Annotated in this window: 56 protein-coding genes and 1 pseudogene; 27 read left to right on the top strand and 30 right to left on the bottom strand. The window is 58.2% G+C overall.

Annotated features, from left to right (window positions below; genetic code table 11):
- The first annotated feature begins 216 nt into the window (after nt 1-216).
- Nucleotides 217-870, top strand: coding sequence for an HAD hydrolase-like protein (locus AC1DIH_RS21775; RefSeq protein ID WP_477773246.1), 654 nt, complete (start codon nt 217-219; stop codon nt 868-870).
- Here AC1DIH_RS21775 and AC1DIH_RS21770 read toward each other — a convergent pair.
- The 4 genes from AC1DIH_RS21770 to AC1DIH_RS21755 all read right to left on the bottom strand — a co-directional run bounded on the left by AC1DIH_RS21770 (nt 844) and on the right by AC1DIH_RS21755 (nt 3,462).
- Nucleotides 844-1,614 (bottom strand): tetratricopeptide repeat protein, encoded by a 771-nt coding sequence (locus AC1DIH_RS21770; RefSeq protein WP_477773245.1) that lies wholly within the window; start codon nt 1,612-1,614, stop codon nt 844-846. The genes AC1DIH_RS21775 and AC1DIH_RS21770 overlap by 27 nt on opposite strands.
- A 132-nt stretch (nt 1,615-1,746) precedes the next feature.
- Complete coding sequence (locus AC1DIH_RS21765) at nt 1,747-2,331, bottom strand: eCIS core domain-containing protein (RefSeq protein WP_477773244.1); 585 nt, start codon at nt 2,329-2,331, stop codon at nt 1,747-1,749.
- A 147-nt stretch (nt 2,332-2,478) separates the two neighbouring features.
- Entirely contained in the window at nt 2,479-3,057 is a 579-nt protein-coding gene (locus AC1DIH_RS21760) for a hypothetical protein (RefSeq protein WP_477773243.1), read from the bottom strand.
- A 6-nt stretch (nt 3,058-3,063) separates the two neighbouring features.
- A complete protein-coding gene (locus tag AC1DIH_RS21755) occupies nt 3,064-3,462 on the bottom strand; it encodes a DUF3224 domain-containing protein (protein WP_477773242.1) in 399 nt (132 codons plus the stop codon).
- Nucleotides 3,463-3,640: 178 nt separating this feature from the next.
- Here AC1DIH_RS21755 and AC1DIH_RS21750 point away from each other — a divergent pair, with 178 nt between their 5' ends.
- On the top strand, nt 3,641-4,489 hold the full coding sequence (locus tag AC1DIH_RS21750; RefSeq protein WP_477773241.1) for a DUF6597 domain-containing transcriptional factor: 849 nt from the start codon (nt 3,641-3,643) through the stop codon (nt 4,487-4,489).
- Between the two features lie 221 nt (nt 4,490-4,710).
- Here the strand turns inward: AC1DIH_RS21750 and AC1DIH_RS21745 are convergent, their stop codons facing one another.
- On the bottom strand, nt 4,711-5,298 hold the full coding sequence (locus AC1DIH_RS21745) for a TetR/AcrR family transcriptional regulator (RefSeq protein ID WP_477773240.1): 588 nt from the start codon (nt 5,296-5,298) through the stop codon (nt 4,711-4,713).
- A gap of 149 nt (nt 5,299-5,447) precedes the next feature.
- On the opposite strand from AC1DIH_RS21745, the gene AC1DIH_RS21740 reads away from it, so the two are divergent.
- The 4 genes from AC1DIH_RS21740 to AC1DIH_RS21725 all read left to right on the top strand — a co-directional run bounded on the left by AC1DIH_RS21740 (nt 5,448) and on the right by AC1DIH_RS21725 (nt 9,412).
- Nucleotides 5,448-6,548, top strand: coding sequence for an alkene reductase (locus AC1DIH_RS21740; RefSeq protein WP_477773239.1), 1,101 nt, complete (start codon nt 5,448-5,450; stop codon nt 6,546-6,548).
- Between the two features lie 54 nt (nt 6,549-6,602).
- Nucleotides 6,603-7,391, top strand: coding sequence for an SDR family NAD(P)-dependent oxidoreductase (locus AC1DIH_RS21735; protein ID WP_477773238.1), 789 nt, complete (start codon nt 6,603-6,605; stop codon nt 7,389-7,391).
- A gap of 84 nt (nt 7,392-7,475) precedes the next feature.
- Nucleotides 7,476-8,345, top strand: coding sequence for an alpha/beta fold hydrolase (locus AC1DIH_RS21730; protein WP_477773237.1), 870 nt, complete (start codon nt 7,476-7,478; stop codon nt 8,343-8,345).
- 68 nt (nt 8,346-8,413) lie between these two features.
- Nucleotides 8,414-9,412, top strand: a complete 999-nt coding sequence (locus AC1DIH_RS21725; RefSeq protein ID WP_477773236.1) for an NADP-dependent oxidoreductase — start codon at nt 8,414-8,416, stop codon at nt 9,410-9,412.
- A 42-nt stretch (nt 9,413-9,454) separates the two neighbouring features.
- On the opposite strand, the gene AC1DIH_RS21720 is transcribed toward AC1DIH_RS21725, so the two are convergent.
- Nucleotides 9,455-10,309 carry a LysR substrate-binding domain-containing protein gene (locus AC1DIH_RS21720; protein ID WP_477773235.1) on the bottom strand — a complete coding sequence of 285 codons (855 nt, stop codon included), beginning with the start codon at nt 10,307-10,309 and terminating at the stop codon, nt 9,455-9,457.
- 107 nt (nt 10,310-10,416) lie between these two features.
- On the opposite strand from AC1DIH_RS21720, the gene AC1DIH_RS21715 reads away from it, so the two are divergent.
- On the top strand, nt 10,417-11,058 hold the full coding sequence (locus tag AC1DIH_RS21715) for an FMN-dependent NADH-azoreductase (protein ID WP_477773234.1): 642 nt from the start codon (nt 10,417-10,419) through the stop codon (nt 11,056-11,058).
- 31 nt (nt 11,059-11,089) lie between these two features.
- Here the strand turns inward: AC1DIH_RS21715 and AC1DIH_RS21710 are convergent, their stop codons facing one another.
- From AC1DIH_RS21710 to AC1DIH_RS21695, 4 genes are all read right to left on the bottom strand, one after another.
- Nucleotides 11,090-12,676 carry a DHA2 family efflux MFS transporter permease subunit gene (locus tag AC1DIH_RS21710; RefSeq protein WP_477773233.1) on the bottom strand — a complete coding sequence of 529 codons (1,587 nt, stop codon included), beginning with the start codon at nt 12,674-12,676 and terminating at the stop codon, nt 11,090-11,092.
- Entirely contained in the window at nt 12,673-13,770 is a 1,098-nt protein-coding gene (locus AC1DIH_RS21705; protein ID WP_477773232.1) for an HlyD family secretion protein, read from the bottom strand. The genes AC1DIH_RS21710 and AC1DIH_RS21705 overlap by 4 nt, the downstream gene beginning before the upstream one ends.
- A gap of 96 nt (nt 13,771-13,866) precedes the next feature.
- Nucleotides 13,867-14,280 carry a cupin domain-containing protein gene (locus AC1DIH_RS21700; protein ID WP_477773231.1) on the bottom strand — a complete coding sequence of 138 codons (414 nt, stop codon included), beginning with the start codon at nt 14,278-14,280 and terminating at the stop codon, nt 13,867-13,869.
- Between the two features lie 82 nt (nt 14,281-14,362).
- Entirely contained in the window at nt 14,363-15,124 is a 762-nt protein-coding gene (locus AC1DIH_RS21695) for an SDR family oxidoreductase (protein ID WP_477773230.1), read from the bottom strand.
- 258 nt (nt 15,125-15,382) lie between these two features.
- On the opposite strand from AC1DIH_RS21695, the gene AC1DIH_RS21690 reads away from it, so the two are divergent.
- On the top strand, nt 15,383-16,981 hold the full coding sequence (locus AC1DIH_RS21690) for a winged helix-turn-helix domain-containing tetratricopeptide repeat protein (protein ID WP_477773229.1): 1,599 nt from the start codon (nt 15,383-15,385) through the stop codon (nt 16,979-16,981).
- A gap of 520 nt (nt 16,982-17,501) precedes the next feature.
- Here the strand turns inward: AC1DIH_RS21690 and AC1DIH_RS21685 are convergent.
- The gene (locus AC1DIH_RS21685) at nt 17,502-18,431 is read right to left on the bottom strand and encodes a LysR family transcriptional regulator (RefSeq protein ID WP_477773228.1); all 930 of its coding nucleotides are present in this window, start codon (nt 18,429-18,431) and stop codon (nt 17,502-17,504) included.
- A 141-nt stretch (nt 18,432-18,572) separates the two neighbouring features.
- Between AC1DIH_RS21685 and AC1DIH_RS21680 the strand changes: the two genes are divergently transcribed.
- The 3 genes from AC1DIH_RS21680 to AC1DIH_RS21670 all read left to right on the top strand — a co-directional run bounded on the left by AC1DIH_RS21680 (nt 18,573) and on the right by AC1DIH_RS21670 (nt 21,330).
- Nucleotides 18,573-20,030, top strand: a complete 1,458-nt coding sequence (locus AC1DIH_RS21680; RefSeq protein WP_477773288.1) for an MFS transporter — start codon at nt 18,573-18,575, stop codon at nt 20,028-20,030.
- Nucleotides 20,031-20,124: 94 nt separating this feature from the next.
- Nucleotides 20,125-20,976 carry a CAP domain-containing protein gene (locus tag AC1DIH_RS21675; RefSeq protein WP_477773227.1) on the top strand — a complete coding sequence of 284 codons (852 nt, stop codon included), beginning with the start codon at nt 20,125-20,127 and terminating at the stop codon, nt 20,974-20,976.
- Between the two features lie 144 nt (nt 20,977-21,120).
- Nucleotides 21,121-21,330, top strand: coding sequence for a DUF1059 domain-containing protein (locus AC1DIH_RS21670; protein ID WP_054598376.1), 210 nt, complete (start codon nt 21,121-21,123; stop codon nt 21,328-21,330).
- Between the two features lie 105 nt (nt 21,331-21,435).
- Here the strand turns inward: AC1DIH_RS21670 and AC1DIH_RS21665 are convergent, their stop codons facing one another.
- Nucleotides 21,436-22,536, bottom strand: coding sequence for a polyamine ABC transporter substrate-binding protein (locus AC1DIH_RS21665; RefSeq protein WP_477773226.1), 1,101 nt, complete (start codon nt 22,534-22,536; stop codon nt 21,436-21,438).
- Between the two features lie 111 nt (nt 22,537-22,647).
- A complete protein-coding gene (locus tag AC1DIH_RS21660; RefSeq protein WP_477773225.1) occupies nt 22,648-23,463 on the bottom strand; it encodes a carbon-nitrogen hydrolase family protein in 816 nt (271 codons plus the stop codon).
- A 229-nt stretch (nt 23,464-23,692) separates the two neighbouring features.
- Between AC1DIH_RS21660 and AC1DIH_RS21655 the strand changes: the two genes are divergently transcribed.
- The gene (locus tag AC1DIH_RS21655) at nt 23,693-24,373 is read left to right on the top strand and encodes a glutathione S-transferase family protein (protein ID WP_477773224.1); all 681 of its coding nucleotides are present in this window, start codon (nt 23,693-23,695) and stop codon (nt 24,371-24,373) included.
- A gap of 382 nt (nt 24,374-24,755) precedes the next feature.
- Here AC1DIH_RS21655 and AC1DIH_RS21650 read toward each other — a convergent pair whose 3' ends face one another.
- The 4 genes from AC1DIH_RS21650 to AC1DIH_RS21635 form a co-directional block, all read right to left on the bottom strand.
- On the bottom strand, nt 24,756-25,211 hold the full coding sequence (locus AC1DIH_RS21650; protein WP_427545011.1) for a type VI secretion system amidase immunity protein Tai4: 456 nt from the start codon (nt 25,209-25,211) through the stop codon (nt 24,756-24,758).
- Complete coding sequence (locus tag AC1DIH_RS21645) at nt 25,211-25,711, bottom strand: type VI secretion system amidase effector protein Tae4 (protein WP_427545010.1); 501 nt, start codon at nt 25,709-25,711, stop codon at nt 25,211-25,213. Before AC1DIH_RS21645 ends, AC1DIH_RS21650 begins: the two co-directional genes overlap by 1 nt.
- 326 nt (nt 25,712-26,037) lie before the next feature.
- Nucleotides 26,038-27,687, bottom strand: coding sequence for a malate dehydrogenase (quinone) (gene mqo / locus AC1DIH_RS21640; protein ID WP_477773223.1), 1,650 nt, complete (start codon nt 27,685-27,687; stop codon nt 26,038-26,040).
- Nucleotides 27,688-28,002: 315 nt separating this feature from the next.
- A complete protein-coding gene (locus AC1DIH_RS21635; protein ID WP_477773222.1) occupies nt 28,003-28,884 on the bottom strand; it encodes a LysR family transcriptional regulator in 882 nt (293 codons plus the stop codon).
- Nucleotides 28,885-28,996: 112 nt separating this feature from the next.
- Here AC1DIH_RS21635 and AC1DIH_RS21630 point away from each other — a divergent pair, with 112 nt between their 5' ends.
- On the top strand, nt 28,997-30,016 hold the full coding sequence (locus AC1DIH_RS21630) for an SDR family oxidoreductase (RefSeq protein WP_477773221.1): 1,020 nt from the start codon (nt 28,997-28,999) through the stop codon (nt 30,014-30,016).
- A gap of 23 nt (nt 30,017-30,039) precedes the next feature.
- Here the strand turns inward: AC1DIH_RS21630 and AC1DIH_RS21625 are convergent, their stop codons facing one another.
- Together AC1DIH_RS21625 and AC1DIH_RS21620 are read right to left on the bottom strand one after the other, a co-directional pair.
- Complete coding sequence (locus AC1DIH_RS21625; RefSeq protein ID WP_477773220.1) at nt 30,040-31,569, bottom strand: sensor domain-containing diguanylate cyclase; 1,530 nt, start codon at nt 31,567-31,569, stop codon at nt 30,040-30,042.
- A gap of 240 nt (nt 31,570-31,809) precedes the next feature.
- Nucleotides 31,810-32,679 carry an AraC family transcriptional regulator gene (locus tag AC1DIH_RS21620; protein ID WP_477773219.1) on the bottom strand — a complete coding sequence of 290 codons (870 nt, stop codon included), beginning with the start codon at nt 32,677-32,679 and terminating at the stop codon, nt 31,810-31,812.
- 170 nt (nt 32,680-32,849) lie between these two features.
- Between AC1DIH_RS21620 and AC1DIH_RS21615 the strand changes: the two genes are divergently transcribed.
- Nucleotides 32,850-33,350, top strand: a complete 501-nt coding sequence (locus AC1DIH_RS21615; RefSeq protein WP_477773218.1) for a GNAT family N-acetyltransferase — start codon at nt 32,850-32,852, stop codon at nt 33,348-33,350.
- 56 nt (nt 33,351-33,406) lie between these two features.
- Here AC1DIH_RS21615 and AC1DIH_RS21610 read toward each other — a convergent pair whose 3' ends face one another.
- Both AC1DIH_RS21610 and AC1DIH_RS21605 read right to left on the bottom strand, forming a co-directional pair.
- Entirely contained in the window at nt 33,407-33,664 is a 258-nt protein-coding gene (locus AC1DIH_RS21610) for a hypothetical protein (RefSeq protein WP_216741504.1), read from the bottom strand.
- Between the two features lie 158 nt (nt 33,665-33,822).
- On the bottom strand, nt 33,823-34,926 hold the full coding sequence (locus tag AC1DIH_RS21605; protein ID WP_477773217.1) for a polyamine ABC transporter substrate-binding protein: 1,104 nt from the start codon (nt 34,924-34,926) through the stop codon (nt 33,823-33,825).
- A gap of 139 nt (nt 34,927-35,065) precedes the next feature.
- On the opposite strand from AC1DIH_RS21605, the gene AC1DIH_RS21600 reads away from it, so the two are divergent.
- Together AC1DIH_RS21600 and AC1DIH_RS21595 are read left to right on the top strand one after the other, a co-directional pair.
- Nucleotides 35,066-35,857: a LuxR C-terminal-related transcriptional regulator gene (locus tag AC1DIH_RS21600; RefSeq protein ID WP_477773216.1), complete on the top strand. Its 792-nt coding sequence runs from the start codon at nt 35,066-35,068 to the stop codon at nt 35,855-35,857.
- 230 nt (nt 35,858-36,087) lie between these two features.
- Nucleotides 36,088-36,282: pseudogene (locus AC1DIH_RS21595) on the top strand (LysR family transcriptional regulator); the annotation flags it as partial.
- A 61-nt stretch (nt 36,283-36,343) separates the two neighbouring features.
- Here the strand turns inward: AC1DIH_RS21595 and AC1DIH_RS21590 are convergent.
- On the bottom strand, nt 36,344-36,658 hold the full coding sequence (locus AC1DIH_RS21590; RefSeq protein ID WP_054597995.1) for a DUF3303 domain-containing protein: 315 nt from the start codon (nt 36,656-36,658) through the stop codon (nt 36,344-36,346).
- A 184-nt stretch (nt 36,659-36,842) separates the two neighbouring features.
- Between AC1DIH_RS21590 and AC1DIH_RS21585 the strand changes: the two genes are divergently transcribed.
- From AC1DIH_RS21585 to AC1DIH_RS21570, 4 genes are all read left to right on the top strand, one after another.
- On the top strand, nt 36,843-37,097 hold the full coding sequence (locus AC1DIH_RS21585) for a DUF2790 domain-containing protein (protein WP_054597996.1): 255 nt from the start codon (nt 36,843-36,845) through the stop codon (nt 37,095-37,097).
- A gap of 143 nt (nt 37,098-37,240) precedes the next feature.
- On the top strand, nt 37,241-37,912 hold the full coding sequence (locus AC1DIH_RS21580; protein ID WP_477773215.1) for a heavy metal response regulator transcription factor: 672 nt from the start codon (nt 37,241-37,243) through the stop codon (nt 37,910-37,912).
- Entirely contained in the window at nt 37,909-39,297 is a 1,389-nt protein-coding gene (locus tag AC1DIH_RS21575) for a heavy metal sensor histidine kinase (protein WP_477773214.1), read from the top strand. The genes AC1DIH_RS21580 and AC1DIH_RS21575 overlap by 4 nt, the downstream gene beginning before the upstream one ends.
- A gap of 403 nt (nt 39,298-39,700) precedes the next feature.
- A complete protein-coding gene (locus AC1DIH_RS21570; RefSeq protein ID WP_477773213.1) occupies nt 39,701-40,933 on the top strand; it encodes an MFS transporter in 1,233 nt (410 codons plus the stop codon).
- Nucleotides 40,934-41,336: 403 nt separating this feature from the next.
- Here AC1DIH_RS21570 and AC1DIH_RS21565 read toward each other — a convergent pair whose 3' ends face one another.
- Complete coding sequence (locus AC1DIH_RS21565) at nt 41,337-41,606, bottom strand: hypothetical protein (protein WP_054597405.1); 270 nt, start codon at nt 41,604-41,606, stop codon at nt 41,337-41,339.
- A 438-nt stretch (nt 41,607-42,044) separates the two neighbouring features.
- Complete coding sequence (locus AC1DIH_RS21560; protein ID WP_477773212.1) at nt 42,045-42,980, bottom strand: Ppx/GppA phosphatase family protein; 936 nt, start codon at nt 42,978-42,980, stop codon at nt 42,045-42,047.
- Between the two features lie 255 nt (nt 42,981-43,235).
- Here AC1DIH_RS21560 and AC1DIH_RS21555 point away from each other — a divergent pair, with 255 nt between their 5' ends.
- Both AC1DIH_RS21555 and AC1DIH_RS21550 read left to right on the top strand, forming a co-directional pair.
- Nucleotides 43,236-43,856 carry a LysE family translocator gene (locus AC1DIH_RS21555; protein WP_477773211.1) on the top strand — a complete coding sequence of 207 codons (621 nt, stop codon included), beginning with the start codon at nt 43,236-43,238 and terminating at the stop codon, nt 43,854-43,856.
- Between the two features lie 134 nt (nt 43,857-43,990).
- Nucleotides 43,991-44,392, top strand: coding sequence for a GFA family protein (locus AC1DIH_RS21550; RefSeq protein WP_477773210.1), 402 nt, complete (start codon nt 43,991-43,993; stop codon nt 44,390-44,392).
- Between the two features lie 177 nt (nt 44,393-44,569).
- Here the strand turns inward: AC1DIH_RS21550 and AC1DIH_RS21545 are convergent, their stop codons facing one another.
- On the bottom strand, nt 44,570-45,526 hold the full coding sequence (locus AC1DIH_RS21545) for a GlxA family transcriptional regulator (protein WP_477773209.1): 957 nt from the start codon (nt 45,524-45,526) through the stop codon (nt 44,570-44,572).
- A 115-nt stretch (nt 45,527-45,641) separates the two neighbouring features.
- On the opposite strand from AC1DIH_RS21545, the gene AC1DIH_RS21540 reads away from it, so the two are divergent.
- Together AC1DIH_RS21540 and AC1DIH_RS21535 are read left to right on the top strand one after the other, a co-directional pair.
- The gene (locus tag AC1DIH_RS21540; RefSeq protein ID WP_477773208.1) at nt 45,642-46,643 is read left to right on the top strand and encodes an SLAC1 anion channel family protein; all 1,002 of its coding nucleotides are present in this window, start codon (nt 45,642-45,644) and stop codon (nt 46,641-46,643) included.
- 65 nt (nt 46,644-46,708) lie between these two features.
- The gene (locus AC1DIH_RS21535) at nt 46,709-47,035 is read left to right on the top strand and encodes a DMT family transporter (protein WP_477773207.1); all 327 of its coding nucleotides are present in this window, start codon (nt 46,709-46,711) and stop codon (nt 47,033-47,035) included.
- 84 nt (nt 47,036-47,119) lie between these two features.
- Here AC1DIH_RS21535 and AC1DIH_RS21530 read toward each other — a convergent pair whose 3' ends face one another.
- The 4 genes from AC1DIH_RS21530 to AC1DIH_RS21515 are packed head-to-tail and all read right to left on the bottom strand — an operon-like array spanning nt 47,120 to nt 51,329.
- Complete coding sequence (locus tag AC1DIH_RS21530; RefSeq protein WP_477773206.1) at nt 47,120-48,244, bottom strand: agmatine deiminase family protein; 1,125 nt, start codon at nt 48,242-48,244, stop codon at nt 47,120-47,122.
- Nucleotides 48,245-48,258: 14 nt separating this feature from the next.
- Complete coding sequence (locus AC1DIH_RS21525; RefSeq protein ID WP_477773205.1) at nt 48,259-49,362, bottom strand: extracellular solute-binding protein; 1,104 nt, start codon at nt 49,360-49,362, stop codon at nt 48,259-48,261.
- A gap of 1 nt (nt 49,363) precedes the next feature.
- Nucleotides 49,364-50,272: an N-carbamoylputrescine amidase gene (aguB, locus tag AC1DIH_RS21520; protein ID WP_477773204.1), complete on the bottom strand. Its 909-nt coding sequence runs from the start codon at nt 50,270-50,272 to the stop codon at nt 49,364-49,366.
- Between the two features lie 4 nt (nt 50,273-50,276).
- Nucleotides 50,277-51,329 carry an agmatine deiminase family protein gene (locus AC1DIH_RS21515; protein ID WP_477773203.1) on the bottom strand — a complete coding sequence of 351 codons (1,053 nt, stop codon included), beginning with the start codon at nt 51,327-51,329 and terminating at the stop codon, nt 50,277-50,279.
- A gap of 134 nt (nt 51,330-51,463) precedes the next feature.
- On the opposite strand from AC1DIH_RS21515, the gene AC1DIH_RS21510 reads away from it, so the two are divergent.
- From AC1DIH_RS21510 to AC1DIH_RS21500, 3 genes are all read left to right on the top strand, one after another.
- Nucleotides 51,464-52,336 (top strand): LysR substrate-binding domain-containing protein, encoded by an 873-nt coding sequence (locus AC1DIH_RS21510; protein WP_477773202.1) that lies wholly within the window; start codon nt 51,464-51,466, stop codon nt 52,334-52,336.
- 239 nt (nt 52,337-52,575) lie between these two features.
- Nucleotides 52,576-52,953, top strand: a complete 378-nt coding sequence (locus AC1DIH_RS21505) for a c-type cytochrome (RefSeq protein ID WP_477773287.1) — start codon at nt 52,576-52,578, stop codon at nt 52,951-52,953.
- A gap of 109 nt (nt 52,954-53,062) precedes the next feature.
- Nucleotides 53,063-53,710, top strand: coding sequence for a VOC family protein (locus AC1DIH_RS21500; protein ID WP_477773201.1), 648 nt, complete (start codon nt 53,063-53,065; stop codon nt 53,708-53,710).
- Nucleotides 53,711-53,873: 163 nt separating this feature from the next.
- Here the strand turns inward: AC1DIH_RS21500 and AC1DIH_RS21495 are convergent, their stop codons facing one another.
- Nucleotides 53,874-54,779, bottom strand: coding sequence for a hypothetical protein (locus AC1DIH_RS21495; protein WP_477773200.1), 906 nt, complete (start codon nt 54,777-54,779; stop codon nt 53,874-53,876).
- Between the last annotated feature and the right edge of the window lie 316 nt (nt 54,780-55,095).

Here is a 55,095-nt window from a genome sequence, read left to right as displayed (position 1 = left end):
GCTTACTGGAGCAGGCGCAGAAATGAGCTTCCACGTGCCAGCGTTTTTACACACTCAGATCCAGAAGCAGCCCCTCTACAAACGTTAACCTCGCTCTCCTTCCGTACCGATTCCGGAGCAGGGATAATGCGCCCTCCCAGTTGATCGGGCGACTTGATCGCCCTGCACAAGCAGCCGTCTGTATTCGGCTACCACACTCCAGGGAGGAGCTTTTACATGTCATACCGACTTGTCATTTTCGACTTTGATGGCACGCTCGCTGATTCATTTTCGTTCTTTGTTACCGTGTTCAACCAGGTCGCCGACAAGCACGCATTCCGTCGGATTCACCCGCAAGAGTTGGACTCTCTGCGCAAGCAGGGAGCTCGGGAGATCATGACGCATATCGGAATGCCCCGCTGGAAGTTGCCTCTGGTAGCACGAACCTTCATGGGCTTGATGAAGAAACATCGAAGTTCGATCCCGCTCTTCGAGAACATCGCCACTACCCTGACCGATCTTGACGAGAAGGGACTGATTCTGGCCGTGGTGTCTTCCAATTCCCGAGAAAATGTCACGCAAATTCTGGGCTCCAGCTGTCGACATATCCAGGCCTTCGAGTGCAGTGCCTCGATTTTCGGCAAGGCGTCTCGCTTGCGCCGTGTCATGCGCAAATTCGGCGTGGCACGAGAGGAAGTGATCTACATCGGCGACCAACCTACGGACGGTGAAGCCGCAGCGACTGCCGGTATCGCTTTTGGCGCGGTTGCCTGGGGATATGGGGCACATGATGCATTCCTCACGCTTCAATCCCATGAGTGGTTCGCCAATGTCAGCGAATTACGGCGACTGGCACTCAGGAACTCAACCGCGCACCAGGTAGGCCCCTAACGGAACCCGATATCGCAGCTTCTCGCAGCTGCCGGGTGCGGGCTGATGCCCCGGCGGGCGATCAGGAAACCAGATTCGGCATTTACCCGGAGGCGGCAAATGGCCGCGGGGAATCTCGACCTCGTCGTACTCGTACTCGGGCTCTGGCTCGACGGAAGTCATTTGCATTTGTCCTTCGGGCCCAGGTCTGCCGGCCGTCGGTGAATCCGATACCCCATCTGCCTTTGCGTAAGCGAAGTTACCAGCGTCGCGCCCAGCATCCCGAGTGGATTGTTCAGCAACGGCCATTTCTGCTTCGCGGCGCCGTTGGGTCTCCTCTTCCAGCCCCTTCTGTACGGCGAGCTGGTCCGCTTTGGCGTTGGGTGGGGTATTCGAAGCCTGGGCCTGCTGCGCCGCCTGGATCAATTGGAAGTTGCGGTTGCGTAACGCGACGTTGCTACCAACCCGCATGTTCGAGCGCACCGCCAACGTTTCAGCCTGCTGGTACTGACCCTGCTGAAGACGCAATACACCGAGGTAATGCAGGGTCGCGGGGTTGTTCGGCTGGATATGCAGGGCACGCTCCAGCGTGGCAGCGGCTTGGTCCAACTGGCCATCGCCATACTGCCGCGAGGCCGTTTCGATCAGGGTGGTTGATGCGCTATTACTTTGCGAGGGCGCTCTTCGCTCGGCAGCAACCGAACCAAGCGACGCGACGGCGCAGAACACCAGGATGAGACCCGGCAGAAAACTTTTGGTTGGCATCAGGGGGCGGACTCGACTGATCTTGGACGGCACTGCCGTAAAACAGCTCCCAACTGACCTGGCGAGTACCCTGAAGTTCCCGCAGCATCAGCCTTGGAACACGGGATTTGGCCTTCTTCAACGTGGCAATCGTCAGTGAGTCCCTGCCCGCACCGACCGTCTGACCTCAGCCTGTATGGCATAAGCCGGCGCCTCCACAGCATTGAAGTCTTGTGTATAGCGCTGGGCAAATCCTTCTACCCCCCATTCCTGATACTGCTGCACATGCTTCAGTTCGTGAGCCCAGAGCGCGACGTCCTGTTCTGCGGTTTGAGCGTCCCGGAAGAGGATGATGTCGATCAGCGTCACGGCACCGACATCGGGGTTTTGCAGCATGGCAGTGGCGGTGCTGAGCTGACCGTTGTCGCTAACTGTGTAGCGCGCGGCATCGAGGACGCTGGGGTCGTACCAGCGCAGTAGCTGCTCCCGGATGTACGGCGGAATGGGTTGGATGTTGGCGTTGGCCGCTTCAGCACGGGCTTGGGTCAGCCACAGCGCCAGGGCAGGTGCCGCGATCTGGTCGATGCCATCAGGCATCTGCCCCAGATCCGGCAGGCAGATGCAGCCATCCAGGCACACTTGCTTCGCGCCAGCTGGGCAGGTGTTGGCCTGGGCTGGCACTGCAAGAGTCAGGCAAAGAACAAACAGCGCCACCAGGCACGTGGTGATAGGCGGCATTGAGCCCTCCAGGGACGGACGCAGCGCGAACAGTGGATCAGCATTGATCGACGACCCGCATAACTTTAGCGTATCCCTATTGGTCTCTTCTCGATGACTGCTTTGGGTTCAGTTCGAATAACGTCCACTCACAGTCTCTCCAGTTATTCAATTCACACTGCGTGCTGCATCCCAGATGTCTCGCGTCCCCAGGCTGGCATGCCATGCTTCGAATTGGGACCGCCATTGTTCAAAGGGGGGACCCAGAGGATGACGAGGATCACCACTCAGTGAGTACGCCATACCTTCGATCAGCCATTTTGGCTGGGTGGCGACTGCCAGATTTCCAAGCGACTCCGCCTGTCGATAGTGGATCAGTTCATGAGCCAGATAAAACGCTTTCCAGCCGCGAGGGGCGACGATCAAACCAACATCGCCAACGGCAGCTGCCGCGCGCTGTCCGAGTCCAAAGGATTCAGCACATGAGTCAGTTGTGCAAAACACGACGCGAGGGACGTTTTGAAATGGCCCGACGGCAGTGGCCGCCGTTGCATATCCCGCAGCGTACAGTTGTTGGGCGTCGGCCAATAGCGCAACGCTGTCTGTGCAGATATTGGCAAGCGGGCAAGTAACTTCCGGAACAAGCAAGGGGGCAACGACTCGGAGCGGTTTCACGAAAGCCAGCACGGCGGCTGGTAACGTCAACGCGGTGATGGCCGATATCAGGATGATGCGTTTGAGCTTCATCACTGTTCAGCGCGTTGGCATGAGTTGATAGTTGAACAGATAGAAATGCTGCCCATCACGGATATCTATTTCCATCGTGCCGCTGAGTCCCTCCAATTCGCCAGTACCCGAGTCGGGCACGACCTGAATGGTCAGTGTTCGCTGGCCTCTGTCCATCGTTCCAAAATGCATTAACACAAAGCTGCCTGCCCTTCCCGCCAGATTACCCTCAACCCGCTCCATCGCCACATAGCCGGCAGATCCCGGGACCGTCGAGAGGGAGGCAAGCATCTCTCCCAGACTATTGGCCACCAAGTCTCCCTGAAACGTTTTGTGTATGGCCTTTCTGCTCAGTTGAGCGGCCTCGGTACCGGTCGCAACAGAGTGGACGGGGAGTTGGACGTCAAATGTTCCCTTGGCTTGCATGCTGTTATCTCCATTAAAAATCCAGGTAATGCCGTACGGCCTAAACCAGGCGCAGTTGTTGTCGACGCTGATCCCTCGACTGTTTACAGTCCGCCTATGCCGAGATCAGCGGCCTATTTGAGCAGTCCACACCGTCGGACCTGTCCCTGATCTGCATTGGAGCAAATGGCGACCGAAGATGATTGGAAAAACACGACCAGCCTCTACTGTTATCCTGCAGCCCGCACGAGGCGTCCTTAATCAGCGATTGAACAGCCCGCAGTTCACTCACACTCGTGAGGCACCTTCAGTCCAGTTGGCACCCTGGGTTGAACATTATTGGCATGTGAGCTGGAATCTCAGCGATCAGCCTGCACAGCAACAGGAAACCCTGCCTCACCCCAATGTGCATCTCGTTGTGGAAAGGGGTCAGGTCGATGTGTGGGGCCCCCGTCGCTCCCGCTTCAGCAAGACGCTGTCCGGCAACAGCTGGGCGTTTGGAATCAAGTTTCGTCCCGCCGCATTCCAGCCATTTCTGGGCGGACCTGTCAGCCGGTTGGCCAACCGCTCGATCCCGGCCGCTGAAGTTTTTGGCGCGGTAGTCGACAGGTTGGCCGAGCATACTGAATGTCCGGGGATGGCGAGCCTGTGCGAGCAATCGGAAGCGTTGCTGTGCTCCTGCTTGCCGCAACCCGACGAGCGTGTACAGCTGCTCAATGACCTCATCACCCAAATCGCGTCAGACAACAGACTGACAACGGTGGCACAACTCAGTGAGTTGTCCAGGGTTAGCGAGCGGCAGTTACAACGCCTCTTTGCCCATTACGTTGGCGTAAGTCCGAAGTGGGTGATTGCCCGATACCGTTTACATGAAGCACTAACCCTGCTGCAGAGCGGCGAAGCCAGGCCAGGGACGGATCTCGCACTCAAGCTAGGTTATTTTGATCAGGCACACTTCATCAGGGACTTCACCCGGATGGTCGGTCTGGCACCTGCAAAATATGTCCAGACATATACGGCTTTGTTGCAGAACGCTGATGCGGGGTGAGTCTCCCCTCTCCCCAGGCGGACTTATCTCACTCGCACCGTCATCGGTACTCCAAGTGCTGAACTGATCACGATGAACCGATTGCTTCGTCCAGTGCCGCCCCATACAAAAGGGCCTGCCAAAGCATAGACCGGTTGAATCCACAACCCAAAGTTGACTTTCGGGTCCGAGCATCAAAATCGAAGTTCTACCGAAAACCATGCTTTGAATGAGCCGCCCCTCTACACCGCGTCCACTTCATTGACCGGCAACGAAGCAAGCATTTCAGCGCGGCACACCTCAAGGATCTCATCCGCCAGCGCGGAATCATCCGGGCAGGCACGCGACAAAATAATCGCACCGACAGCACGAGACAGCAGGTCGATCATTTTCTTTCTCCCCTCACCCGGAGCGGCATCCGGCCTGGTCGGATATTTGTCCCCCAGTGTTTGCAGGGTGTGCTCGATCCCTTCGGCAAACGTCGCTTTCACATCGTCCGATTGACGCGCCGCATCGCCACACAACGCGGCCATGGTGCAACCGCTGGCACGTCGGTCCCGATGTTCCCTCGTCACATAGACGTCGATGAAGCCCGGAACATCGAGCGCTTCCGCGCCTACCAGCGATTTGGAAAGACTGCAGGCAGAGGCTTCGGCCATCAGGTCGGCCTTCGAACCGAAATGCTTGTAGAAACCTCCGTGGGTGAAACCGGCAGCCGCCATGAGATCCGACACACCGACGCCGTCGAAGCCGCGCTCACGGAACAGCTCAGAGGCCGTTTCAACGATGTGCTCCCGATTGGCCTGCGCCTGGGCCTTGGTCACTCTCACGTGCAATACCTCATGTCCACTGGGAAATCATGCGCCCAATGATACATAGATGTTGGTCATAATCAAATTTGTTGACAGTTTAGATTTCGATCATCATCCTAATTGCACGCACAACCGATCTCCATCAACGGGCACGGAAGAAATACCAAATGAACGACCAGAATCTGTTCACCCCTTACACGCTTGGCGCCCTCACGCTGTCGAACCGTGTCGTCCTCGCGCCACTGACACGCAACCGCGCAGGCGAAGGCTTTGTGCCAAGCGAGTTCGCGGCCACCTATTACAGCCAACGCGCAAGCGCAGGCTTGCTGATCAGCGAAGCCACGCAGATTTCCCAACAGGGTCAGGGCTATCAGGACACCCCCGGGATCTACACGCAGGCACAGATAGACGGCTGGCGCAAAGTGACCGATGCCGTCCACGCCAAGGGCGGAAAAATCTTCCTGCAACTGTGGCATGTCGGCCGTGTGTCGCACGTTGATCTGCAAGAAAACGGCGCCGCCCCCGTGGCTCCTTCTGCGCTGCGAGCCGCCACAAAAGTATTCGTCAACAACCGCTTTGAAGACGTCTCCGAGCCGCGCGCACTGGACATCGGCGAACTGCCGGGGATCGTCTCCGATTTCCGCCGGGCCGCGGCAAACGCTGTCGCCGCCGGGTTCGATGGCGTGGAGATTCACGGCGCGAACGGCTATTTGCTGGATCAATTCCTCAAGGACAGCGCCAACGTGCGCACCGATGCCTACGGCGGTTCGATTGAAAATCGTGCGCGTCTGTTGCTCGAAGTGACGGCCGCCGTCGTCAATGAAATCGGCATGGATCGCACCGGTGTGCGCTTGTCGCCGGTGTCGCCGGCCAATGGCGTTTCCAGCAGCGATCCGCAGGCGCAATTCGATTACGTCGTCGATCAACTCGACGCCCTCGGCGTCGTTTATCTGCACGTGGTCGAAGGCGCGACCGGTGGCCCGCGTGATGTGGCGCCATTCGATTTCGGCGCCCTGCGCCAGCGCTTCAAAAACACCTACATCGCCAACAACGGCTATGACCTGGACCTGGCGACTTCGCGGCTCGCCGAAGACCAGGCCGATCTGATCGCGTTCGGTCGCCCGTTCATTGGCAACCCGGATCTGGTGGAGCGCCTCAAGCGTGGCGCGCCGTTGTCCGCCTTCAATCCCGCCACCCTCTATGGCGGCGGCTCGACAGGCTACATCGACTACCCGACGTTGGCTGAATCGAACGCCACCGCAAGCTGAGCAATCAATGACCGCGCTTTCTGTTTTCACACACCCTGAAAGAGAGATAACCCCATGAGCACTCGCCCTACTGTTCTCATCACTGGCGCTTCCACCGGCATTGGCGCCGTCTACGCCGAACGCTTCGCTCAACGCGGTCACAACCTGGTAATAGTCGCCCGAGACCAGGCACGCCTGGACGCACTTGCAGCCCGATTGCGCAGCGAACACGGCGTCGCCGTCGATGTGATTCCGGCGGATCTGACCCAACTCAGCGATCTGACAACCGTTGAGTCCCGCCTGCGCGACGACGCCCGTATCGGCATCCTCGTCAATAACGCCGGCGCCGCTCTGTCCGGCAACTTCATCGACCAAAGCACCGACAGCGTTGCGCAACTGGTGGCCCTCAACACCACGGCACTGGTGCGCCTGGCCAGTGCCATCGCCCCACGCCTGGCCAAAGCAGGCGACGGTGCGATCATCAACATCGGTTCGGTGGTGGGTCTTGCGCCGGAGTTCGGCATGTCGGTCTACGGTGCGACCAAAGCGTTTGTGCTATTCCTTTCCCAAGGCCTGAGCCTGGAACTTTTGCCTCAGGGCGTGTACGTGCAGGCCGTGCTGCCGGCGGCCACCCGCACGGAAATCTGGGATCGCTCCGGCGTCGACATCAACACCTTGAACGAAATCATGGAAGTGGACGATCTGGTGGATGCCGCACTGGTCGGTTTCGATCGTCGCGAACCGGTGACGATCCCGCCGCTGCAAGAAGCTGAACGCTGGGATGACCTGCAAATCGCCCGTCAGGGCCTGCTGGGGCAAATCCGCCAGTCTGCGGTTGCCCAGCGCTACCACACTCAACAGTGATCTTTTGGTAGCGAGCATTCGCGCCGGATTCGATGCAGGCGTGCCAGACGCCGCATCGAATCCGGCCCGCTGTTCGGAGTAGAAATGAATCCAACGAAGACAAATACCCCCTCGGGTTCGCAAACGTCGTTCATCAACGCGGCGAACCAGTCGATCACGGTCAACGGCATTCCCTTTGCCTATCGCGATATCGGCCCCACGACCGACGTGCCCCTCGTACTGTTCAACCATTGGGGCGCGGTGCTGGACAACTTCGACCCCGGGATCATCGATGGCCTGGCACAAACACGGCGCGTCATTGCCACCAACTATCGCGGCATCGGCGGCTCTGGTGGAACCGCGCCACTGACGGTTGGCGAAATGGCTGACGATGCCATCCAGCTGATACGTGCGCTGGGTTTCGAGACCGTCGACGTACTCGGTTTTTCACTCGGCGGCTTCGTCGCCCAGGACATCGCCCTGAAGGCGCCCGAATTGGTGCGCCGATTGATTCTCACCGGAACCGGGCCGGCCGGCGGCACCGGTATCGACAAGGTCGGTTCGGTGACGTGGCCATTGATGATCAAGGGCTTGCTGACCTTGCGAGATCCCAAGTTCTACCTGTTCTTTACTTCGACGCCCAATGGCCGTCGAGCCGCCTCGCAGTATTTGCAACGCCTGAAAGAACGCAAAAAAAATCGCGACAAAGGCCCGACGCCCAGCGCTTTCCTACGGCAGTTGAAAGCCATCACCGCGTGGGGCAGACAGGCGCCCCAAAACCTCGGGCGCTTGTGGATGCCGACGCTGATTGTCAACGGCGACAACGACATCATGGTGCCCAGCATTAACTCGATTGAGCTTGCCAACCGCATTCCCAATGCACAACTGGTCATTTATGAAGATGCCGGGCACGGCGGCATTTTCCAGCACTACGCTGACTTTGTGACCAAGGTACTGGCGTTCCTTGATGCCTGATAACGCGGCGCAGCAACGCCGCAAACGCTCCGCCCACCCTCATTCCAACCGACAAGAGCCGCACAACGATGAAGGCATTTTTAATTGATCGCTATGGCAAGAACACCGGGCGCATTGGCGAAGTGCCCGCCCCCGCGGTGGGCGCCCACGACGTCTTGATTGAGGTACACGCCAGCAGCGTCAACCAGCTGGATTCGAAGATCAGCAAAGGCGAATTCAAACTGATCCTGCCCTATTCATTTCCGCTGGTACTGGGCAATGACCTGGCGGGCGTCGTGGTTGAGGTTGGCGCGCAAGTGAAACGCTTCAAACCGGGAGATGAAGTCTACGCTCGCCCGCCCGAAGCGCGGATCGGGACGTTCGCTCAATTGATCGCCGTAAACGAAAACGCGATCGCCCTGAAACCTGCCAATACCAACATGGCACAAGCCGCGTCCATCCCCTTGGTCGCACTGACCGCCTGGCAAGTGCTGGTCGAAACCGCCCAACTGAAAAAGGGCCAGAAAGTGCTGATCCACGCCGGCTCCGGCGGTGTCGGCACCCTCGCCATCCAACTTGCCAAACACCTCGGCGCCTTTGTCGCGACCACCACCAGCACCGCGAATGTCGAATGGGTGAAGGCGCTGGGGGCCGACCTGGTGATCGACTACACACAGCAGAACTTCGAAAGTGTCTTGCACGACTACGACGTGGTGTTGAACAGCCTCGGCGCGGACGTACTGGAGAAGTCACTCAAGGTCCTCAAGCCCGGCGGCCAACTCATTTCCATCTCGGGGCCACCCACTGCGCAGTTCGCGCAGGAGCAAGGGTTGTCCTGGCCATTGAAGCAAGTCATGCGCCTGCTGAGCCTCGGTATTCGGCGCAAGGCACGCAAGCAGGACGTCAGCTACGCGTTCGTATTCATGCGCGCAAATGGCGCCCAACTGCAACAAATCACCGCACTCATTGAGGCCGGAATCATCAAACCTGTGGTTGACCGCTCCTTCCCCTTGGAATCTACGGCAGCGGCATTGAAGTACGTCGAGCAGGGACGAGCCAAGGGCAAGGTCGTTGTTACGATCAAATGACTACGGCGCCTATCGATGAGTCGACCGCAGAGGCAAAGACGCTCAAGCCCTCCTCGTGGAGCAATACTCCACAATGAGCTGAGTAACCGCCGCCACAATCGCCTGATCCGCTTCAGGCGAGGTGAACAACCGAAACTGCACATCCGGTAAATCCGGTAACCCTTGTTCGGCCCCAAGAGCCACCAGTCCTTGCCCCAACTGACTGAGCGGCATGGGCGCGACCGCGAAGCCTGCAAGCGCCGCCGCCCGCAACCCGGCAGCGCTGCTGCATAACATCGCCGTGCGTTGGGCGATGCCTGCCTGGGCCAGCCGCGTCAGCGCTGTCTCTCGATAAGGGCACGGCTCGGGGAACAGGGCCAGCGGCAACGGCGTCGGTAATTGGGTAACGGGTTGCGCTGACCAGGCCCACACCAGCGGCTCTTGCCACAGCAGCAGCCCCGCTTCGCTGGTTTCGCATAGAGAGCCGATGACCAGTTCCAGATGGCCTTGCTTCAACAGGTTCAGCAACGTGCCAGGAATGCCTACCTGCACGTCGATTTCCAGGCCCGGGTACTGCGCCGCGAAATCCTGAAAAGTGCGCAATAACCGCGATTCGACAAAATCCTCGGACACCCCGATCCGCAGCCGTCCGTGAAACGCCGTGCGCGTCAGTTCTGCCCAGGCATCACGATTCAGCGCAAGGATCGTGCGCGCATAAGAGACCAGGCGTTCGCCATCGGGAGTCAATTGCTGGGAGCGGGTGGTGCGCGTCAACAGCGGTTTACCAATCTGCTCTTCCAATCGCCGCACGTGACCACTGACCGCAGACTGAGTGAGGTGCAGCTTCTGGGCGGCACGGCTGAAGCCTTCTTCATCGACGACAGTGACAAATGTCTTGAGCAGCAACGTATCGAACATAGTTTTATTCGTGATCAATGACTTATGTATTTACGATTTATATTTCAAATCCAACTATGTTGCAATGCGCCCTCCTAGCCTATCTCCCCCACTACTCGAGGCGCGTCATGACGACTCTTCTGCATATTGAATGTTCCCCGCGCAAGCAGCGCTCGGCCTCCCTTGAAGTCGCCCGCAGCTTTATTGCGCGTTACCAGGAACACGCCCCGGACACCGAAATCATCACGCTCGACCTTTGGAGCATGGCGTTACCGGAATTCGATGATCTGGCCATGGAGGCCAAATACGCCGGGCTCAATGGCACGCCCCTGACCCCGGCACAACAAGATGCCTGGAACACGCTGAAAGAGCTGGCAAGTCACCTGCACCGCTCGGATGTGCTGGTGATGTCCGTACCGCTGTGGAATTTCAGCATCCCGTACAAACTCAAGCACTTCATCGACCTGGTGTCGCAGAAAGACATCCTGTTCAGCGTTGACGCCGAGCGCGGCCTGGAAGGCATGCTGGTCAACAAAACCGCGGTGGTGATGTACGCCCGTGGCCTGGATTTTTCGGCGCAGTCGAGTACGCCGGCAACACGCTTCGACTTTCAGAAGCCCTATGTTGAAGCCTGGCTGAAGTTTGTCGGCGTGACGGATGTGCATTCGGTGATCGTGGAGAAAACCATCCTGGGCGAAGACGTTGATCGCAGCGCGCGTGAGGCCGCGACTCAGCAGGCCAGGAGATTGGCAGACGGTATTTGTCGCTGACGTTTCAAGGGCTCGGTTGGTGTGGGCTGTCTCACGCGACAGCTCGCGCTTTCGCGTATCGCACCAGGCCGATCTTGATGCCAATCAGTATGGGCGCGGCGACGACAAACAGCAGGGCCACGGCGTAGAACGCGGTGTCGAAGGCAATCACCGTGGCCTGACCTGACACGACCTTGCCCAAGAGGCTCGTCGCTGCCCTGCCAGCGGCCACTTGATCGATCCCCTTCCCCGCCAACATCGCCGTGGTGGTCGTCAGCCGTTCGATGAGCGCGTTTCCCCCGGGGGTGACGTTGGCGCCGAGGGCCGCGACATTGATGACGATGTGATGGTCGATCAGGGTCTGGAGCCCGGCGACGCCCATTAAGCCACCCAATTGACGCCCGGTATTGAACAACCCGATGCCGAAGGCGAGGTTGCGGCTGTTGAGGTCGCTGAAGGCGATCAGCGTAATTGACAGAAACAGGAAGCCAAGGCCCAGGCCGCGCAACAGGATAGGCGCCATCATGTCACCGGCGCCGCTGTCGCTGGTGGAGCCGGACAGCATCCACATCGCCCCCATGATCAGCAGGATGCCAAAGGGCACTGTCGCAACCGGTGGAACGCGGCGCACTTTGATAAAAAAGGCAGCGATGAGCAGCGAGCCGACAAACAAACCGCCACTGGGCAGCAGGAGCAAGCCGGCGTCGGTCGGGGTGAACGCCAGCACCGACAGGGCGAATGCCGGAATCAGAAATGCGCTGCCGAACAAGGCGGCACCAGCGACAAAGCTGACGATAAAGGCAAAGGTAAAATCACCCGATTTGAACACCGTGAAATCGAATAGCCCCGGGCCTTTGGCCAACGCTTGTTGGCCGAAAAATGCCAGCAGCGCGGCGGCGCCGATCATTGTCAGCATCAGGATCCGAGGTTCCTCGAACCAGTCCCATCGGCTGCCTTGGCTGAGCACGTAGGTGAAACAGAACAAGGTGGCCGAGATCAGGGAGAAGCCGAGCCAGTCAAAGGGGCGCTGCCGGACTTGGGCAGGCGATGGGCCGTCTGCAATGAGCAAAAGACCCGCCGCCGCCAGGGCCAGCGGTACCACGCTGAAAAAAATCCAGGTCCAGGACTGACTGTCGATCAACCACCCTTGAAGGGCTGGGGCAATAGTCGCTGGCGCGACCACCGAGCCCATGGCAAACAGGGCTTGAAGAATCGGCTGAAAGGCTCGCGGCCAGGCACGAAAAATCATCGCCTGGCCCGCCACCAGCAGGGTGCCACCGGCGAAGCCTTGAATGATCCGAAGCGCGATCAGCAGGTCCAGTCGAGCGATGATGGCGGCCATGCAGCACGCCAGGCCCATGGCCAGGGTTGAGCCGATGATCAGGTTACGCGCAGAAAAACGCTGCATCAGCCATGGGGCCATGATGAAGCCGATCAGCTTGAGCGTGGTGTAGCCGACATCCAGCCAGGCGAATTCATCAGGTGTTGCATAGGTGTCGCCGATGATATCGCCGCGCCCGATCGATAGAACGGTGCCAGCGATCGCTTCCGTCAGTGTGGCCAGCACGACGCCCACGATGAGCAGGATGCCAGTCGTAGCCTTGGCGCCGCTCGGCGTTGCGCTGGCAAAGGTGTTCATGAGCCGCCCCCTTGCGTCACCTCCACCCGCGCGGACAGACCTGGCACGATGCGCCCCGGCAGCGGATTGTCGGCCAGCCGGATCTTGACCGGAACCCGCTGCACGACACGGACAAAGTTCCCGGTTGCGTTGTCAGGCGGCAGCAAGCTGAACGCCGCCCCACTCCCCGGCGCAAAGCTGTCGACCACGCCTTCAAGTGCCGTGTTGGGGTAACCATCGACCGTGATACGCACGCGCTGTCCGCGGCGAATATGTTCGAGCTGGGTTTCCTTGAAATTGGCCACGACCCACACATCATTGACCGGCACGATATCGAGCATGGAAACGCCCGGCGTCACGAGCCGGCCGACACGAACCTGGCGGTTACCGACGACGCCATCCACTGGCGCGCGTACCACGGTGTAGTCAAGATCGATTTGGGCGAGATCGCGCGCAGCCTGTGCTTGCGACACGGCTGCCACGGCAGCCTCTCGCTCGACCACATAGACGGCGATGTGTTGTTGTTGCGCCTCGACCGTTGCCGAAGCGGCCGATACCGACGCCTCGGCTCTGGAACGCGCCGTGCCGGTTTCATCGAACAAGGCCTGGCTCACCGCGTTACTGACGATCAGTTTGCGACTGCGATCGTGGGTCTTGGTTGCCAGATCCATGTCGGCGCTGGCTGAACGTCTTTGAGCTTCGGCCTGCCGAATCAACGCACGCTGAAGCTGGGTCTGCGCATCGACATGGGTCAGGCGAGCCTTTGCAGCGCTGACATTAGCCTCTGCTTGCGCAAGCTTTGCGCGATAGTCCCGGTCATCGATACGAAACAGGACGTCACCCGCCCGGACGGTCTGGTTGTCCACGACCTCTACCGCAGTGACATAGCCGGCCACCTTTGCGGCGAGTGAGGTCACGTCACCGCGAACATAGGCGTTATCGGTCGAGGTTGTGCCGCTCGAAACAGCCATGATCCCCCAGGCAGCCACGACCACCACCGCGCCGACGCACAGCAGTATGCCGATTGTCTTGCGCGTGCTTCGCCGCGCCACTACGACGGGGGGCCCGGCGATTGCCCCGGTGGCAATGGCGGCCGTGTCCTGGAGCGAGTTCATTTTTTCATTTCCTGTTCAATGCCATGCACTACAGCAGCCCCGGGCGACAGTGGCCTGCCGCCCGGCTGTCGAGCATTTATGAGCGCGTTGATCGGCTCACTTTTTGACAGGTGTGACGAGTGTCTTTTCGTCGCTGTCGAGGACGAACACGGCCAACAGGCGTGCAGGTTCGGTGTTGCTGGCGTTGGCGCTGACTTCGTGCACGGAACCCGGTTCCTCTACGAAGTTTTCGCCGACGTGGTAGATCTTTTCCGGCTGGCCTTTGACTTTGATACGAAACGCGCCCTCCAGGACCGTTGCATAGATGAAGGCCGTTTTTGGATGGGTGTGGGACGGCGACGCGGCGCCCGGCCCATACTCGACGACCACACCCTTCATGCTCTTGCCAGGGATGTTGGGAATGGGACGGTCAAACACGACTGTCACCTTGGCAGCAGGCGGCTCAGCGGCCGACGCTGCGCTGATCGACAGTGCTGCGAAAGCAGCGGCTAAGAGAAATCGGGCAACCATGGCAATACTCCTTCGTGTGCAGGGGTTATGACGGCGCGCCCCACTACCGGGGCGGCGCCTTCGTGAGTTGTCCCTGGAGGCCTCAGCGGCCCGCTTCGGCCGAAGACTGGCTGAGCCAGTCTTCGAAACGGATCGCGCCCAGGCGCGGGTTCTTGCCGGGGGTCAGCGATCGATCGTCAAGCACGGCGCCGTAGTAGCGTGCGTGTACGTCCGGTACGACCGGGCGAGTATCCTGAGTGGCCCGCAGAAAACGCCTGATCAACTCGTCGAGCGGCATGGCCTCGGGCCCCGCGACTTCGACCGTGCCATTGGCCGGCGCTGCAAGCACGACGTCGGTAAGTGCCGCCACCACGTCGTCGGACGCTATCGGCTGGATCAGCGCCGGCGAAACGCAAAGCTCTTCGCCGACGGTAAACGATTGGGCAATGCCGCCGACAAATTCGAAGAACTGTGTGGCACGCAAAATAGAGTAAGGAATGCCGGATGCCTTGATGAGGTTTTCCTGCGCGACCTTGGCCCGGAAATAGCCGTTCTCTGGAAGCCGTTCGCTCCCGACAATCGACAGGGCAACGTGATGGCGAACCCCGGCAGCCGCTTCGGCGGCCAGCAGGTTACGGCTCGACGTTTCGAAAAACTCGAGGACGGCCTGGTCCTCCCACGACGGCGCGTTCGCCACGTCGACGACGATGTCGGCACCATCCATCGCTTGGGCCAGGCCGTCGCGAGTGATGCTGTTTACGCCCGTGCTGGGGCTGGCAGCGAGCACGTCATGGCCGCGCTCGCGGAGGTTCTTCACAAGTTTCGATCCGATGAGGCCGGTGCCTCCGATGACGACGATCTTCATGGGCTTTCTCCACGTGTCGACTGCAACCATTGCGTCGGTGTAAGAGGAGATTGCCTGCACGCGTGAGCGTAGTCCTTGTGCCTGCTGTGGTTTTCCCTCCACGAACGCTTGGTTTTACGTCCAAAGACCCCGCTGTCCGCCGCCGTCTCTGCCACAGACGGTGCGGCGGGTTTAGCGCTGCCGTATCATCAAATCAAATACTAATCGCCAGTCGCCCGGGACACGGAGTTGAGGGCGCTTCGCCAGGAGAACCTCACTTTGCCATTCGTGTTTGAAGACTACGTGCTCGATGAGGAGCGCCGGGAACTCACCTTGCGCGGGCAAACCGTGGCCGTCGGACCGCAGGTTTTCGATCTATTGCTGCTGTTCGTCAACAACCCCGATCGGGTCGTCAGCAAAGACGACCTGCTCAAAGCAGTGTGGAGCGGTCGGATCGTCTCGGAATCGACGATCACCAGTCACATCAACGCGGTGCGCAAGGCCATCGGCGATACGGGTGAGGAACAGCGCCTGGTGCGCACCGTCGCCCGCAAGGGCTACCGCTTTGTCGGCCAGATCAAGGTCGGCGAGATCGGCGAAGCGCAACAGCCTGACCAGCCTGCCATCGACGAACACGCGCACACAGCCCCGAAGGAAATGCCCTCCTCCTCGCTCGTCCTCCCGGACAAACCCTCGATTACCGTCTTGCCCTTCCAGAATTTGAGCGGCGATCCGGAGCAGGAATATTTCGCTGACGGCATCGTCGAGGACATCATCGCTGCCCTGTCGCGTATCCGCTGGCTGTTCGTCATCGCGCGCAATTCGAGCTTCACCTACAAGGGCCGGACGGTGGACGCCAAGGGCGTCAGCCAGGAGCTGGGCGTTCGCTATGTGCTGGAAGGCAGCGTGCGCAAGTGCGGGAACAAGGTACGCATCACCGGGCAGCTCATCGACGCGACGAGCGGGACGCATATCTGGGCGGAGCGCTTCGAAGGCATGCTCAACGACATCTTCGAGCTGCAGGATCAAGTCGCCGAAAGCGTCGTCGGAGCCATCGCACCGCAGCTCGAACGGGCAGAAATCGAACGTGCCAAACGCAAACCGACGGAAAGCCTGGACGCCTACGACTACTACCTGCGCGGAATGGCAAAACTGCACAACGGCACCCGGGAAGCCCTCGACCAGGCGCTGCCGTTGTTCTACAAGGCCATCGAACTCGATCCGGAATTTGCATCGGCCTATGGCATGGCAGCCTGGTGCCACTTCTGGCGCAAGCTGAATGGCTGGATGACCGATCGTACGCAAGAGATCGCTGAGGGCGTACGGCTTGCGCGTTTGGCGGTGACGCTTGGCCGGGATGATGCAGTCGCGTTGACGCGAGGCGGACATGCATTAAGCCATCTCACCGGCGATGTTGACGGCGGCATTGCATTGCTCGACAGGGCACGTCTGCTCAACCCCAACCTCGCCCCCGCCTGGTACCTGGGCGGTATCCTGCGCACGCTGCGCGGTGAAACAGACGCCGCCATCGAGCAGCTTACCCATGCCATTCGCTTGAGTCCGCTGGATCCGGAAATGTTCAGGATGCAGGTCGGAATGGCGCTCGCGCATTTCTTTGCCGGGCGCTTCGATCTCACGACGGACTGGGCGGAAAAGGCGCTGGGCAACCTGCCCAGTTTCCTCGCCCCGGTGGCCTTGGTGGCGGCCAGTCATGCCCTCAGCGGACGAATGGATAAAGCGCGGCTGGCGATGCAGCGTCTTCGCGATCTGGATCCCTCTTTGCGTATCTCCAACCTGAAAGACTGGATACCCATCCAACGGCACGAGGATTCCACGCGCTTCGCCGATGGACTACGGTTGGCCGGGTTACCCGAGTGACCGTGGAACGGCTCCAATATCCCGGATAGATTATTTGCCGGTACCAACCTTCGTAACGTTTCGCCCGGGAGGTTGCCTGCAAAACTCCAAGGGCTGACCTTTCCATCCGCCCAGCCATAAGCGATGCACATGGGCCGAAGGCGCCAAAAATCTCCGGCTGGCGATAGCATTTTTCCATCCTGCCGCTCTCTTCCTTGAAGGCAATCGGTCTAAAAAAGCCCGGCCAGCGCTTTGGAGTTTTTGCTATCCTGAAACTGTAGGTGAAGACGCAGACTGATGCGCAAGAGGATAGCAAGGAAACGTGGGGCGACGTTCCGAAGGGTACACGGTTAGAAAGATCTCCGCGCTGAGATCCAGCCCTTATGCCGTGTGAAGCAGAAGAGCACTTTTTTGTTCCCATGCAATTCTGTGAGAGGCCTGATAAACCTTGTAAGCCGGGGACCAGCGCCGGCCACCTACTCGATTTTCAAAGCCCGCCTTGTGCGGGCTTTTTCGTACCCGCTGGCGCAAACCTTGTCCCCTATTCAACCTCGCTCGCGCCCAATGTCTCCTCTTTGCCCGGCTGCGCGCACACCTCCCGAAGGCACCCGCGCAACCAGCGATGCGCCAGGTCGGCATCCAGCCGTGGATGCCAGAGCATTGAGACGGTAAACGTCGGCAGGCTGAGTGGAAGCGCAAAGCTGTGCATGCCGGCGCGCAGGTTTTCGGTGTGCCGCTGCGGAACGCTGGCGATCAGGTCGCTGGCCCGGGCGAGCGCCACTGCGGTCGAAAAGCCGCCGACGATGGTTACCACTTCCCGCGCAAGCGCCAGCGACTTCAGGGCTTCATCGATCGGGCCCTTGTCGAGCCCCCGCCGGGAAACGTAAATGTGCCTGCCCGCCGCGTAACGAGCCGGCGTGATCTCGCCTTGGCTCAGCGGATGTCCCTTTCGCACAACGCCAATGAAACGGTCCCTGAACAGAGCCTGCGTACGCACCTCAGGGCCTTCACTTTTCCCCACCACCCCCGTTTCCAGATCGACGCTCCCGTCGCGAAGTGGCGTGCTGTCTTTATCGGGTTTCTGCACGAACCGCAGCCGCACACCGGGTGCTTGCTCGCCGACGCGTGCAATCAGCTGCGCGCCGAAACTCTCGACAAAACCTTCACTGGTACGCAGCGTGAACGTGCGGACCAGCTGTTTGAGGTTGAGTGTTTCAGCCGGGCGCAGAACCGCCTCGGCATCCTGCACCAGCTGACTGACCTGCTCGCGCAGTTCGAGTGCTCTCGGGGTGGGCACAAGACCGCGTCCGGCCCTGACCAGCAGCGGATCGCCGGTGGTTTCGCGCAGGCGCGCCAGCGCCCGGCTCATCGCCGACGGGCTCAGCCGCAAGCGCTTCGCAGCGCGTGCCACGCTGCCTTCTGCGAGCAGCACATCAAGGGTGACCAGCAAGTTGAGATCGGGTGTCGACATGGATCGCCCCTGGAATGGCGTGAGGGTGACAAGGCGTTATATGCACGAATCAAGTGCAAATGGTGCGTCTTCCGCCATGTTATGCGCCGGCGTAGATTTCTGACAGCTCCGTTTCGGAAGTCGCCAAACAAAGGGAACATGATGAAGCCAATCAGTGCAGCACGAGATGAAGCCGTCGCCGGCAGCGCACCACGAGTACCCTCGGTTCGCTGGGCGCTCGCCAGCCTTTCGTTATCCATGTTGCTGTCCTCGCTCGGCACCAGCATCGCCAATGTCGGCTTGCCGACGTTGGCACAGGCGTTCAACGCCTCCTTCCAGGAGGTCCAGTGGATCGTCCTCGCTTACCTCCTCGCCATCACCACCCTGATCGTCAGCGTCGGACGCCTCGGTGACATCACCGGCCGTCGACGGCTGCTACTGGCCGGTATTTTCTTGTTCACGCTGGCCTCGGCCTTGTGCAGCGTCGCGCCCACGCTCTGGCTGCTGATCGCCGCCCGGGCGCTGCAAGGCCTCGGCGCGGCCATCATGATGGCCCTGACCATGGCCTTTGTCGGCGAGACGGTTTCGAAGGCAAAGACCGGTAGCGCCATGGGCTTGCTCGGGACGATGTCTGCGATTGGCACCGCGCTGGGGCCGTCGCTCGGCGGCGTGCTGATCGCCGGCCTCGGCTGGCAGGCGATCTTCCTGATTAGCGTACCGTTGGGCATCCTGACGTTTCTGCTCGCGCATCGTTACCTGCCCGCCGATCGCCAAGCGCCGAAGCCTGAGCGCGCTGGCTTTGATCCGTTGGGTACCTTGCTGCTGGCGCTGACGCTGGCGGCTTATGCACTGGCCATGACGATTGGGCGCGGCAGTTTCGGTCCACTCAATGTGGCCCTGCTGATGGCGGCGGCCTTCGGTGTCGGCCTCTTCGTGCTTGCCGAAGTGCGCGTTGCCTCACCGTTGATTCGATTGGCGATGTTCCGCGATCCGGTGCTGAGCGGGAGTCTCGCCATGAGTGCGCTGGTCTCGACGGTAATGATGGCGACGCTGGTGGTCGGGCCGTTTTATCTCTCGCATGCCCTCGGGCTTGATGCCGCTTTTGTCGGGCTGGCCTTGTCGGTCGGACCGATTTTCGCGGCGCTGACCGGGGTGCCCGCGGGTCGCCTGACCGACCGTTTTGGCGCGCAACGCATGACCGTCTTCGGGCTGATCGCAGTGGCGAGCGGTTGCCTCATGCTCTCGCTGATACCGGAGACGCGCGGGATCGCCGGCTACATCGCCCCGATGGTCGTCATCACCATTGGCTACGCACTGTTCCAGACGGCCAACAACACCGCGATCATGAGCGATATTCGCCCGGACCAGCGCGGCGTTATCTCCGGCATGCTCAACCTGTCGCGGAATCTGGGGCTGATCACCGGTGCGTCCGCGTTGGGTGCGGTGTTCGTGCTTGCATCGGCAACAAACGACATCACCACGGCCCCCCCCGAGGCCGTTGCCAGCGCTATGCGGATCACCTTCGCCGTCGCCCTGGCGCTGATCGCCGCAGCGCTCGTCATCGCGCAGGGAAGCCGTGCTCTGGCAATGCGCTCTACACTGCCTGGAGACGTCTCATGACGCGGAAAACAAAATTGGCTTCAGCCTAAAAAGGCATTGCGCTGGGTGGGGCTAATTCGCGCATCATGAGCGCAGTCAGCTCAAGGAGAGTTCCATGCGCGTCCTGTCATCCGTTATGCGTCTTGCCACGTTGTCGCTGGGGCTGGTGTTCGCCGCCAGTGCCGTGGCCACCGAAGAGTCGCAGCTGGTCGAGTCGATCAACACCTACCGCAGCCAGGTGCAGCGCTGCGCCAGCCTGGTGTCTCAGGAATTACCACCGCTCGCGGCCGATCCGCGCCTGATCCTGCCCGGCAGCAATATCGGCGACCTGCAGCAGGCGCTGGCGCGTACGGCTTATCCGATGGTCAGCGTACAGGCGATCACCTTGTCCGGCCCGCGAGATGCGCCATCGGCCATGAAGGCCGTACGGGAGAGCTTTTGCCAGGTCGTGCTGGACCCGCAATTCGTCGATATCGGCGTGAGCCATGAAGGAACGCTGTGGCGCATTGTGCTCGCGCGCCCACTGTTGGCCGGCCGCCTGGGCGACTGGCAGGCCGAGGGACAGAAGCTGCTCGAGATGATCAACAGCGCCCGCAAGCAAACGCGCCAGTGCGGCGCTCAACCCTTTGCCGCCACCCAGCCGCTGGCCTGGAACGCCACGCTGGCGACGGCCGCCCAGGCGCACACCCAGTCCATGGCCAATCAGAACTTCTTCGACCACAAGGACCGTGATGGCCGCACGCCCGGTGATAGGGCCGAACTGGCAGGCTACGCCGGCCAGCAGATCGGCGAGAACATCGCCGCCGGGCAAGACACCGTGCGCAAGGTGGTCGATGGCTGGCTGTCCAGCCCCGGTCACTGCGCCAACCTGATGAATCCGCAGTTCCGCGAGCTGGGCGCGGCGTACGCGGTTGATCCGAAGAGTGATGCGGGCATTTACTGGACGGCGATGTTCGGTACGCCGTAAGTACTTGGGCGATCCGGCGATCGACCTATACTGTGTGGATTACCACACTCGATGCGACGCGCATTCGTGTTCGATGGGCTGCGTGACGTGTCGAGCGGTCCGTTCACGCAGGCCCAGGCCTGCCTTCGTATGAAGGAGAACATCATGTCGCGTAAATACATCGATTGCCGTGAGTTCCCAAGCGGAATCAAGTGCTCTGTCGCACTGTCCGCTGACTCCGAAAAAGAATTGCTGGATGCCGCCGCGCAGCATGCGGTCAGTGTTCACAAGCACGTCGATTCGCCAGAACTGCGCGCGCAACTGAAGACCATGTTTCACGATGGCACGCCGCCGCTAGAAGCCCGACGCGCTTGATGCAAAAGACCACGTGGGGGATTCAGAATCGTCTGTGGGGCTCATGATGAGCCCCACAGTTTTAACGCGTCTATCGAAGCCAGTCGCCCGCCTCGCTCAACCCACTCAACTCCCGGTTTTGACCTTGCTCCAGACCCGGGTGCGCACGCGTTCCATCTTCAGCGGCAACGGCTCAAGCGGGAACAAGGTGGCCATGGTTTCCTTGGAGGGGTACACCCCGGGGTTGTCGCGCACTTTCTGCTCGACCAGTGTGGTGGCGTCCTTGTTGGCATTGGGGTAGCCCAGGTAGTTGGAGGTTTCTGCAATGACCTCAGGGCGCAGCATGTAGTTGATGAAGCTCAGGCCCTGTTGCGGATGCGGCGCGTCGTTGAGCAGCACCATGTTTTCCACCCAAACCGGCGCACCCTCACGCGGGATGCTGTAGACCAGATTGCGCACGTTACCGGCCTTCGCCGATGCCAACTGGGCGTCGTACACACCTCCCGACCAGCCGAGCACGACGCAGACATTGCCGTTGGCCAGGTCGGAAATGAATTTGGAGGAGTCGAAGTAACGGATATACGGACGGACCTTCAGTAACAGTGCTTCAGCCTTGCGGTAATCTTCCGGGTTCTGGCTGTTGTAGGGCAGCCCAAGGTAGTGCAGCGCAATCGGAATGATTTCGTTGGGCGCATCCAGCATCGCCACACCACATTGACTCAACTTGGCGACGTTTTCTTCCTTGAAGATCAGGTCCCAGGAATTGACGGGAGCATCCGTTCCCAATAACGACTTGACCTTGTCCACGTCGTACCCCACGCCGGTGGTGCCCCACAAATAAGGCGCTGCGTAGCGGTTGCCGGGATCGTTGTGTTGCACCTTGGCAAGGATCTCCGGGTCCAGGTGCGGCAGATTCGGCAACTGGCTGCGGTCCAGTTCCTTGAGCACACCCGACTTGATCAGGTTGGGCAGCAGATCGCTGCTGGCGACCACAACGTCATAGCCGCTGCGTCCGGCCATGAGTTTGCTCTGCATCACATCGCTGTTATCGAACACGTCGTAGACCGTTGCGACGCCGGTTTCCTGCTGGAAATGCTTGGTCGCATCCGGCGCAATGTAGTCATACCAGTTATAGATAGAGACGTTCGGTTCAGCGGCTTCAACGCAGGTCATACCCAGGCTGAGCAAAGAGGCTACAACCAGTTGCAAGCTACACAGAGGTTTCATCGGAAGACTCCAAAGCGATCGCGCGATCATCGACGAATGAGCGCGGCGTCTGCTGTTATTTGATTGTTATGGCAGCACCAAAATCGACTTAAGGTTCAAGCAATACAGCTGTCAGGGAATCAGCAGTTCATGCCGGCCATCGGCAAGCGCACTCTGCTCGCCAACGAGTTGCAAACGACGATCCTTGAGGTAGTCATACTCCTTGCGAGCCGTTTGCAGCAGTTCGAAATCCAGCTCGATCACCTGCCGGCACTCTTCACGCCCGGCTTCGAACAACAGGCGCCCCGTCGGGTCGACCACCGCGCTTGCACCGGCAAACACCAACCCTCCATCCCCTGCACCACAGCGGTTGACCATGACCGCAAAGGCCTGGTTTTCCTGGGCCCGGGCCATGATCGCAGTGCGATGCACGGGGCCGTAGGGGTCCATGTTGCCGTTAGTGACCAGGATCAGATCCACGCCCAACTGACCCAAGGCTCGCGCCGCTTCCGGCAGCTCGATGTCGTAGCAAATCAACAGCCCCACCCGCACGCCGTTCCACAGTGCCGTGGCAAAGCGATCCCCAGGCTGGAACAGGCCACGCTCCGAGGGCCACAAGTGCGTCTTGCGATAACTCAATGCCACGCCTTGCGGTGTCAGCAGCAGCGAGGTGTTGAAAAAGTGTTCGCCGTCGCGCTCGGCCAACCCCACCACCACCGCTACATCGCGCTCGCGCAGCGCACGCAGAACCGCCTGCACGGTAGGCCCGTCAATGGGTTCGGCCACGCGGTGCAGTTGCTCGGCGCTGGCAAACCCCATCAGTTGAGTCTCGGGGAACACCAGTAAATCAGTATCAGGCGCGCAGGTCTCGATGGCCTCCAGGGTTCGCTTGAGGTTATACGCCGTGTCGCCATCGCGACCGGCCAGCTGTACCAGTTCAATCTTCATGGGTTTTCCTTCGAGGTAATAGCGGACGCTACGCCGCCAGACTCAACAGCCCAAACAGGCTGGAGCGGAGTATGAAGTGCGCATGAGAGCAACGTAATGACGTCGATGGGGTACCCCGAGAGGGGTAGAAAGGGGTATCGGAGGCCATCTGTCGTGGCGGCTGGCGATCCCCTCCGAGCCGTCATTCCAGCGACTATGATGAGGGGCAACACCACTGAGGAGTTGAACGATGTCGCTGACTCTTTACTACCATCCGCTGTCGTCGTACTGCCATAAAGTGCTGATCGCGCTTTATGAAAACACTACCGAATTCGAAAAGCGGATCATCGACCTGACAGACGATGCTGACCGCGCGGAACTTCAAGCCCACTGGCCGCTGGTCAAGTTCCCGGTCATCAGTGACCACCTGCGCCAACGCGCTCTGCCGGAGGCCACGATCATCATCGAGTACCTGGATCACTACTATCCGGGTGAGCAACCGTTGGTTCCGAACGATTGGGAGGCCGCGCTGGAGGTGCGTCTGTGGGACCGCTTTTTCGACAACTATGTGCAGGGGCCGTTGCAACAGATTGTCGCTGACCGCCTGCACGGCACCAACGCTGATTTGAGCAAACAACGCTCCACGCTGGAGACGGCCTACGCCATGCTCGAGCATCGAATGGCATCGCGAATCTGGGTGGCCGGCGAGGACTTCAGCCTGGCCGATTGCGCCGCCACCCCGGCGCTTTTCTACGCCAGCACGCTCGTGCCGTTCCCGAGCGAATTCAAGCACTTGAGTGCCTATTTCGACCGGTTGACGCGCAGACCGTCCATCCAGCGAGTCATCGACGAAGCCCGGCCTTACTTTTCGCTCTACCCGTTTGCGGACGCCATTCCCAAGCGCTTTCGCCAGGCACCGGACATCACTTGAGGAGCGGATACAAGCCCCGGCGACACTCGACTAACGGTACTTGAGCGCACGTACCCACCTTCCTACGATAGTTTTACGCAACTGTTAAATGCTCCAACAGTTGCGTAGGTGGTGAGTGATCTGAACCCCTATCAAGCTCACCACTTGCTTCACGTGCATCTTGAGCCTCTGGGCTCTACTTCCTCCCCATCAAAGAGCTTTGAGGCTCTTTTTTTGTCTGAAAAACCCAAAAGCCGTTACGCGACCTGTAGCAGCTGGCGAAGCCTGCTGCTACAGGGAATGTGTCGGGTGAGAAATCCGTTCACTTGCCGACTGGGTCAAAGTAACCGCCTCGCGAAGTCGAACGGCCGAGCGGTTACTCATCGTCAATCGCGGTGCAGGGTCAATCCTTTTGGGTTCGTGGCGGGTTGTCCTGACGATAGGTATGCTGAGGATTGATGACCAATTGCCTGACCTGACTGTCCAGCTCTTTGCTGTGATAAAGGTCCAGGCATTTGAGCAGTTCAAAGCGAACGCCTTGACGCTCTGATTCGACCAGTGGGTTGTGATAATCACGAGCCAGAAACTGGTCAATCAGAGGTCTACCGGCTTGAGGTGCTTGCTCCAGATCGAAATAGGTCCAGTCCATAAGCGCACTGGCACTGCTTCCGGCATCCTGGGCGGCTTTAGGTTCGCTCTTGTAGGCGGTAGCGATGCAATCTGCCAGTACCATATCCTTGTAGTTTTGCGCGTAGGTGCGTTCGCCTGCCTGCGGAGAGTGTGTCGGATCATCCTTGGACCAACTGTTGGAAGGTGCGGCTGCCCAAGCCAGTACCAAGACCGCAGTTAAATATTTCATCAGGACAAACTCCAGAAGTTTGCGCGGTCGGTTTGATAGTTCACACCTGGCTCATTGAAATAGCAGTGGTCATAACACATCCTGCCGTCAAACAATGTGGCATGCCCCTGAGCGTCCGACCAGCCAGAAACCTCAAACAGAATCAGTCCCTTCCTGCCCGCCAGGGGGCCGCCATCTGCGGCCGGGAAACTGACGGTCTCGGCACTTCCCCATTGCTGCTCCAGATAGGCAATCAGGCTTTTGACGCGATAGAAGTACCAGCGCTTGTCAGCGCCAGACACGGTTTCGCCAACTATTCTCGGTATGAGTGAGCCTGAGTAATTAAGGATATAGCTCATGCGCACTGCGCACGTGTTGATCCACCTTAGGGCTGGATCACGGCTGTTAATGTTCATTGCAACATTGCCGCCGATGACTGTCGCCACTTTTTCAGATGGATTGAGGGTGTCGTAAATCCGTTGAGAGGCCGCCCACGCGCTGGAAAATGAGGGTCGAATCATGTTTCATCCTTGATTTTAGGGAGCAGAAAAACGTAGCAGCTTAATCCTTCATGCTTGAGGTGACGATGGTGGCACGCGCCGCTCAACAGGACCTCATACTTCGGCCCTTGGCGTTACGACCACCGGGGGAACTGAACGGTGTACATCTGAGTAGGCAGCCAAAGCCCGAAATCATGTCCTGGCTTTGCGGCGCTGGGTAGATGACTTGGCCGGACGCATACGAACAAACGCCAGAAACGATAAAGCCCGGCACGAGTCCGGGCTTTATCGTTTCTGATCGGTCCAGCGCGCAAGCCCCGCCAAACAGTGTTTGGCGGGGCTTCGTCTTACAGGGCCATATCAGACGCTGGATTGCTTTCTTTCTGTGGTTGCGCTGGAGCTGGAGCGGCTGGTTGCGCGGCCGCAGCCTTGCCAATCACAGGCGGTGTGGCAAGTTGCAGGACTTGACTGGTGTACGTCCATTCCTGGTAAACACGCTCAGGACTGTCGTTCAGCTTGGTCCCGTAACTCGGGATGATCTGGTGCAGCTTTTCCTGCCAGGCCGGGGTTGCGACCTTGTCCTTGAAGACCTTCTCAAGCACGCCCAGCATGATCGGAGCCGCGGTGGACGCACCTGGCGATGCACCCAGCAGGCCGGCAATGCTGCCGTCCTGGGAGCTGACGATCTCGGTGCCCAGTTTCAGGACGCCGCCCTTCTCTTCATCACGCTTGATGATCTGAACGCGCTGGCCGGCTTGCCACAGGCGCCAGTCTTCCTTCTTGGCGTTCGGGAAGTATTCCTTCAGGGCGTTCATGCGGTCGTCGTCCGACAGCATCAGCTGGCCGGCCAGGTATTCAACCAGTGGGTATTGCTCGATGCCCACCTTGGTCATTGGCCAGAAGTTGTGCGTGGTGGTGCTGGTCAGCAGGTCGAAGTAGGAACCTTCTTTCAGGAACTTCGTGGAGAAGGTCGCGAATGGGCCAAACAGGATAACGCGCTTGCCATCGAGCACGCGGGTATCCAGGTGCGGAACCGACATCGGCGGTGCGCCAACCGACGCCTTGCCGTAGGCCTTCGCCATGTGCTGTTCAGCGATCGCCGGGTTATCGGTCACCAGGAACGAGCCGCCGACCGGGAAGCCTGCATACTCTTGTGCTTCAGGGATGCCCGACTTCTGCAGCAGATGCAGTGCACCGCCGCCCGCGCCGATGAACACGAATTTGGCGTCGGTCTGGGTTTCGGAACCGTCTTTCAGGTTCTTGTAGGAAACACGCCAGCTGCCATCTTCATTGCGCTTGATGTCTTCCACTTCGCTCGAAAGCTTCAGTGCGAAGTTCGGCTTGGTTTGCAGGTAGCCGACGAACTGGCGGGTGATCTCGCCGAAGTTCACGTCTGTACCAATCGGAGTCCAGGTTGCCGCAACCTTTTGATTCGGGTCACGGCCTTCCATCATCAACGGAACCCATTTCTTGATCTGCTCTGGGTCTTCCGAGTACTGCATGCCGGCAAACAGCGGGCTCGCTTGCAGGGCTTCGTAGCGTTTCTTCAAGAACTGGATGTTGTCATCGCCCCACACAAAGCTCATGTGCGGAGTGGAGTTGATGAACGAATGGGGATTCTTCAACACGCCATTCTTGACCTGCCAGGCCCAGAATTGACGCGTGATCTGGAAGCCTTCATTGATTTCAACGGCCTTGGGGATCTCGACCTTGCCATTCTTGTCTTCTGGCGTGTAGTTCAGCTCAGCCAGAGCAGAGTGACCGGTGCCGGCGTTGTTCCAGCCGTTCGAGCTTTCCTCGGCGACGCCATCAAGACGTTCAACCATCTCCATGGACATGCCAGGCTCAAGCTCATTGAGATAAACGCCCAAGGTCGAACTCATGATGCCGCCGCCGATGAGGAGCACATCGACTTTCTTTGTTTCAGCTGCGTGCAAAGGCATGAGGACCATCGACATGGCCAGGCCGAGTAGCCCTGTGTTGACTTTTTTTAACATTCAGTAATACCTAGGATAGAACGCCATCCACCCACCACTCTTGATCATGAGACGCCCAGGCTCACCGCATGCAATGCCGCATGCCCTCGAACCCTGTACTCAGAAAGACTGATGGGTAGACATATAAGACCGACAGACACCATCGGTCTCACGTTTAGGCCCCTCCCGCGCTGACTTTTTATTAGTCATTGGCTTCAGCTACTCGGGTGACACTAATTCTGTTTTTAAAATATCGGACGCAGAAATGAACAGACGTGCGTCCAGAGCGCGACATTCTACCTCAGTGTGCCGAATCGACGAAGACGCAAAAATTTCTCATTCTTCGACAACTGCGGCACAAAGGGCCTCGCGCAGCACCTGTTCCAAAATGGCAAAAAAAACTTTGATGTGGGCCTGCTTCAACGCTTGCGGCCGGGTCACCAGATAGACCTCCATATCCGGCAGCTGGATATCCGGAAACACCGCGATCAGGTCCTTGGCCAGAATACGCGGCAGCACTGCGACGCCCATCCCTCGCCTTACCGCTTCGATCTGTGCGGCGAACGAATTCACTCTGATCTGCGCACGCTCCAGCCCCGCGGCCCTTGCCGCACGCATTTGCGGCAACATGTCCAGCGGCGGGAGCAAGGCAATATTCACCGCGGTGACCGGAGTCACGGCTGGAAAGCGCTTCAGATAGGCCGCACCAGCGAAGACGCCATAAGCGAGCTTGCCCATGGGTCGATAAACCAGCGACGGCTCGCCCAGGTGCGCTGTGCGGATAGCGATATCCGCCACGCCGCGGACGATCTTGTGAAAGTCGGCGGTGACCAGCAACTCCACCGAGCAGCGCGGATGCACAGACGTAAAGCGATGCGCGGCCTCCAGCACACAAGACGAAAATCCTTCGCCAACGCTGACCAGAACACTGCCGCTAAGCTCGGTCGGCAATTGCGATGCGCCGGCAGCAGCCTGACGCCTCAAGCCCTCCTCCGCGGCCAAGGCAACTTCAACCAGGGATTGGCCCCGCGAGGTCAGCCAGCAGCCTTCAACCCCACGCTCGACGAGTGGCTCGCCGAGTGAACCTTCAAGCTGAGTGATCCGTCGGGACACCGTCGACGCCGCGATGCCCAGCAATTGGCCGGCCTGAAGAAAGCTGCCACGTCGCGAGACGGCCAACAACAGACGCAGATCGTCCCAATTCGCTTCTGAACTCATGTACATGCCCGCTGCTTTGCAAATGTGCAAAACCATTATGCAGCAGTCGCTGTTTTTCGGGAGCGACGACGACGGTATATCTACCCGCTTTAGTCAATGTAAGGGATGACACATGCGCAGTACATTCGTCACCGGCGCAACCGGTTTGCTGGGCAACAACCTTGTGCGTGAACTGGTCGCCGGTGGCTACGAGGTCAAGGCCCTGGTTCGTTCACGAGCCAAAGGCGAACAACAGTTCAAAGATCTTCCGGGCGTGAGACTGATCGTGGGTGACATGGCCGATGTCGATGCCTTCGCCGCTTCGATGCAAGGCTGCGATACGCTGTTTCACACGGCGGCGTTCTTTCGCGACAACTACAAGGGCGGCAGCCACTGGGAGGAACTCGAAAGGATCAACGTGACGGGCACACAGCGTCTGCTTGAGCACGCCTACGCTGCCGGTGTCCGCCGTTTCATCCACACCTCGTCCATTGCGGTGCTCGACGGTGCTCCCGGCACATCGATCGACGAGACGTGCCTGCGCGATGAAGCCGATGCGGATGACTACTATCGCAGCAAGATCCTCGCTGACCGTGTCGTGTTGTCGTTCCTGGAAGACCATCCCGACCTGCATGCCTGCATGGTCCTGCCCGGCTGGATGTGGGGCCCTGCCGATAGTGGGCCGACTTCCTCGGGGCAGTTACTCAACGACGTCGTGCGCAATAAGCTGCCCGGGCTGGTTCCCGGCAGTTTTTCTGTCGTCGATGCCCGCGATGTGGCATTGGCGCAAATTGCCGCAGCGCAGCACGGGCGACGTGGCGAACGTTACCTGGCGGCGGGACGCCACATGACCATGGCAGAGTTGGTGCCCTTGCTGGGCAAGATCGCGGGCGTCAAGACACCGCTGCGGCAATTGCCGCTGTCGTTGCTGTACGCCTTGGCGTTTACACAAGAGCTCTATGCGCGCCTGACCGGCAAGCCGATTCTGCTGAGTATGGCGACCGTGCGCCTGATGGTGCGCGAAGCCGGGCGCACGCATTTCAACCCTGACAAGAGCAAACAAGAGCTTGGCCTACGGTTTCGCCCCGTCGAACAGACGCTTACCGACACGCTGGCCTGGTACCGCGATCATGGCTGGTTTGAAAAGCCCTAGCGCTGCACTCGCGCCATCGCGGATCAGGCAGATTCACCTTGCACGCCAACAGCGGCGACACTCAGGCGATTTCTGCCCTGCGACTTGGCCAAATACAGTGCGCGGTCGGCCAGATCGATCAGGGCCTTTTCATCATGCTCGCTATCGTAGGCGGTAAAAGTCGCCAGCCCCAGGCTGGCGGTCACGCTACCGAAAGGGCTCGACAGGTGTTCAAGTCGCGCCTGTGCAATGCCGAGGAGAATGGCCTCGGCAACCGAGCGGGCACCCGACTCGTCTGTGTTGGGCATCACCACAGCGATTTCTTCACCGCCGTAGCGGGCGGTCATGTCCGCTGGACGGCGCACGCACTGCTTGATCGACTGGCTGATGATGCGCAGGCATTCATCTCCGGCGAGATGCCCATAGTGATCGTTGTAACGCTTGAAAAAATCCACATCGATCAGGATCAGCGACAAAGGACTTCGCTGGCGCTTGGCGCGCTTGAACTCGATATCCAGAAACTGATCGAAATGCCGGCGATTGGCAAGACCGGTCAGCTTGTCCTCGCTGGCGAGAACTTCCAGCGTCTGGTTAAGCTCGATCAGCGTAGTCTGGGTGGTTCGCAGCTCTGCCTCTGCCCGAATACGATGACTGATATCGGCAATCAATCTGCGCCCAAGCGTAATCAGGAGTCCCAGCAACACCATCACCACCGCAACCGATTGCCTGGTCTGGCTCCACCACGCTTGCATGGCCTCGTCCTGGCCCACCGCGACCGTCGTGACGAGGGGATACTGATCGCTTCTGGTGAACGCGTAGATTCGATGGATGCCATCGACGTTTGAAACAAAGTCCACGGTACCCGACGACATCTTGCGCAGGTACTCGGAAAATATCGGTGCACGAGACAGATCACGCCCGATGTCCTGCTCCTGGAAGGGATACCGCACAAGAAGACGCCCTTCGGATGAGGTCAGGCTGATCGCGCCATACTGCCCAACGGACATGGTTCGATAGAGCTTGAGGAAGTGCTCGAGACTCAAGGTGGCGGCGATCACCCCGGCAAAACTCCCGTCCGGATGATCGATGCGTCGACTGATCGAAATCACCCAGACGCCGGTGGCACGACTGAGAATCGCCGGACCGATGAAGATGCCGCGGTCCGGATTGTCACGGTGATGCTTGAAGAACGCTCGATCAGCGTGGTTGCTGTTGGGTGAGACATGCTTGTTGGTCGAGAATATCCAGTCCCCCTGAGCGTCATACAGCGCAACGCTGTTCAATTGCTTCAGTGCACCCATCTCCTGAGCGACCAGCACTTTCAGGCGTTCGAGCTGCTGCGGGCCGGTCCCGTCTTTCTCGATCCTGTCCGTCAGCCCCAGCAGTACCACTTCACTTTGCTTGAACGTGCCCTCGGTGTACGTGTTGAGTGCATTGGTCAAATTCAACGTGTCGGTTTCGATGTCACTCAGGGTGTTCTCACGGGCTGTCCAGATCTGCCAGACAGTCAGCACCACCACGGATACACACACCAGGGAGATCAGCAAAGTGGCAAGTCGAAGGTCGCGTTTCAAATGAGTACCCGGGCGGTAGAGCGCATATTGATCAAAAGCCCGCGCAGTATAAACGCCTTCGAACGGTACAAATGACTGAAATGAAAGCTATTGGCCATCTTTCTTCCACGCCAGAGCCTGCTTGCGTTGCTTCGAAGCGGTGAGAGAGTCGCCATTCAGCGGAGCCCTGAAACAGGGGCCCGCCTCTGACTCAATAGCCCAGCGACAGCACCGGGTCGAAAGCAACGTGCGCCACAACCGCTATTGCAACGGAATATAAATATCGGTCTGCCACTGATCGTGCGGTGTCTCGGGATAGACGCTCAGGTAATCGAAGTACAGCGGATGGTCACGAAGCTCCTCACCGCTGCCAGGAAGCCAGTCGCGGTAGATCGGATAGATCGTTTCGCCGATATGATCCGTCGAGCCCACGTGCCGCACCACCACGCAGCGGCCGCCAGGAATGACGAGTTCGCGCACGCCAAACGCATTCGGCGCCACGGCCTCGTGAATCTCGCCGCACATGGCGAAGCGGAACTCTTCCGGCGGTGTCGTATCGGGGTTGCCGTAGGGAATGCCAAAGGTGCGACTCGATGCCACCGGCGACTGCCCGCTCTGCGTACGCCACTCGATGAACTTGCGCACGCTCTCATTGATGAGCCCGGTTGGCCCGCAGTGCTCAAGCGCTGCGACCCTGACCTCGGAAAACTCCACGATTCGTACCTGCATGATGATGCTCCTGGAAAAATGAGGAATTGCAAACACCGCCCCCCAGACCTGCCAGTTCGGTTGCTTCCTGAACGCACTCGGCGTCATACCGAACGCCCGCCTGAACGCCCTGGAAAATGCCTCGGGACTCTCAAAACCGGCACCGAGTGCGGCGTCCAGCACCGAATGATCCGCAAGGGAGGCCAGGCAATGCGCCGCGCGTCGCAGCCGCATCAGTTGCACATAACGTGAGACCGGTACGCCCACAAACGCGGTGAATTGCCGATGGAAGTGAAATTCCGAAAAATTCGCCACACGGCTCAACGTCTTCACCGAAAGGACACCTTCGAGGTTGGCGTCAATGTAGGCGAGTACGGCGTTGAAGCGTTTCGCATAGGCGGCGTTGGTCGGCATGTCAGACACTGGATAAAGGCTCCGGGAAGTACGGTAGGCACAGGATCGACCATACCGGCGTGAATGCGCCTAGCCGCATTTGCTCAAAGCGCTTGGGTAGCCAGTAAAGCCGCATCCCTTTACCATCAGGCGACCACACGGAAGGCGTTGCCCTCGGTGACAGAAAAAGGAGCAACCTTATGAAGCCCATCAGAATTCGTACCCTGCAAAGTGCTGATACTGAGGCGTTGCTGACATTTGAACGGGACAATCGCGAATGGTTTGAGCGCCACATTGACGCACGCGATTCGGCTTTTTACTCGGTGCAAGGTGTCACCGACCATATTGCCGCTTATTTATCCGATTTTGCCGCTGGAACCTGGCACCCGTTTGTCATCGAAGATGCTGACGAAAATATAGTGGGTCGAGCGAACCTGAAAGGCATCGACATAACCGAGCGGTCGGCAGAAGTCGGCTATCGGATTGCTCAAAGCGCGTGTGGCCAGGGACTGGCAACACTGGCGGTGAAGCATCTGATCCGGGAAGCGCAGCTGCATTGGAACCTTAAACAACTGGTTGCCAACGTATACGCTGGCAATATCGGCTCGGCAAAAGTACTGGAACGGTGTGGCTTCTCGATCGAACATGCCTCTCGGCAAGAAGGCACGGAGCACGAATATCGGTTTGGCCTTTCGATTTAGATCAGTGGATGATTGGCCAATACCTGTAGAACGGGCGCCTTCAGGGCTGATGCAAGTCAGTCAAGAGACCGCGCAGGCAACACATGACCCGTAGCAGCCGGTGCAAGTTCGGGGAACTCAACCAGCAGTGCCTTGTTACCCCTGGCGATGTGCTCCGTCACCGCCATGGCGATGTTTTGACGCACCACTCCCGCCGAGACGTAATACATGGCCCAGGCTTGTTCGGGCGTGCAATGGGCGATCTGTTCCTCAATTTCCTTATAGGCTTTGTATTCGTCCGACTCCAAGTGGCATTGGCAATCACCTTGGCGCATGACTTATCTCCTTCCCTGGAACTGCTGTGACAACCCTTTAGTCAGTCGACTGATAAAGGCAGCCCCTACTTCCTACTTGATGACCAACATTTCAAATAAATGCTGGTTATCGCCGGAAGCAGGAGCAACGTTTCAACAAAGACAACACCCCAGCCAGATCAAATGCCCGTCTTAACTTTGCTCCAGACTCGGGTGCGGACACGCTCCAACTTCAATGGCAGCGGTTCAAGTGGAATAAGTGAAGCAATCGTCTTTTGATCCGGGTAAACCCAAGGATTGTCTGCCAGCTTCTGCTCGACAAACTCAGTGGCATCTTTATTAGCGTTAGGGTACAGAGTGTGGTTTGAGGTCTTGGCAATAACTTCTGGTCGCAACATATAATTAATAAACGCCAACCCTTCCTTCGGGTGAGGTGCGTTTTTTAGCAGAACCAGATTTTCCGACCACACCAGCGCGCCCTCGCGAGGAAGGCTGTAGGCAATCTTGCGTCCAGTGTTGGCCTTCTCGTTTATGGCCTGCGCAGCAAGGGCGCCATTAGCCCATCCCACAACCGCACAAATATTGCCATCCGCCAGGTCAGCGTCGATTCTGGATGAGTCGAAATAGAGGACGTAAGGGCGGATTTTCAACAGCAGGGCTTGTGCTTTCTGGTAATCATCCGGGTTCTTGCTGTTGCTGGGGAGCCCAAGGTAATGCAAAGCAATCGAAACGATCTCACTGGGAGAGTCGAGCATTGCCACACCACACGACTGGAGTTTGCTGATGTTTTCTTCTTTGAAGATCAGATCCCAGCTATTCACCGGAGCATCATCACCCAATGCCGCTTTGACTTTATCAACGTCATAGCCAATGCCGGTAGTGCCCCATAAATAGGGCACAGCGTAGCGATTACCAGGATCATTGACCGCGACTTGGGACAAGATCTCAGGATCGATATGTGACAAGTTACTCAGTTGATTACGATCCAGGGGCTGAAGGACTCCCGCCTGGATCAGGCTTGGCAACACATTGGAGGTAGCCACCACCACGTCATACCCCGTGCGCCCAGCCATTACCTTACTCTGCATGATTTCGGCACTGTCGAACGCATCCATCTGCATTCTGGTACCGGTTTCCTGCTCAAACTCCTTTGGGGTCTCCGGTGCGATAAACCCGAACCAGTTATACAGATACATTCCAGGCTCTACAGCCGCCACTGATGTGCTGATCCCTACACAGAGAAGCGAGGCTGAAAAAATGCTTCGCAAAGGTGATTTTCTCATGCAACTATCCTTGTCAAGACGATGTGCCCTCATGGCCATCCTAAGCCCTGACAGTGAATATACCGGGCATTAGCGAATAGTAAATACCTACGAATACTTACCTCTGACCTACGAATCCCTAACCCTAAAGGGGTAGACAATGCCACTCGACCTTCATAGCCTGGCCTGGCACCGATCGATTGGAAAGCTGATCATGCAGTTGAACCGTCCAGAATTCTGGAGCTCGCTGATTCGCACATTAAATGAATATGTGCAAATCGATAACTGGGTTGTATTAATCTTCAGCAATCAACACGTACACGTTATCAGCCTTCCTGAAGTAGCCGATATCGAAGAAATCGACGCATTCACTCATCGCTATGTGAAAGGGCTTTATCTGCTGGACCCATTTTATATAGCCAATCGAGAAAACCCGCAGAGCGGCTTCTTTCATCTGCTGGATATTGCACCGGAGCACTTCCTTAAAACCGAGTACTATCATCAATATTTCGCACAGTACATTTCTGTTGATGAAGCGCAATACAATGTCCAGCTCGACGCCGACAGAACGTTATGCATGTCCCTTGGCAGCAACATCCACTTCAATCAAGAACAAATAACACTACTTGACATTATCAAGCCATGGGTCATTGCATTAATGCACCAGCGTATGTGTTTTGAGATTGACGTAGAAAAAAATCTCACCGAGCCACCGGTATGGCCAGAAACGATTACCCCGCTTGGAGCACAAATAACAACACGCGAAAATGACGTACTCAAATTGCTACTGAGTGGCTTCTCCAACAAAGAGATAGCCGGAAAACTTTCCCTGTCGACAGAAACGATAAAAGTGCACCGCCGTAATATTTACGCCAAATTAAATATCAAATCACAATCCGAACTATTTGCCCGTTTCTTCATGCCAAAACAGGATGCTCTCTCTACAAATTGAAGTGTGTGCAGTCGGCGATGGTCGTGAGCTGCCCGCCATCCGCCCGAGTGGCGAAGTTTTTCGCTGAAACGCCATGCGCCTTCGCCAATTCCGCGTCCGGCGCCCGGTGTGTAGGGCAACGACAACGGGATAAAGGCTTTCATGGTGAATCCTCGGATTATTTCGAAAGATCAACCTGAGAGGCGCCGCACGCGTTCAGCCACTGCGGCGCCATTGGCTCAGCGACGGCGGGCGTCGAGGCTGAAGTTCATGTGGTACTGGATGTGATGCTTCCCGCTGAGCGCGTGGTAGATGCACTCAAATCATTTCGAGAGGAATTTCCTACGGTTGCACTCCACTTGCATATGGAGGCGCTCGGCGCAGTCACTCAACTGGTGATCAACGGCGGCGCGTCCGTCGGCGTCAGTGGCCCGCCGCAAGGTGGTTGATTGATCAAAGCTCAGCGGGCGATGCGCCCGCTCTTCGATAACTCCAGGATAATCTGCATCACTGGGGTTTCAGGCCATCGCGCCAGGCGATTGCTTCGAGTTCGACCCGGACCGCGTCCTCGACGGCAACCACCGGGCGCGCCTGGAACTCGAAGGCAGGAAACGTCGAGCAAACCTTGTGAACCGCCAGCGGATCGTCGCACTCCACCAGCATGTGTCCACCCCACTCGCCCACGCGCACGACAAACACCTCGATCTTGAAATTGTCCGGGGCCTTCCATTGACCGAACACCTCCAGGATCCGCTTCTGCGCACTCTCGTACTCTGCAGGCGAACCTTGTGGCCGTTCGAACCAGCTGATCATGTACTTCATCGCCATCCTCCTCTGGAGAGGTAAGGATAGTTCTCGATGCAACTTCTCGCTTCAATCGCCTCAGTAACCCGCCCTTGCATTACAACTTTGTCATTGTGCTGTTGGTCGGCTGTTGGAGTTGCCTTGTTACCTTGAACTCACTGCCAAACAACAGGCAGCCCACTTCAGACAAGGAGATACTGCCATGAAACTGTTAACGCTCGGACTCGCCACCCTCCTCGCCACCGGTTCAGCCTTCGCCGGTACCAGCGACACCTCGGCGGTGATCCACGACAGGACCGGTTTCTTCGTCCACCTGGATGTCGCGAAAGTCCTGTCCATGACTGAAATTCCGGACCAATGTGACGTCACTCCAGCCCGTCTCGATTACCTGGATCATCAGGGTCAGGAACATGTGCTGGACTATTCGGTTCAAGGACGTTGCACCAACGGAAACTGATGGGATGCGGTATACACATGACTGTCCGGGAGCAGGCAATACGCAACAAAACCTGATGATTGGGCTAAAATTGCGCGACCTGCTCTCGGCGTTCAGACCCGTACTTTTGGGTTGAAGGCCGACACCGAACCAAGGTCATTCTCATGAACATCCTTGTCGTGGAAGACGAGCCCAAGGCGGGCAATTACTTACTCAATGGCCTGCAGGAGCAGGGATACTCCGTCAGCCTGGCCCGCGATGGCATCGAGGGTTTATACCTGGCCCTGGAAACGCCTTTCGACGTCATCGTGCTGGATGTGATGATGCCGAAAATGGACGGCTGGGAAGTACTGCGCCGACTGCGCAAGGAAGCCGATACGCCGGTACTGTTCCTGACCGCGCGCGATGACATCGCCGACCGAATCAAAGGCCTGGAGCTGGGGGCCGACGACTACCTGATCAAACCCTTTTCTTTCGCCGAACTGGTCGCACGCCTGCGCACCCTGACCCGTCGGGGTCCGACCCGGGAAGAAGAGCAACTGCAGATCGCCGACCTGCAGATCGATGTCATCAAACGCCGCGTCACCCGCGCCGGCGTGCGAGTGACACTGACAAATAAAGAGTTTGCCTTGTTGCACCTGTTCGCCACGCATCAGGATCAGGTGCTGTCGCGTTCACTGATCGCCTCCCGGGTCTGGGACATGAACTTTGACAGCGACACCAACGTGGTCGATGTGGCGGTGCGACGCCTGCGCCTGAAAATCGACGACCCTTTCCAGCTGAAGCTGATCCACAGTGTGCGGGGCATTGGCTACCGCTTCGATACGCAACCATGAACCGTCGCCATTACTCCCTCACCCTGCGTCTGGCCGTAGTGTTCGCCTTGCTGGCCTTCGCCCTGCTGGCCACCACCGGCGTCGCACTGTACCGCGATCTTGAGCGCGAACTGATACGACGCGACGAGTCCACGCTGGTCTACCGCATCGATCAGCTGCGTAATTTTCTCAATGGCAGCAATACGCTGGATCTGATCAAGACCAAACCTGTGCTGTTTCAGAACATGCTGGGCAATCGCGAGTACATCCTCACGATTGGTGTTCCGGGGGAAGCCCCGTTACTGCAGGTCAATCCCCGGCATATCGATATTCCCGACCTCACGCCCGTGGCCATGGAGCAATCCCTGTCACTGACCGATGTACAGCATCTACCCGCCGTGAACGGAACCCCCTTCGCGGCCATCTCCGCGAGTATCGACTCGGGTACGCTGAAACTGACCGTTGGCTGCCTGATGACCGAACGAACCGCCGTACTCGCCAGCTATCGTCTCAGCGTTTACATCCTCGCCAGCCTCGCGGCAATTGTCCTGGCGCTGGCGGGATACGCCCTGGTTCACCGCGGATTGTTGCCCGTCAGACGCCTGGCGCAGCAAGCCCACGGTATCGGCATTGGCAACCTGACAGAGCGACTCGACAGCCAAGGCGCCCCGAAAGAGTTGCTGCCGATGATCGACTCGTTCAACACCATGCTTGAGCGACTCGCCAAGGGTTTTGCGCAACTGAGCCAGGTCTCGACCGACATGGCCCACGAACTGCGCACGCCCATCAACAACTTGCTGGGCGAAATCCAGGTCGCCATGCATAAGAACCGCAGCGTGGAGCATTACCAGCAGTTGCTCGCCTCCAACGTCGAAGAACTCGAACGCCTGGCACACATGCTCGACAACATCCTGTTCCTTGCTCGTACCGATCCAGGTAGCGCTCGTGATCAGCGCCAGGAACTGGGCGCCGCCGACGAGCTGGAACGCGTAGCCGATTACTTTGAAGGCCTGGCCGCAGACGTCGACATGACCATCCGCGCGGAAGGCGACGGCCTTATCTGGGCCGAGCCCATGCTGCTACGCCGCGCCTTGGCCAACCTGTGCGCCAATGCGATCAAATATGGCGCACCTCATTCCGAACTGTTGATCCAGGCCACTCCATCCGAGGACGGCATCAATCTGCGCGTGCGCAACTACGGAACCACCATCCCGGCGGAACACCTTCCGAGATTATTCGAGCGTTTCTACCGAGTTGATCCATCACGCGAGCGCTCGGCCCAGTCCAATGGCCTGGGGCTTTCGATCGTCGCCACGATCATGCAGTTGCACAGTGGCCGCTACAGCGTCACCAGCGAAAATGGCGTGACCTGTTTCGATCTGTTTTTTCCGATACGGGAACAGTAAGGGTGTCCGTTCGGTTTTCAGGCCCTGACACACTAAACTGTGACCGAACTCACCTCACTGGGCACAACCGAGCATGAACCAACTTTTAGCCATTCGCGTGTTTGCCCGGGTCGTCGAAGCAGGTCCATTTACCAAGGCAGCCGACTCTTTGGAAATGTGTCCCCTTTTCCCAGTCGTATCGAGGCCGCCCAGCGGGTGAGGTGAACCTGAGCAATAGACACAACGTCGCTGTTCGACACGGTCCGGCTTGCCTTGCGGAGTTTCAGGTGAATCAGATGAAATCCATGATCATTGCAACCAGCCTTATTTGCACTGCATCCCATGCTCTGGCTGCAACGGAAAGTCTGGACGCAAACGTTAAGGGGCTGGCGCCTACCGGCTGGATCTGCGGCACGGTCGGAAAATGCCCTTCACGCCGGGTCAAGTGAACTCGCCAGTCCTTTCCCGCCTGCTATGCGTGCGAGGCTTGCGGGCATTCGCCGACGGTTACGTCAGCTTACTGCTGCCACTGTATTTGCTGGCATTGGGCATGCAGCCGCTTCAAGTCGGGATGATCGCCACCGGCACGTTGTTAGGCTCAGGTGTATTGACGCTCCTGGTTGGCCTCTATGCTCATCGTTTTACCTACCGTCTGTTGCTGCTGATGGCCTCGCTGCTCATGACGGGAACCGGTTTTGGTTTTGCGACTGTCACCGATTTCTGGCCTTTGCTGGTGATTGCCATCGTCGGGACATTGAATCCGTCCAGCGGCGACGTCAGCGTATTCTTGCCGCTAGAGCACGCCGTGCTTTCCGGCTTGGTGGACGAACGTCAGCGGACGGCGGTGTTTGCCCGCTATAGTCTGATCGCTGCGTTGGCTGCCGCATTGGGGGCGCTGGTCGCAGGGGCGCCTGATTGGATAGTCGCGACATCCGGGCTCGACAGGAAGAAAGCGCTACAAGCGATGTTTCTCCTTTACGGCTTATTAGGACTGGCATCGGCGCTGATTTACTCCACGCTACCTCAGGCGATCGGCACGGACGAGCACAAGGCGCCGGCGGCACCGTTACAAAAATCGAAGCGGGTCGTTTATACCCTCGCTGCCTTGTTTAGCCTGGATGCGTTCGGGGGTGGCTTCGTGGTGCAATCGATGATCGCCTTGTGGCTTTTCCAGAAATTTCAGCTTTCCACCACGGTCGCAGGCGAGATTTTTTTCTGGACCGGAGTATTGACGGCGTTTTCATATCTGGCAGCGAATCGCATAGCCGATCGGTTTGGACTCGTGAATACGATGGTGTTTACCCACTTACCCTCCAGCCTGTTCCTGATCCTCATTCCTCTGATGCCAACATTGAGCCTGGCAATCATCCTGCTGCTTGCACGCAGCGCGTTGTCGCAAATGGATGTGCCGACCCGTAGCTCCTACATCATGGCAATCGTGCCACGTGGGGAGCGCGCAGCGGCGGCCAGCATCACGACAGTCCCACGAAGCCTGGCGTCGGCGTTGAGCCCACTGCTCGCTGGTTATTTGCTGGGCTTATCGACGTTTGGTTGGCCATTGGTGATCGCGGGTGGTTTGAAGATCACCTACGACTTACTGCTGCTGAGCCTGTTTCGGGATATACGGCCACCAGAAGAAAGCGGCCAGAAGCGCTAGATAGGGGCGTGCCGAGACAAGGGGGGGAATTCGTTTATTCGGATGTAAAATGATATCTCGGTACAGAGGGCCCGAGACATGAAACCGATTATCTACTTGATCATTGGAGTGCTTGCGTGCCTTTCAACTCCCATGACCTTTGCTCAGGACCAGTTTGCCTACACCGTTTCCAACATGAAACGCTCTTGACCGATCAGCGCAATCGCGTAGCGCACGTGCAGACCACCTCGCTCCCAGACGAGCGTTCTGGAGATCCTGGCGTTCAGGATCTGTGCGTAGCAAGCACAGGCTTCGTCGAGATTATTGCCTGGAGTTTGGCACCTGCCGCCAGGAGTGTCCGTAATCCTCCCGGTAGACGTCGGGTCGCGCAATCCGTGCGCGACACGACGGGGTTGATACTTACTTAGATCCGGATGATCTGGGTGACATACGGCTTGCCGTTAATCGGCGCGTAAATTTCCACGACCGCTTGCCAGCTGTTTGGCGAACCAGGCTGCGTTGCTTTCGCCTGATAACGATAGTTGGTGCCGTTAACGACCTGGGTCGAAACCAGCTCGGCGGTGTAGTGCACACCCACGAGCCCGGCCAGGGCTTCATCGAATACTTCCTGATCCTTTGGAGTCAGTTCGTGATAAGGAGTCCATCCGCCAACGAGATTTTCTTGAGCCGACATACGATATATCTCCATATATAAGTTCCTACTCGTCTGGCTTTTCGGAGTTCGCCCCGTTTATTAAATGGTTTCCGGAATCCATTGTGCTGAGTGGTTTTCCGCGCCGCCCTGTTTGCCGTGAAACCGGGCATCTGGAAAAACACCGGTACGCGCCGCACGCGTCGAGCAATGCGGGCCGTCAAGTGGCAGGCGGGCTCGAACGTATGGTGATGGAGGACATGGATAGTGGTCGTCAGCTTCAGATCCTTGTCCCTGACAGAAACGGTCATCAATGAATGACGACTGCCAGACCTCCGTGTCTTGTCTGCGCGGTTTTGCTTATTGGGCATGCCGCTGGATGGCTTTAAGCTATCAAACCCAAGTGGAAAGTATGTCCGCATTTAACCATGCAAGATGTAAGGCATTGGCTATTCATAAGTGTGTAATCGCGTCGGGGGATTAGTACTTACGCATCAGGCCATGAAGAACGCCGAACCTTAAACCTGGCTCGGACGGAGTCATATGCGCGATACCCAATACCTTGAACGCCGCCAGCATCAGCACCAGGCCGCCGGGCAAGGCGCTCAGGCGATGGGTTGGCAAGCCCGCCAATTTGAGTCGTTTCACATGCCCCACTTCCAGCAGACGCAATGACAGACGCAACAGACCACCGTAGGTGATACCGCTTTGGCCATAGTCGTTCAATCCGTTGGCCTTGAGCACTTTGGCCAGCATCCTTGCGGTACCTGAAGAGCCGATAGTCTGCTGCCAACCGAGTGCGCGATAACGACGTGCAACTTTTTCAAACTGTAGAGTGGCCACCCGCTCAGCCTCGAGGAGCGCCTGAGCCGTGATACCACCGCCGTGAAAGTAATGTGCACCAAAGGTGCCGCTGCCGATGGCAATGCTCTCGGTCAACAGGGGGTGAGCACCCTGCCCCAGAATCAATTCAGTGGAGCCACCGCCGATGTCCACGACCAGTCGCATGCTCTCTGTACCCGGTATCGTGTGGGCAACACCGGCGTACACCAGTTGGGCCTCTTCATGCCCGGAGATGACATCAATACGAAAACCTAAATGCCGCTCCGCACTGCCCAGAAACAATTGAGCATTATCGGCTTCGCGCACGGCACTGGTCGCCACCGCACGTACACGACCGGCCTCAAAGCCACGTAACTTTTTGCCAAATCGCGCGAGTGCCTGCCATCCCCGATCCAGCGCCAATTCGTTCAGCGACCCGCCCTGAAATCCCTCCGCCAGACGGACAGGCTCACGCAGGGTTTTCACTTCCTGGATAACGAACTGCTGGTTCCGTTTGACCGACTGGCCAATCATCATGCGAAACGCATTGGAACCCAGGTCAATGGCCGCAAACAGGGAGGCGTCTCCTTTCATACGGGTATTCCTCGCACATTCATCAGCCATCAGGCGGAGCACTGCTGAGCGCTCAAGACGGTTTGCGAGGATCTTGCCATTGGTTCGATGACGCCAAGATGACACCCACTCTCTATTTTCAATGCAACAGGCACCAGACCAAGCTGTCTGGCAGAAGCCGAAGCGTTCGTAAAAAGACTGGAAGATCGTGTAGTCGCAGAAGACAACCCGCCATGTGCTAACGTTCGCGCGTCATCACCTTGAAGTCATACGCCGATGTCTATTGCTGATAACCTCCTCGCCTTTACCTTCGCAGCCACTCTGCTAACGCTGACGCCCGGCCTCGATACTGCTCTGGTTTTGAGAACCGCAACGGTGGAAGGTAAGCAACAGGCGTTTCGCGCTGCGCTGGGTATCAATGCTGGCTGCTTACTGTGGGGCGCCGCTGTCGCCTTTGGCCTGGGTGCTCTGATTGCGGTATCGGAGCTGGCGTACAGCCTGTTGAAATACTGCGGCGCCGCTTATCTGGCATGGCTCGGATTGAACATGTTGCTGCGCCCGCGTAGCTCACTGTCGCCCGTCGAAGATGACGGCAAGCCAAATGCAAACTGGTTCCTGAAGGGCATGATGGGGAACGTCCTCAATCCCAAAATCGGCATTTTCTACGTCTCTTTTCTCCCTCAATTTATCCCCCACGGACACAGCCTGGTTGCCTGGACATTTGGTTTGGTCAGCATTCATGTGGTGCTGGGCTTGATATGGTCTTCGACGTTGATTGGCGCGACTCAATCCCTTGCCGGCGTTCTGCGGCGTGAGAAAGTGATCAAGTGGATGGATCACACCACAGGCATGGTCTTTGTGCTGTTCGCAGCCGGGCTGGCCTTCAGCAAGCGCTGATGGCGAGGTCGTGATTAGCCTCCAGGCTGATTGCGGCCTTTCTCGATAGGTAGCAATCGGGCCAAGAGCAGTCGGTCGACACCGAAACTGCTCACAGGTTAAATTGCCGTCTTCATTATCAAACGACGTCCTATATGACCGAGATCTTTCAGGGCAGCTGCCTTTGCGGCGCCGTCAAATACGAAATTCGGTCACGACCAAAAGCCCTTTCTCACTGCCATTGCAGCCAATGCCGAAAAAGCCATGGCGCAGCGTTTGCCAGCTATGGCAGCGTGTTGCGTAGCGACCTGCATCTCGTACAAGGCGCCAACGGCATCAAGTCGTATCAATCCTCTGAATCAGTACTTCGCCAGTTCTGCGCCGAGTGCGGTTCGTCGCTGTTCTGGTCAAGAAGCCAAGGTGAGTACGCCGAGTGGATCTCGATAGCGATGGGCACTCTGGACTCCACGTTCACTTCCGACAAGCAGAAACATATAGAGGTGGCATCCAAGGCGCCATGGTATGAAATTCAGGATCATTGGCCACAGTCCCAGTGACCATTTTGGGTTGATAGCTGTCTTTCGCGACAGGCAGCAATCACCCAAAAGCGAACACTTGATCAAGATTTTCGGGCACCATAAAAATGAAATGGGGACAGACTTACTTCTCTGTCACCAGACTCGACACTGTATTGGGTCGATTGCTGCCCTTGGCGATTCAGGGCCCCTACGACCTCACACGGATGAAAACCGCTTTCGATAATCACTCGGAGCAACCCCGAGACGCCGCATGAACGCCCTTCTGAACCCGTCCGTATTGGCATAGCCGACGGTATCGGCCAAGCGCTTGAGTGATACGTCCGAATCTTCGATTAGCCGCCTGGCTGCATCTATGCGGGCAAGTTCGACAAACTCTGCCGGGGTCGAGCCGGCTTCCGCCTTGAAGGTACGAGCGAAGTTGCGCTCGCTCATGCCGGCGCGTACGGCCAGGACGGGTACGCTCAAGTCTGCCTTCAAATGTTCCACCACATAGTCCTGCACGTCTCTGATCACGCTGCGTTCGGCCGTTTGCGCTGCCAATTGGGCGCTGAACTGCGATTGCCCGCCAGGTCGCTTGAAGAACATCACCATTTCACGAGCGACACTGAGCGCCAGTTCCCTGCCGTGATCCTCTTCGACCAGCGCCAAAGCCAGGTCCATACCCGCCGTGACCCCTGCCGAGGTGTAGATATTTCCGTCCTTGATAAAGATGCTGTCGGGCTCGACGTGGGTTTGCGGATGTTCCCTGGCGAGTTTTGCGCTGGAATTCCAGTGAGTGGTGACACGGCGCCCATCGAGCAGGCCAGCGGCGGCAAGCAAGAAAGCGCCGCTACAGACCGAACCGATACGGCGCACGGATTTCGCCTGCCTGCGCAGCCAATCTTGCAGTGCGGGGTCAAGGGCAATTTCGTCGATGTGTGGGCTGCCGGCCACAAGCAACGTGTCAATCTTGCCTTTGTAGGTTTCGAAGGTTTCGTCGATACCGAGTTTCAAACCGCTTGAGCCTTTGATCATCCCCTTGTCAGTACCGATGACTTCGACCCGGTAGGCGCGCGGATTGCCGAGCTGCCGGGCCGCTTCAGCAAAGACGTCTGCCGGGCCGATGACGTCCAGCAGCTGCACGCGGGGGAATGCCAGAAGGGTTATGCGCATGATGTCTGTCCTCGTCGAATCATTGGCTGAATACGTCGCCTCAAGAGCATTTCAGCCAAAGGTCGTTTGGCTGAAAATATCTCAAACGGCAAATTCAGTCAAACGGGAGACTGCCATGAACTCTGCATACACCCCCTCCATCGCAGTTGAGCAATCGATACCACGCGGCACGACGTCGATCAAAAACCTGCCCATCAATCTGTTCGGTTCAGTCATGGGTTTGGCTGGCCTGGGACTGGCATGGCGCTTGAGCGGTCAGTATTACGGCATCGGCGGCGTGTTGGGAGAAGCGATTGGCGCGCTGGCCGGCCTGGTATTCGTGTTGCTGACCCTAAGTTACCTGACCAAATGGGTGAAACACCCTGAAGCGGTAAGGGCCGAGTTCAACCATCCAATCGCCAGCAACTTTTTTGGCACCGTCACCATCGCATTGTTGCTGCTTTCGGCAGTCGCGGCGCCACACAGCCAGTTGCTTGGACTGGCTCTCTGGATACTGGGCAGCGTATTGACCGTGTTGCTTGCTGGCCTCGTGGTTTCCCGTCTGTTGTCGGGCAATCAGGATTCGTTGAATGCCGTACCTGCCTGGCTGATACCCGGTGTCGCCACCCTCGATATAGCGGTAACCGGTGCGCACATGCCTATGGCTTGGGCCGCGGAATTCAACCTTTTCGCCCTCGCCGTGGGTGCGGTGCTGGCACTGGTTTTCTTCACCCGGATCTTTTCGCGGCTGGTGCATCAGGCAGCGATGGCCAAAGGTATGGTGCCTTCGCTGATGGTCCTGATTGCACCGTTTGAAGTAGGTTTCCTGGCATACACCAACGTGTTCGGCGAGATCGACCGGTTTGCCAGTGTGTTGTTCTACTTCGGCCTGTTCCTGTTCGTGGTGTTGAGTTTCAAAGTGTTCCGTCGCGATGTGCCCTTTGCGCCTTCGTGGTGGGCAATCAGCTTTCCCATCGCGGCCTTGAGCAATGCGGCGCTGAAATATGCACATGTCCAGGACAACGCCCTGCTGATGCTCATCGCTGCTGTGATTCTGCTGTTCCTCACTGTGGCACTGACCGTGCTGATGGTGAAAACCCTGATTAGCCTGCTCAGCGGCAAACTGTTGGCCAACTGACCGTTTACCTCCCTTTGGCGAGCCTTCACCGGCTCGCTTTTTTTTGCCCATAAAGGTTTCATCGAATGACTTACAACACTTCGTGGTTACTGTTGATCGTTGCCGGACTTCTGGAGATCGCCTTTGCGGTGGGGTTGAAATCTGCAAATGGTCTTGAACGGCCCTGGCTGCTGGTCGGCACCGTCGTCGTATTGGCCGGCAGTTTGTGTTTGTTGACGATGGCGTTGCGTGTCCTGCCTGTAGGAACCGCCTATGCGATCTGGACCGGCATCGGCGCTGCCGGCACAGCCATCGTCGGCATGTATTGGTTGGGCGATGGGGTTTCCTTCTGGCGGCTCGTCTGGATCGGCTTGATCCTGCTGAGTGTCGCCGGGCTACGCTGGGCAGCCTGAACAGAGCAGATACCTTACTAACCGCACATTTGATGAGTGAGAAAGCAGACAACTCAGACGGGGTCTGCTTTGAAATATCAGCAACTATCCATAAGGCTGGTGACTGGTCACACAGTGGATCCCACCACCACCGGCGGCGATGGCATCGATGTTGAGCTGAACCACCACACGGTCTGGGTAGAGCTCGGACAACAGGTCAAAGGCTTGGGTATCTGCCGCCTTGTCACCGAACTCGGGGGCAATGACCGCGCCATTGATCACGAAGTAGTTGATATAACCCGGCGCGAAGTCTGGGTTGTTTTTGCTGAACCGGCTCTTTCGTGGATTGAGCGGAGGCGACACGGTGTGCACGTGCAGCGTGCGGCCATCGGCATCGGAGGCCTTCCTGAGAATGTCCAGATGGGCAAGCGTCACTGCGTGGTCATAGGATTCGGGGTCGTTGTCGAGGTTGGCGATCACCACACCCGGCTTGACGAAGCGGGCATAGAAGTCGACGTGGGCGTCGGTGATGTCCTTGCCTTTGATGCCCGGCAGCCAGATGATTTTGCGCAAACCCAGTCTGGCTTTCAGTTCTGCCTCTACGTCTGCCTTGCTCCAGCCGGGATTGCGGTTGCTATTGATCCAGCTACTTTCGGTCATGATCCCCGTGCCGTGGCCATCGACTTCGATAGCGCCACCCTCGCCCACCAGCCGGCTGCGCATGTAGCTGGCGTCAGCTGTCCGGGCGACCGAAGCGGCAATCTGCGCATCATCGGCATGCTGCTGTTTGTTGCCCCAGCCGTTGAAGTTGAAATCCACCGCGCCGAGCCCGCCTTCGCCATCGATGACGAGATTGGCTCCGATATCGCGCATCCAGATATCGTCCAGCTCCGTGACAACAAAGGTGATGTTGCTCGTACCACACTTTTCTTCAGCCAGATCCCGCTCGCTCTCGCGGCAGAACACGGTCACCGGCTCATGGTTGGCAATGGTGCGGGCGATCCGGCCCAAGGCATCTTGCACGTCAGGCGTGAAGTCCTCGTGGATGGCCTCCTGTGCACCAAAGGCGATAAAGGCCCGCCGATGTTTTTCGCCCTCATCCGGCATATGCCAGCTGCCCTTGACGGCTGCTTGCACCCGGGGAGCATTCAGGCCCAGTCCCATGGACGCGGCTGCGCCCAGACTGGCAACCACCGAAACCTGCTTGATGAACTCACGACGTGTCGACATGCGTAACTCTCCGTTCATTTTGCGGAAGCTGTCTTGAATTTGGTCCATGCCCGCATGCGCGCACGCATATCCGCCTGGGGAATGTCTTTGCCCGGGATCAGTCGTTGGTAAGTGGCGTCATCGAGGTAGATATCCGGGTTGTTTCGCATCATTGCGTCGACACTCGGCCGTGCCTTGGCGTTGGAGGTGGGGTAACCGGTGAAGTTAGTGATGGCGGCCATGTTCTCCGGGCGCATGACGAAGTTGATGAATGCATAGGCGTACTCTGGGTGCCTGGCGTCGACGGGGATCGCCATGGTGTCCATCCACACCGTGGTGCCCTCGCGCGGGATGTGGTACTGGAACGTGGTTTTCTTGCCAGCGGCATCTGCAGCCCGTTGCGCCTGGGTCATATCGCCGCTGTAACCGAGCGACAGGCACAGGTTGCCGTTCACCAGATCGGTCACCGGTTGCGACTGGAACTTGCGGATGTACGGCCGCAGTTTGAGCAAGAGTTCACTGGCTGCTGCCAAGTCCTCCGGCTTGGCGCTACGCGGCTCACGACCGAGGTAATTGAGTGCGACCGCCAGCACTTCGTCTGGCGAATCGATCAGGGAAATACCGCAGTCCGCAAATTTGGCGGCCAGTTCCGGCTTGAACAGCATGTCCAGGCTATTCACCGGCGCATCCGGCATGCGCTTTTTGATCTGTTCGGCGTTGTAGGTCAGGCCGATGGTGCCCCACGTATAGGGGACGGTGGCCTTGCTCGAGTAGAGATAATGCGTCCGTAGTTTCTGCAAACCCGGCTCGATGTCATCCAGGGCGGTGAGCTTTGACTTGTCCAGCGGCTGCAAACTGCCGGCGTGCATCAGACGCTCACCAACAGTGTCGCCCGGAAAGATCAGGTCATAACCACTGCCGCCGGCCATCAGCTTGGCTTCCAGTGTCTCACTGCCATCCATGACGTCGTAGATCACCTTGATCCCGGTTTCGGCGGTGAATCTGGACAGGGTGTCCTCGGCGAAGTAATCGGCCCAGTTGTACAACCTCAGGGTCTTCTCCTCCGCCTGCACCGACGACAAGGCACCGCTTAGCGCCAATCCCAAGGAGCAGAGCAACAGCTTTTTGGTCACGTTCATGTCAAACCCCTTGAGTATTCCAGCGAGCATTAATGTGACGACCATCCAGGCTTAACAGCGCCCCGTACATGTCAGGACGGCGGTCGCGGTAGATGCCCCAGGTCAAGCGCTCTTCGCGCATGGCGGACAAGTCCAGGCTGTGTACCAGCACACCCAGGCTGTCACGGTCGGCTTCGGCGAGGAGCTTGCCCTTGTGGTTGCAGATAAAGGACGAGCCATAGAAGTTCATCTGCAGCGTCGGATCGGTGGTCGCCACTTCTCGGCCGATGCGGTTGGCGGCCACCACCGGCAGGAGGTTTGCGGCGGCATGGCCGCGCATGGTCATCTGCCAGTGGTCACGTGAGTCCAGTGCGGCGCAGCCAGGCTCAGAGCCAATGGCCGTGGGAAACAGCAAGACTTCGGCGCCCATCAACGCCAGGCAGCGAGCGGTCTCGGGGAACCACTGATCCCAACAAATGCCCACACCGATACGCCCGAACGCAGTGTCCCAGACACGAAAGCCGGTATCGCCGGGGCTGAAGTATTCCTTCTCCTGATAACCGATGGCGTTGGGGATGTGCGTCTTGCGATACACCCCCAGCAATTGCCCATCGGCATCGGCCACGCTTAATGAATTGAAGTAGGCATTGCCGGCCTTTTCGAACCAGCTCAGCGGCAGCACCACACCCAACTCCCTGGCCAGCGCGGCAAAGCGTTTTAGCACGGCGCTGTGCTGATATTCCTCAGCCAGTGCCAGGTGTTTGTGATGTTGCTCGATGCAGAAATACGGTGTGGCAAACAGCTCCTGCAGCAGGATGACCTGGGCGCCCTTCGCCGCCGCCTCACGTACCAATTGCTCGGCCTGATCAAGGTTGTGTTTCAGATCCCAGGTGCAGGGCATTTGGGTGGTAGCAACCGTCAAAATGGTCATGGCATTACCCCTTCAGTGGCCAGGCCGGCTGTTGCTGAGTGATGCAATGCACCCCGCCGCCGCCATGGGCCAGATGATTGATCCGCACCGGCACCACCTCGCGTCCGGGGAACGCCTGAGCCAACACTTCGGCAGCCACGTTGTCGGCATCGATGCCATAGGCCGGCATGATGACGGCGTTGTTGGCGATGTAGAAATTGGTGTAGGAGGCACAAAACACTTCGGCCTCGGTGTCCACGGCATCAGTGGCTTCATACAGGTCGATCAGCTCGAACGGTCGACCGTGGGCATCGGTTGCCAGCGCCAACGCGCGACGGTTTTCGCGTACCACCTCGGCATACACCGAGTGCTTGTCGTGAGTGGCGTCCACCAGCAACACACCAGGGCGGGCGAAAGCGCACACGCCATCGACATGGCCGTCGGTCATGTCGCCGGTCACATGGTCGGGATCGCCCGGCAGCCAGACGGTCTTCTTCACGCCGAGCAGACGCGCGAATATCTCCTCCATCTCGGCCTTGCTCATGCCCGGGTTGCGATTGGGGTTGAGCAATACCGACTCGGTGGTGATCAGCGTGCCCTCGCCGTCCACATGAATGGCCCCACCTTCGTTACTCAACGGAGTACCGAAGCACGCCAAGCCCAAGTGATTGAGTGCACGGCGAGCCAGGCTTTCGTCCAGGTCATGGGCCGACTTCCCGCCCCACGCGTTGAAGCGCCAGCTCACACCGGCCAGCCCCTGTTGCGGGTGGCAGACGAAGCTCGGGCCGGAGTCCCGGCACCAGCTGTCGTTCACCGCCAGCTCGATCAGTTCGATGTTGGGCCCGCACAACGCTTTGGCACTCGCGACAGCAGAAGGATCAACGACCATCTTCACCGGTTCAAAACGGGCAATGGCGTTGGCCACACGAGCGAAATCCTCTTGCACCTGCACCAAGGTGACACCCCAACCCGACTCCCAGAGCGCCTGGTTGTGCGGCCAAACCATCCAGGTTGCGGCGTGCCTGACCCATTCCGCCGGCATCCACCAACCCTTGTTTTGAATTTCATTCTGCTGCATGACAAGCACCTTTAAGTTAAGTCATTGTGTTCAATGAAAACTGCCTATGCGGTCTTGGCATGCATGCTACGGTTGCAAAAACGGGCAAACAAACGATGGATTTTGTAGACAAATGATTAGAGGAACTTATCAGCATGCTCAAACACTGGCCGCCGCTCGGCACCCTTCGCGGCTTTGAAGCCGCCGCCCGGCTGGGCAGTTTCCACAAGGCCGCCGAAGAGTTGCACCTCACCCAATCGGCGATCAGCCAGCAGATTCGCAGCCTCGAGGCGTACCTGGAACAACCCTTGTTCTTTCGCAGTGGCCGCAGCGTCAGTCTGACCGATGCCGGTCACGACTTGCTCAGCACCACCCAGGCACTGCTGCAGCAATTGGCCGTCGGCATTCGTCGCCTTGGGCAGTACCAAAAACCCAATCAGCTCGTCCTCAACACCACCCCGGCGTTCGCCCGTCACTGGCTACTGCCACGCCTGGAAGACTTCCGCCGCCAGCACCCGGAAGTTGATCTGTGGATTTTCAGTACCGATGAAGTCCCGGACATGACAACCCAAACCATCGACCTCGCCGTGCGAGACGACATCAGCTCCCAGGCCGAATGCAGCTTCAAGGTGCTACACGCCGACCGCCTTTACCCGGCGTGCCACCCCAGCCTCTTGGCAGTGCCCAGCGCCCAGCGCACCACCCTGCATGGCGAGCGGGAAATGGACTGGAGCCACTGGGCAGTGGAGGCTGGCATCGATGTAGGCCAGAAGGATCAAGGGCTGAACTTCTCCGACCCCGGCCTGCTGCTGGACGCCGCGTGCGCGGGGCTCGGCATCGCCCTGGTCAGCCAGTTATTGAGTCAGCCAGCGCGCGCCAATGGGCTGTTGCAGCCGTTGGTTGAGGAGACGATTCGCGGCCCCAACTGGGCGTTGTTGACTCATCGTGATAGTGAGAACAATCCGATGGCGCGGAGTTTTAGTGAGTGGTTGCTGAGCAAGCTGGCAGTGGGGAGTCAGGTGATGTAACGGTTTTGGGTCAGGGCTTGAAGGGGGCCGGCCTCTTGGTTTGGTGCACTTTGATTTGCGGATGCTTGGGAGGCCGCTTTGGAGGGGTGGGTTTCGGTCAGTTGGGACGGGCAAGAATCGGCCAGGAGCTACCGAGCCCAGAACTACTTGCCTTATGGCACAGCAGCTTCGGATAAACTAAAGCCAGCTCAGCAGAGACACCTTCTAGCATTCACGGACGAGACAAAACCCACATGTTAATGAAAATATCATTCATCGCCTCGCTAGTAACTTTATCGCTAATTCAAACACCACTATCCTTCGCGGATAATGCCAATGGGAAAAATCTCTATTTACAGAGATGCGTCATGTGTCACGGAGTAGATATCAAAGGAACAGGACCATTGGCTAATAAAATCAATCCTCCTCCACCCGACCTTACAACATCGGCTTTCAAAAAAAGACTAAATGATTATCCGGGCGTTATTGTGTCATCGATAATACTTCGTCCAAATGGAGACTTGATTCCAAGAACCTTGCGAGAGAATGGTGTAAAGATTCCGCCACACGCTTGGAGCGTTAAGGATTTTCGCGATTTGAATCAATACATGAGTGGTGTGATTTCAAAAACTCGATGATTTTGAGAAAAAGGGGACGGCGCGCTCAACCAGTCAACGTAACGTCATGGTGAATCTGTTGTTACTATTTCCACCTCGTTAATAAAAGATATCCGGAGGTTCACGGCGCATGAAAACCACCCTTGACCACCTCGCCATCGTCGCCCCCGACCTCGACACCGGCTGTGCCTTCGTCACCAACGCACTCGGCGTGGAGCTTCAACCGGGCGGGGTGCATCCGCGCATGGGCACTCATAATCGGTTGCTGCGCCTTGGCCCGGAGACTTATCTGGAAGTGATTGCCGTGGACCCGTCCGCCAATCGCCCGGACCGGCCACGCTGGTTCGGCATGGACCAATTGGCCGCTGATACGCCGCAATGCCTGGCGACCTGGGTTGCACGCACCGACGACATCCACGCAATGAGCGAAGCCTGCCGCGCCATTATCGGGGAACCCGAACCCATGACCCGAGGTACGTTGTCCTGGCAGATCACCATTCCTGCCGATGGCCACCTGCCGCTGAATGGATCAGCGCCAACATTGATTCAATGGGAACAAGCGCAACATCCCGCCAGCGCGATGCGGGACCAGGGGTGTTCGCTGGTGGCGCTGGATGTGTTTGATCCTGATCCCGAGAAAGTCCAGGCGTTGCTCAGCGCAATCAACTTTTCCGGGCCGGTTCGTCTTCATGGGTTGGGAGCACATTCAAAGCCCTGTTTGGTGGCACACATTCAAACCCCCACTGGTTTGAAAACATTGCCGATTGCTCATGGTTAGGACCATAAGATCGCAAGCCCCTGCGTTGAAACGCATCGCCCATAAAGTGACCAAGCCAGGATCAGTTTTTGTCTAGTCCTGAAACAGGTGTAAACCATATTCAGGACGGGACATTTAGAGGAAAAATGGGTGTCCCCTTTTCGAAGCAACCCCGGCGCCAGCGTCAGGGCTCTGCCGGCCGCAGATAGGGCTCGATAAAACCGCAGCCAAGAATCTCGTTCAGGCGTTGCGCATCGTTCATTCGGCGAAACAGTCCAAGAGTCTTCCACGGCGCGTGACCATCGACATTGGGCGCTCCCAGTCCGGCCAACAGGTCGGCGATCAGTATTGATCGGGTCTCGAAAGAGATGCGTGTCAGCCCGGTGCTATTGCCGACGCCGGCATGGGCATGAGCCCCGGAAAAGGCGATCAGGCTCCCCGGAGCGATATCGACGGCAATCCCCTCCTGCGGATCGATCGCTTCCAGCAGATGCGGAATGGCTTCGTCGGCGTCCACGGCATTGCGGCCGTCTCGATGGGATCGCTGCAAAATGGCGCGCATATCGAAATCTGCACTCGAATTACCCAGCGGTCGATGCCAGAGGCCTGGATACAAGGCGAAGGTACGCCCTGGCGCGATGGGATAGACGGGTGCCCACCAGTTGGTTTGTGCATAGATATTCGACCCCCAGGTATCGCGGTGAAACGCGATGGTGGCCGTCGTGCGGGCACGCTGCGTCGACTGCCCTGGCTCGCAATGCGGCTGAAAACGCAAATGCAGGCGATCGCACGCCAGGGTATCGGGGGCGATGCCAAGACTTTGCACGACGTCCTGCCAGCGCTGCCGGACCTCAGCCGAACCTGCGAAGTCGTTCTGAATTTTCGCAAAGCACTCAGTCTGCTCAGGGTGGCTCAAATGGCGATGGATCTCTTGCGGCGACCAGGGATGCAGCGCGTCTTCGAGCAGCGCACGCGTATATTCCACCAGCGCCGTCATGGGCTGCAGGTCAGTGAAGCGAATGATCTCGCCAGCATAGATCCGGTCATGCAATTGGCGAGCGGTGCTCGGTATGGCAAGCGAGCTGTACATGACTGGAAGTCCCCTGAAGGTGCGCCCCTGACTTTAGGTCCACGCCGATTGTGGCGAAAGTGGCAGGTGAGGCGAAAAAGCGCGGATCAGGCCCTGGGGACGTGAGCAACAGGCGACCTTCAAGCCATGAATGGGGCGCTTATGGCAGTTCCTGGCAGGCAGTTAACGGCCCAGAGTGTGTAAAAACGCTCATGGCCTCATCGTCTTGGACCATCGACGTTCTTGGCTGAACGATCGCAAGGCAAATGCTGCGTGTCGCATCAGTCGCGACCTGGAACACGTCAATGCTGTTTTTACAGCCTCTGGGATGGGCCAA

Source organism: Pseudomonas sp. 05N36 (assembly GCF_056397385.1).
Note: the sequence above shows the minus strand (reverse complement) of the source record. Positions and strands in the feature narration are given on the sequence as shown.

Bases quoted from the DNA above. Each gene is read 5' to 3' on its own strand.
- AC1DIH_RS21775 (WP_477773246.1), top strand. From the start codon at position 217: ATGTCATACCGACTTGTCATTTTCGACTTTGATGGCACGCTCGCTGAT.
- AC1DIH_RS21770 (WP_477773245.1), bottom strand. From the start codon at position 1,614: ATGCCAACCAAAAGTTTTCTGCCGGGTCTCATCCTGGTGTTCTGCGCC.
- AC1DIH_RS21765 (WP_477773244.1), bottom strand. From the start codon at position 2,331: ATGCCGCCTATCACCACGTGCCTGGTGGCGCTGTTTGTTCTTTGCCTG.
- AC1DIH_RS21760 (WP_477773243.1), bottom strand. From the start codon at position 3,057: ATGAAGCTCAAACGCATCATCCTGATATCGGCCATCACCGCGTTGACG.
- AC1DIH_RS21755 (WP_477773242.1), bottom strand. From the start codon at position 3,462: ATGCAAGCCAAGGGAACATTTGACGTCCAACTCCCCGTCCACTCTGTT.
- AC1DIH_RS21750 (WP_477773241.1), top strand. From the start codon at position 3,641: ATGATTGGAAAAACACGACCAGCCTCTACTGTTATCCTGCAGCCCGCA.
- AC1DIH_RS21740 (WP_477773239.1), top strand. From the start codon at position 5,448: ATGAACGACCAGAATCTGTTCACCCCTTACACGCTTGGCGCCCTCACG.
- AC1DIH_RS21735 (WP_477773238.1), top strand. From the start codon at position 6,603: ATGAGCACTCGCCCTACTGTTCTCATCACTGGCGCTTCCACCGGCATT.
- AC1DIH_RS21730 (WP_477773237.1), top strand. From the start codon at position 7,476: ATGAATCCAACGAAGACAAATACCCCCTCGGGTTCGCAAACGTCGTTC.
- AC1DIH_RS21725 (WP_477773236.1), top strand. From the start codon at position 8,414: ATGAAGGCATTTTTAATTGATCGCTATGGCAAGAACACCGGGCGCATT.
- AC1DIH_RS21720 (WP_477773235.1), bottom strand. From the start codon at position 10,309: ATGTTCGATACGTTGCTGCTCAAGACATTTGTCACTGTCGTCGATGAA.
- AC1DIH_RS21715 (WP_477773234.1), top strand. From the start codon at position 10,417: ATGACGACTCTTCTGCATATTGAATGTTCCCCGCGCAAGCAGCGCTCG.
- AC1DIH_RS21710 (WP_477773233.1), bottom strand. From the start codon at position 12,676: ATGAACACCTTTGCCAGCGCAACGCCGAGCGGCGCCAAGGCTACGACT.
- AC1DIH_RS21705 (WP_477773232.1), bottom strand. From the start codon at position 13,770: ATGAACTCGCTCCAGGACACGGCCGCCATTGCCACCGGGGCAATCGCC.
- AC1DIH_RS21700 (WP_477773231.1), bottom strand. From the start codon at position 14,280: ATGGTTGCCCGATTTCTCTTAGCCGCTGCTTTCGCAGCACTGTCGATC.
- AC1DIH_RS21695 (WP_477773230.1), bottom strand. From the start codon at position 15,124: ATGAAGATCGTCGTCATCGGAGGCACCGGCCTCATCGGATCGAAACTT.
- AC1DIH_RS21685 (WP_477773228.1), bottom strand. From the start codon at position 18,431: ATGTCGACACCCGATCTCAACTTGCTGGTCACCCTTGATGTGCTGCTC.
- AC1DIH_RS21680 (WP_477773288.1), top strand. From the start codon at position 18,573: ATGAAGCCAATCAGTGCAGCACGAGATGAAGCCGTCGCCGGCAGCGCA.
- AC1DIH_RS21675 (WP_477773227.1), top strand. From the start codon at position 20,125: ATGCGCGTCCTGTCATCCGTTATGCGTCTTGCCACGTTGTCGCTGGGG.
- AC1DIH_RS21670 (WP_054598376.1), top strand. From the start codon at position 21,121: ATGTCGCGTAAATACATCGATTGCCGTGAGTTCCCAAGCGGAATCAAG.
- AC1DIH_RS21665 (WP_477773226.1), bottom strand. From the start codon at position 22,536: ATGAAACCTCTGTGTAGCTTGCAACTGGTTGTAGCCTCTTTGCTCAGC.
- AC1DIH_RS21660 (WP_477773225.1), bottom strand. From the start codon at position 23,463: ATGAAGATTGAACTGGTACAGCTGGCCGGTCGCGATGGCGACACGGCG.
- AC1DIH_RS21655 (WP_477773224.1), top strand. From the start codon at position 23,693: ATGTCGCTGACTCTTTACTACCATCCGCTGTCGTCGTACTGCCATAAA.
- AC1DIH_RS21650 (WP_427545011.1), bottom strand. From the start codon at position 25,211: ATGAAATATTTAACTGCGGTCTTGGTACTGGCTTGGGCAGCCGCACCT.
- AC1DIH_RS21645 (WP_427545010.1), bottom strand. From the start codon at position 25,711: ATGATTCGACCCTCATTTTCCAGCGCGTGGGCGGCCTCTCAACGGATT.
- mqo (WP_477773223.1), bottom strand. From the start codon at position 27,687: ATGTTAAAAAAAGTCAACACAGGGCTACTCGGCCTGGCCATGTCGATG.
- AC1DIH_RS21635 (WP_477773222.1), bottom strand. From the start codon at position 28,884: ATGAGTTCAGAAGCGAATTGGGACGATCTGCGTCTGTTGTTGGCCGTC.
- AC1DIH_RS21630 (WP_477773221.1), top strand. From the start codon at position 28,997: ATGCGCAGTACATTCGTCACCGGCGCAACCGGTTTGCTGGGCAACAAC.
- AC1DIH_RS21615 (WP_477773218.1), top strand. From the start codon at position 32,850: ATGAAGCCCATCAGAATTCGTACCCTGCAAAGTGCTGATACTGAGGCG.
- AC1DIH_RS21610 (WP_216741504.1), bottom strand. From the start codon at position 33,664: ATGCGCCAAGGTGATTGCCAATGCCACTTGGAGTCGGACGAATACAAA.
- AC1DIH_RS21605 (WP_477773217.1), bottom strand. From the start codon at position 34,926: ATGAGAAAATCACCTTTGCGAAGCATTTTTTCAGCCTCGCTTCTCTGT.
- AC1DIH_RS21600 (WP_477773216.1), top strand. From the start codon at position 35,066: ATGCCACTCGACCTTCATAGCCTGGCCTGGCACCGATCGATTGGAAAG.
- AC1DIH_RS21590 (WP_054597995.1), bottom strand. From the start codon at position 36,658: ATGAAGTACATGATCAGCTGGTTCGAACGGCCACAAGGTTCGCCTGCA.
- AC1DIH_RS21585 (WP_054597996.1), top strand. From the start codon at position 36,843: ATGAAACTGTTAACGCTCGGACTCGCCACCCTCCTCGCCACCGGTTCA.
- AC1DIH_RS21580 (WP_477773215.1), top strand. From the start codon at position 37,241: ATGAACATCCTTGTCGTGGAAGACGAGCCCAAGGCGGGCAATTACTTA.
- AC1DIH_RS21575 (WP_477773214.1), top strand. From the start codon at position 37,909: ATGAACCGTCGCCATTACTCCCTCACCCTGCGTCTGGCCGTAGTGTTC.
- AC1DIH_RS21570 (WP_477773213.1), top strand. From the start codon at position 39,701: ATGCCCTTCACGCCGGGTCAAGTGAACTCGCCAGTCCTTTCCCGCCTG.
- AC1DIH_RS21565 (WP_054597405.1), bottom strand. From the start codon at position 41,606: ATGTCGGCTCAAGAAAATCTCGTTGGCGGATGGACTCCTTATCACGAA.
- AC1DIH_RS21560 (WP_477773212.1), bottom strand. From the start codon at position 42,980: ATGAAAGGAGACGCCTCCCTGTTTGCGGCCATTGACCTGGGTTCCAAT.
- AC1DIH_RS21555 (WP_477773211.1), top strand. From the start codon at position 43,236: ATGTCTATTGCTGATAACCTCCTCGCCTTTACCTTCGCAGCCACTCTG.
- AC1DIH_RS21550 (WP_477773210.1), top strand. From the start codon at position 43,991: ATGACCGAGATCTTTCAGGGCAGCTGCCTTTGCGGCGCCGTCAAATAC.
- AC1DIH_RS21545 (WP_477773209.1), bottom strand. From the start codon at position 45,526: ATGCGCATAACCCTTCTGGCATTCCCCCGCGTGCAGCTGCTGGACGTC.
- AC1DIH_RS21540 (WP_477773208.1), top strand. From the start codon at position 45,642: ATGAACTCTGCATACACCCCCTCCATCGCAGTTGAGCAATCGATACCA.
- AC1DIH_RS21535 (WP_477773207.1), top strand. From the start codon at position 46,709: ATGACTTACAACACTTCGTGGTTACTGTTGATCGTTGCCGGACTTCTG.
- AC1DIH_RS21530 (WP_477773206.1), bottom strand. From the start codon at position 48,244: ATGTCGACACGTCGTGAGTTCATCAAGCAGGTTTCGGTGGTTGCCAGT.
- AC1DIH_RS21525 (WP_477773205.1), bottom strand. From the start codon at position 49,362: ATGAACGTGACCAAAAAGCTGTTGCTCTGCTCCTTGGGATTGGCGCTA.
- aguB (WP_477773204.1), bottom strand. From the start codon at position 50,272: ATGACCATTTTGACGGTTGCTACCACCCAAATGCCCTGCACCTGGGAT.
- AC1DIH_RS21515 (WP_477773203.1), bottom strand. From the start codon at position 51,329: ATGCAGCAGAATGAAATTCAAAACAAGGGTTGGTGGATGCCGGCGGAA.
- AC1DIH_RS21510 (WP_477773202.1), top strand. From the start codon at position 51,464: ATGCTCAAACACTGGCCGCCGCTCGGCACCCTTCGCGGCTTTGAAGCC.
- AC1DIH_RS21505 (WP_477773287.1), top strand. From the start codon at position 52,576: ATGAAAATATCATTCATCGCCTCGCTAGTAACTTTATCGCTAATTCAA.
- AC1DIH_RS21500 (WP_477773201.1), top strand. From the start codon at position 53,063: ATGAAAACCACCCTTGACCACCTCGCCATCGTCGCCCCCGACCTCGAC.
- AC1DIH_RS21495 (WP_477773200.1), bottom strand. From the start codon at position 54,779: ATGTACAGCTCGCTTGCCATACCGAGCACCGCTCGCCAATTGCATGAC.